We start from the raw sequence: 57671 nt of genomic DNA, 5'->3' as shown, positions 1-57671 counted from the left end.
TTTGAGAAAGCCTTAACCGGGTTTTATAACATGAAATATTCCGGATTATTACATGCCAAATCTATTTTAACTATTGCAGATTTCGATCAGGAAAGCACTAAAAAGCGGCTTTACATTATCGACCTGGCCTGTAAAAAATTAATCTTAAATACCTGGGTGGCACATGGCGTAAACAGCGGCGGCGATAAACCTGCTAGTTTTTCCAACAATATCAACTCTAACCAAAGCAGTTTGGGCTTCTATTTAACCGGCGAGATATATTATGGCAAACATGGCCGTTCACTTAAATTAGATGGCATGGATCAAGGTTTCAACAGTAACGCCAGAGCGAGATCAATTGTGGTGCATGGTGCAAGTTATGTGAGCCAGAGCAGTATAGATGAATTGGGTAGGCTGGGCAGAAGCCAGGGTTGCCCTGCTGTTCCGGCTAAACTGATTGATGAGGTGATTAATACTATCTCAGATCGAACGGTTATTTTTATCAATAACTCAGATCACTTATATTACTCTTCTTTCTTAAACGAAAAGCTTGCGGCAAGTGTAGCTTTAAACCAAGCACAGATTTTTGCATCAAAAACCGATTAATGATATTTAATATTTTTTGCATTGAGTTTTCCCGGCAAAATGCTGATGAAAAGTGACTGGCTGCCCGCTAGCAAATCCCATACCCAACGGTTGCTATCAACTGATCTCTCGCCACAATCAACCACCTCAGCCCGCTGAAGTAGTTTTTTAACGATCGCCTGTATCCATTTTATCTTTACTATACGATTAAAGGATAAACCCAGGTAATCACAATATACGTGCACTAAAATTTCTACAATCAGCGAGGCATTGGAAATAGCGAGCGCCTTGTTAAAATGTTGCTCATAATCAGCCTTAATGGTGTTTACCAAAAGTTCAAACCGCATTAACCTGATAGACGAATTTCCTTCGAGATATGCCCAAAGTTGCACATCACTGTACACACGGATCAACTTGTGCTCAATCCCCACTTTAATGTGATGTCCTTTCAGTTCGTAAATTTTATCCATTCATCAAAATAATTGTAACAGTTAGATGGAGGTTTTAGTAAATTGTTAGTCAATCCGATATAAAAGCAGCCGATCTAAAATAGGTGACAAACATATCAGATAATTGTTTACCAAAAGTTGTGTTAAAAGGCAGTGTGAGTAATTTTTTGAAGCTATTGCCGATATTTTAATCATCTTTGCGTTTGAAAAGATAAGCCATTCATGAAGATTGTAATTGCAGAAAAGCCTTCTGTTGGTCGTGAACTTGCTAAAGTTTTTGGAGCAACCACCAGAAAAGATGGATACATTGAAGGTAAAGGATATTCTTTTACCTGGGCATTCGGGCATTTATTACAATTGGCTCCCCCTCAGGATTATGGCTTTATAGGCTGGAGGAAGCAACATTTACCCATGCTTCCACAAAAGTTTAAACTCGCTGTTAGAAAGATCAAAACAAAAGATGGTTTTGTAGAAGATCCGGCAGTACGCAAACAATTGGATACGATCAAAAAGCTTTTTGATGAGGCAAGTGAAATTATTGTGGCAACGGATGCGGGGCGCGAGGGTGAGTTAATTTTCAGGTATATTTATTATTATCTCAAATGCAAAAAACCATTTAAACGGCTCTGGATCTCTTCACAAACCGATGAGGCCATAAAAGACGGATTCAGGAACTTAAAACCCGGAACCGATTACGATACGCTATTTAATTCGGCCCATTGCCGCTCAGAGTCTGACTGGCTGGTGGGTATGAATGCTACGCAGGCACTCAGTATATCTGCAGGCAACAGAACAGTCCTATCATTAGGGCGGGTACAAACCCCTACCCTGGCGATGATCTGTGCACGTTTTTTAGAGATTAAAAACTTTGTTCCTCAAACCTATTATCAGATCAGTATTTTACTGGTTAAAGACGAACAGGTTTTTAAAGCGATATCAACCTCAAACTATAAGGATAAAGAAGAGGTTGAAAAGTTATTTGCCCTTGTAGAAGATGTAGCCTCTGGTTTTCCCACTGGCGGAAACATTACGGCTGTAGAAGCCAAGCCAAGAAAAGAACCACCTCCGCTATTACACGATTTAAGCAGTTTACAGCAGGAAGCCAATAAGAAAAAAGGATATACTGCCGATCAGACCCTTAACATTTTGCAGAACCTTTACGAGAGTAAACTGGTTTCTTATCCCCGTACCGGATCGCGCTATATTGGTGATGATATTTTTGCCAGCGTCTCAGATCTGATTGGAAAATTCACCGGTCACCCCGATTTTGGCAAACAAGCGCAATTTCTGCAAACCATTACCTTGAACAAACGCAGCGTTAACGCTAAAAAAGTAACCGATCACCATGCCATTCTGCCCACTGGCGAGGCCGCTTATGGATTGAGTCCGGATAAACAAGCAGTATATGATATGGTGGTTGGACGCATGATGGAGGCATTTCACCAGGAGTGCATTAAGGAATTAACCAAAATAACCATTCAATCAGGTGTTGCTTTTGTGGCTAACGGAACGGTGATCCGTTCTGCAGGCTGGCGTGCAGTTTTTAACGATCCTGAAGATGATAAAAAGGATGAAGATAATGCAGCATTGCCTAAGGTCGCTGTTGGCGAGCAATTGCCGATCACAGAAAAGTCGCTTTTGGAAAAACAGACCAAGCCTAAACCGATGTATAATGAAGCTTCCTTGCTGAAAGCGCTCGAAACCTGCGGCAAAGAGATTGAAGATGAAGAATTACGTTATGCCATGAAAGATAGTGGTTTAGGCACACCGGCAACGCGGGCATCCATTATAGAAACTTTAATTACCAGAGAATATATTACCAGGGAAAAAAGGAACCTTGTACCTACCAATAAGGGCCTGGCTGTCTACGAAGTAGTGAAAGATAAACAGATTGCACAGGCTGAACTTACGGGGCAATGGGAAAAGAGACTGGAAGAAATCCGCTCAGGTTCATCTGTAAAAGATTTCAAATCTGAAATTACCGAATACACTAAAATGATTACACACGAACTCTTAATTGCGGGTGCAAGTATATCGGGCAAACTCGAAGAAGAAAAGAAGATGGAAAAGGTTTAGATTATAAGTCCATAAATTCCCAGGCACTATGGTAAGCATTTAACTGTTCCGTGTAACGGATCAATTCAGCATAAAAATCAGATTTCGATAATGTAGCGCTATCACCAACCACAACCAGCTTTCTCCTGGCCCGGGTCATTGCTACATTCATCCTCCTCGTATCCGATAAAAAGCCGATACTTCCATCACCATTACTCCTGGTCAGGCTGATGTAAACCACGTCCCGTTCCTGCCCCTGAAAGCTGTCAATGGTATTGACTGCAATTTTTGATTGATACGGGATTAACAATTCATTCTCCTGGACCAAAGTATTCAAAAGCTGAACCTGTTGTTTATATGGAGAAACAATCGCAATTGACGGAAAACTTTCCGTTAACCCCAGACTGGTCAGATTTGAAACCAAATTGGCCAAATGCCTAACCAGAAATGCAGCTTCCTCCGTATTAGTGGTGCTGGTTCCGTCTGATTTTTCGTCATAGCTGCAACCTGCCGTATCAATAAACTGCATTGGTTCATCGCCAGGGAATAACAAATGATCTGCAACAGAATGATGGGCTTTTAGCGCATTTTTGTAGAATACCTTTGATGAATACCCCATAATGGCACTGTGCATTCTATATTGTTCATTTAGCAGCACAACTGATTCTGGATGAAGAGTTACCGTTTTTTCTAACAAAGTGTTACTTAAGCCATTTCTGGCAGCTTCGTTTGATTTTACGGTTGGTGAAAGCTGAAAATGATCTCCGGCCAGGATCACTTTCTGCGCCTTTAAAATCGGTATCCAGCAAGCTGGTTCAAGAGCCTGGCCGGCCTCATCAATCACAATAGTATGATATCTTAAATTCCGAACCGTATAATGGTTAGCGCCGACTAAAGTGGCCGTAATAACCTGTGCGCTGGTAAGCAGGTTATCCATCACATATTGTTCCGTTTTTTCAACTTCTTTTCCAATTTTATGGGCTTCATCAAATAAGGCCTTGCGTTGATCGCGTTCTGCTTTACCAAAACTACGTTTGTATTTGTGAGCCATGTTTTTGTACTCACCCGCCTGTTTTTTCAACGCTTTAATGGTCTTCATCTCCGGATGACCGGCCATTTGGTGATCCAGTGTAGCCGCCATCAACTTTTCAGAAACCCTCGCGGGGTTACCTACACGAATGACTTTTAGCCCTTCGGCAGCTAATTTCTCCGTAAGTAAATCAACAGCAGTATTACTTGGTGCCACCACCAGAATTTTTTGATTGTTATGTTTTATCAATGATTTGATAGCGTGTACCAGCGTAGTTGTTTTTCCGGTACCTGGCGGGCCGTGAACTACAGCCAAATGATCAGCTGCAATAATTTTATTCACGGCCAATTGCTGTGAATCGTTTAGCGTATTGGGAATAACGAACTTCTCTTCTCCCCGAAACGACGGTTTCTCTCCTGCTGTTAAAATACGGATGAGTTTATTTTCTGATTGATTTTCGGCTAAGTTCGAAGCTTGTTTAAGTGCATGCTGCATCTCTTCATAGCTGTTATTATCGAAAAGTAGATCCACCCCAAGTTTACCATCTCTTGTCCAGTCCGGCAGCTCATCTACACGGAAGCTGATTTTCATCCTGTTACCACTTTGATGATTGATGATCCCTTCCAGCCGATCCTCTTTGGCATTGTGATTAGAAAATAATGCCACAGCAGTACCAAAACGAAACTGATGAGAAAAGTCCTGATGGGTTGTCCTTTCCAGTTCCACTGTTAGATAGTCGCCACGGCTTACTTCCGTATTTCTGATGGCAATAGGGTACCAGGTTAAGCCTAAAGCTCTCCTGTCTGCAGCAGATGTATTGTCAGTAAGTTTTAAGTACGATCGTAAATCTTCTTTACGTTCGGTATCGAGCAGCTCCTGAAGTTTTTTAAAATATTCTTTCGGCAAGGAGAAAGTGATTTAAAGGCTTAATTGTTTTATTATGCGATCGCTAAAATGATGGATTGTTTAAAGTAAATTTAACGCTATGTGCCTGGCGCCACGCGCATAACGCTATAAAACCAGTTCCTGGTGTAACCTTAACAAAGTCTCCGCTGCATCGTCGCAAAAACCCGGATGCACTTTTGAACATTGTATTACGGTACTTCTGGTTGCCGTAAGCCACCTGAAACGGGAAGCCTGGTCGTATTGACCAATCGGCCCCGATCCTTTTGCGGCCACACTTATTCTTTCAAAAGCACATAAGTTTTCTTTCAGCTCTTCCAAATCTACATCTGCAGAAAATACCTTTATTCTTTTCTCATCGAGGGCAAAAATACTTTTCAAAAACTTTTGCCTGGCACAAAACAAAATAATGCCCACATTAATAAATTCTTCACGCTCTACCCTGGGCATTACGCGAATTACAGCATACTCAAATAAGAATTTCCCTTGCATGCTGTGCTTCTTTTAAAAATATAGTGGAATTTGCCAATCTGGTGCTAAGAAAATGTTTATAGGCATCGCGATGTGCCGTTTTGCTCTCAAAATTCGTTTCACCATCCAGCCAGTCATCAGGAATCAGGTTAATTACCGCTGCGATCTTTTCAGAATCAAGTAATTTACCAAACTCTTCATTTACACTTTCCAATTCAGATGCCCATGGCAACAATACGTGATCCTTTACCAGAAGAAAGGGTTTAATGGCCTGTTCTTCCCAATTTTGCCACGAATGATGAAAATACAACGCTGCACCATGATCGATTAACCAAAGTTCTTTATGCCACAATAACATATTGGTATTGCGGCAGGTACGGTCCATATTGGTCAAAAAACAATCGAGCCATACAATCTGTGAGGCCAGTCTGGCATCTACGGTTGTTACGGTCGGATCGAACGTTATTGCACCAGACAGGTAGTGCAGTGCCAGATTTAACCCAACACTGGCTTTAAGCAGATCCTGAATTTCCTCATCAGGCTCTGTTCTGCCAAAAGCTTCATCTAAATGGGCAAAAACCAGTTCAGGTACACGTAAGCCCAAATACCGGGCAATTTCACCGCCAATCAGTTCGGCAATTAAAGCCCTGGGGCCCTGCCCTGCCCCTCTAAATTTCAGTACATATAAAAAGTTATCATCAGCCTCTGCAATGGCCGGCATAGAGCCACCTTCGCGCAAAGGCGTAACATACCTGGTCACATTTACCGTTCTCAGTTGTAAATCGTTCATATCTAAAGGTAGAATGGCCATCTGATTATTTAGGCGCAATCTAAACTTGCTGCAAAATTAACAGAATTCCAACAATAAATTGGTCAAAGTTTGGTCGTAAAGATTCGAACGAAATCTATCGATCAATCGTGATAAAACAAGCAGCTTTTTTTTGAAGCGCAATGCCTGCAATCATCAGGAAGGGTTATGTCCTGCTGTCCATTCCAATCCTTTTGGTCAATAATCCGTTATAAACAAAACAGCACAGGCCCAAAAGGGATTTCCATTTCCATCAGGGCTATATGGCCTGGACAATCATTTATTTCCAGGTCAGGCTTATCAGGTAAATTAGCTACTAAATGAAGAAAAAACTATGAGTAATAACCAAAGTAAGCTAAACCAGATGATCGTGAAATGTTATGATTCTTTATCGGGGCAGAAATGATGGCGGGACCGCATAAAATGAAAAACTACTCCAGCTGCTTTCCAAAACATAGAGATGATCAATTTACTTTGACCTCCATTTCGCATAATGAAGTCTTAAAGTTTGTACTTTCCATACAGAACTGCATCCGATGCTATTTTTTTTACCCAGCTAATCGTGCCCCAGATAAGCGATGCCTGCAGGTGTTATGGCAGCTGACCATTGTACCGTATCGCGGTTAATTTTAATTAAACCCATACTTTCTAATTCCTCATATGCTTCTTCCATCCCACCCAAAACCGAAGAGCTGACTTGTTGATTGATTACCTCAAGTAGAGATATGATTTCTGATCTTTCCATAACATTATCAATTAGTTATATTTTAATCAACATACCTGCAACTAAAATGTTTACTGCTCCGTTAAACATTTTCAAAGGATTAAGGTTGTAATGATATCCCAATTTGATTAATATGGAAACACACCTTTACTATCTTTTTTTCATGGCTTTGCCCGTAGCATGCATCGCCTGGACCGTTACCAAGGAAGAGATTTTCAGAGAGGCGCGTGAATTTTGTGTAGACCGTTCTAAAAACTGCAATAAACTGATCAAAAGGAAGTTTTTCTATGTATTTACATGCGAATACTGCTTTAGCCACTATGTAACTTTGATTTTACTTTTGATTACCAGATTTACGTTAATTTATCCAGACTGGCGTGGCTATATCATCGCTTTTTTTTCAATTGTATGGGTGGCCAATGTCTACATGAGTTTGTATAACATTATCCGCATTGATCTGAAAAAAGAAAAAATTAAAGTACAGAAAGAAGAGTCAGAACTCAAAAATGATTGAAACCAATCCTAATAATTGCTGTTTTTTAATGATAAGCCGCTTTTATGCCGTCGTCAGTAATCAAATATTTTAATTATGATGAAGATACAAAAACGTTAAAAATCATTTTTGTAACCGATATGGTTTACCTGTACAAAGATGTTCCCGAAAAGGTTTATAAGATGTTAAAGGCATCAGGTTCTAAAGGCCGATATTTCAACAGCCACATTAAAGATAATTTTAAATTCCGGAAAATAGAAGAAGAGTAATATGCCCGAAGGTCCATCAATCGTAATATTAAAAGATTCAATCCGGGAACTGCATCTGGCAAAACCCGAAGTGCTTGAAATTACAGGTAATATCAAAAATTTCGACAAGGACAGATTACTCCATCAAAAGGTAGATGATTTTAAGAGCTGGGGAAAACATTTTCTAATCTGTTTTAAGGATTTCACCATCCGCATCCATTTTATGCTGTTTGGCAGCTATCTTATCAACGCACGAAAAAAAACTCCTTTAAAACTGGGGCTTATCTTTAAAAAAGATGAGTTAAATTTCTACACCTGCAAAGCCGACCTCCTGGAGGGAAACGTGAGAAAGCACTATACCTGGGAGAATGATGTGATGGCTGATGAATGGAACGGAAATGCAGCAATCAAAAAGCTGAAAGAAAATTCCGAACTGCTGGTTTGCGATGCCTTACTAGATCAACAGATTTTCAGCGGAGTAGGCAATATTATTAAAAATGAAGTTTTATATCGTACACGTATACACCCATTAACCAAAATTGAAAATTTACCAGCTCCTAAATTGAACGCATTGGTTAAAGAAGCCAGGCATTATAGTTTTGATTTTTTAAAATGGAAAAAGGAGAATACATTAAGCAAACATTGGGAGGCCTATAGCCAGAAAGAATGTCCGCTTAAACATAAAATAGCAAAAAAGGAATTGGGAAAAACGCACCGTCAAACTTATTTTTGCGAAACGTGCCAGAAAATTTATAAGTAAGTTAAAAAAATATTGATGATCTTCTTTATCGATTATAAAACATAAATAATTATATACGAACTGGTTACCCTACTGCAAATTTTGATAGATTAACAAATTATAATCTAAATGTAAAAGAAATATTTTTATTTATAGGAATTTTCAAAAGTAGTCCTATATTTGTCCCCGAGAGCGTTAATTTAGATACGGGTATATGGCTTAGGCTGTATGCCCGTTTTTTATTTTAGCCGTTGTAACATGTGCAACTACGTGATCCAGGCATATTCTTAACCAGGGGGTATAAGCAGTAGGCTGATGCGCAATATCCTTTGCCAGGGTATCTAAATCTACATATCGGAAAGATTCTACCTCTTCATGATTGATCACGGGTAATTCATCACTCATACCAAAAAAAACATGATCAACCTCATGTTCAGTTAAGCCATTTTCAAATACTGCTTTATAGGTAAATTTAAACAGATAGTTTAATTCACAGTCCATACCCATTTCTTCCATCAACCTCCTTCTGGCAGCATGGATATTGCTTTCACCAATCCTCGGGTGACTGCAGCAGGTATTCGTCCACAGGCCCCTCGAATGATATTTGCTCATTGCTCTTTGCTGCAGTAACAGTTCGCGCTTGGAATTAAAAATAAAAACAGAAAAGGCACGGTGTAATAAACCTTTTTCGTGTGCTTCCATTTTATCCATCTGCCCTTTCGGCAAATCCTCCTCATCTACCAGAATAACTTGCTCTTCCATTTAAATTACATTTAGCTTATTGCGGATAATCGAATCGAACATCAGACCAACTTTACGGGTATTCGAAATCCTGATCCGTTCGGTCATGATCTTCGCGGCGCTTAAGCGCTTTATCTTTGCAAATAATTTTTTATAATAGATATAAGATAGATATACCCCATTCCTCGAAGTACTGGGCAACAGCTTAATACCGGTTAGTGCAATAGCAAATTCCTCTTCAATATCTTCTTCAATTTCCTGTTTTTGCTGATCGCAAAATGCAGCTAAATTAACATTAGGAAAATAATTTCTGCTCAGTGTTTGATGATCGGCTTTAACATCCCTTAAGAAATTAACTTTCTGAAATGCCGAACCCAATTTCATGGCGTAAGGTTTCAGATATTCATAATCAACATTACTTCCGTGTGTAAATACTTTCAAACACATTAATCCAACTACCTCTGCCGATCCCAGAATGTAATCGTTGTAAAGTTCGGGTGTGTATTTTTGAGCGGAAAGGTCCATCTCCATGCTCCTGAGAAAAAGAACAATCAGTTCTTCATCTATCTGGTACTGATTAACTACCTTTTGAAAGGAATTTAAAATGGGATTTAAACTAATGCCCAGTTGGATAGCTTCAAAAGTATCTGCCTTAAATTTTTCCAGCAAAAATTTCTTATCATATTGATGAAAGCTATCTACAATTTCATCTGCTAAACGTACAAAGCCGTAAATAGCATGTATGGGTTGGCGTATCTGTTTGCCGAGAAAATAAATACCATAAGAAAAGCTGGTGCTGTATAACTTAGTGGTAAGCCGGCTACAATTGCCAGATAATTGATCAAAGATTTCTTTCATTTATAAGATGGTGATTCTATTGTTTTTTCAAACTCATCCAGCGTTTTGATCCAGTTGATATGGTTAATATGGTTCAATTTACCAATAACCTCACTGTTTCCGGCAAGATGAATTTTCTTGGCTGAGCATATTTTAGACAACTGATCGATATATTGTTGCGCCAAAGGCACTAATTGCGATTTTATCATAAAAAGTAGCACATGATCTACATTTAAGGTTGAAAATACGCGCGCAACCGAATTTAGCGGAACTTTACTTCCTAAAAAAATAACGTGATGATTTTGCAATCTCAACATATAGCTGGCAAAAAGCAACCCGATGTCATGATCCTCATCTTCAGGTAAAAAAAGTAGCCAACTTTGGCCGGAACCTTGCGTTACCGGAAGATTATTAATATGGGTAAATATTTTTTGGCGGATAATATTGGATAAAAAATGCTCGTGTGCAGGGCAAATATCATCTTTTCGCCACATCAACCCCAAACGTAACAGTAACGGATGAATTATTTTCCGATAACAGTCGGAAATTCCAAATTGCTCAATACCTTCGTCAATTAGCTGATTAAAGGCATATTCATCAAAATCCAGTCCATATTTGATCAGTTGAGCAACATAATAGTCATTTTGACTATTACCAGCAGAATAATTAAACTGCTGATCAAGAAGTTCATCTATTTCGCCATCTGAAAGGCTGCAGATTTTAGAGATTTTTAAGCCGCTTTTATTTAAACTTACGATATTTAATAGCTTTTTTAGCTGCTGATCATCATACTGCCGGGTGTTGCCCTGAGATCGCAGCGGACTCAATGCATGGTAACGTTGCTCCCAAATCCGAATGGTGTGGGAATGGATGCCCGAAAGCTGCTCAAGATCTGCAATAGAGTAAGTCATTTTTTTGTTTAAATATATCAAACAAAATTTGAACAAAAAAGCTGGTGAAAAGGTTTTTATTAAATCAGATTAAGTAAAACACCTGCTTTTTCATTAAACGAATAAAATAGATCAGAAATGTTGTTTTTTTTCCTATTTTATTTAATGAAATTGTAATTTGCATCAACTAAACTAATAAAAAATGTCAATAAGTTGCATTGCGATTGATGATGATCCTCATTCCCTGGAGAGCTTGATGACATATATGGAAAAGTTGCCTGATTTAAATCTTATACAAACTTTTACAGAACCGCTTCAGGCCCTTTCGCAAATATCGGTAGCTAACCCCGTCGATATTATATTTATGGATGTTGAAATGCCTTCCCTTTCCGGAATCGAACTGGCGGGCTTATTGAGACAAAAAACAAAATACCTGGTTTTTACCACGGCACACACCAGATATGCAATCGACGCTTTTAAAGTGCAGGCAGATGCTTATCTGCTTAAGCCCTACTCTATTATTCATTTAGCCAAGACAATAAACAATCTATATCCAACCGGTACAAGAGCAAAACATCCCTTTTCTATTCTGGACGATCATTTTTTCTATATCCCGCTAAAAGGAGAAAACAACGATCTGGTAAGAATAGATCTGAATGAACTGATCGCTATTGAAGAGATAGGTGAAGATATTCAATTTACGACTACGAAAAATGCTTTTTTAAGTTCGAAATACAACTTCGTCAAAACTTTAAAAATACTAAAGGAGAATCCTTCTTTTATTCAGATAACACCTCATGTTGTAATTGCAAAGCAGCATATTAAAAGTGTGTTCGACAATAAAATACTGCTATCCTGCGAAACATCCTTTACTGTTTCAGATGCCTATATAGCACTTTTCGCAAAATTTATCAAGCATAATTCATTACCGGAAAAACCTGGGCCGGATACCATTACATAGGTTTCAACTACCTGTTGCCCGTAAATCCGCTATATTTTGAACCAGAATCGAAACATTACGCCTAAAACTTTGTATTAGGATAATCTATTTTATTAATTAATTGATTTATCTGTTTTGAAAAGAGTGTTGGTTGTGGATGATGATCCAGATGTATTAGAAGTCTTCCAGGAAGTATTAGAAACTAAACATTATAAGGTTTACCCATTGCTTTCGCCACGGTATATTTTTAAAACCATAAAAGATTTCAGGCCCGATCTGATTATTCTGGACATTATGCTGAATGGAATGGATGGACGCGCCGTGTTTAAGGAATTAAGATTGAATCCTGAAACAGCCGGCATACCGGTTATTATGGCATCGGCCAGGTACGATGAAAATTACATTACATCACAGCAGTACCATCCTGATGATTATTTGGAAAAGCCCTTCAACATCGCAGATTTACTCCGAAAAGTAGATGCTTTAATAGAAAACTAAAAAAACAGATATGAAACTAAAACTTTTAATGCCTTTTATATTACTATTTGTAATGGCATCAATCAGCGTATATGCGCAAAAAAGACCGGATAAACTCTATTCAATGAGCGGAATTGGATTTGCATTTCCCGTATGTGAAACCTCACATTATTTTAAACCAAAGTTCTCCACATCATTGGGTTTAAATTTAGGTTTGGGCGATGGTGGTTTGTTCCTTTATCCGAAAGTAAGCCTGCATGCTTTTACCTTTAATCAGATTACACCGGATGCAGGATATACCTATACCCTGCAGAAAGGAAGGGCTACAACCTATTTGCTGAATGTGGCATTAGGGTACCGGAAAATTGTAAATAAATGGGCATTTTATGGTTTTGCGGGTGCAGGTGGCGGATTTATTCTTACCCCACAGGCAGCGGTAAATACGTCGACATTGCAGGTTACCCAGGACAATAAATCGAATGGGTTGGGCATCGCAGAAGCTGGCGCCGGAATTGAATACAATATTGGTGGTGCCAATTTATTTGTGGAAGGCAGTTACATGTATGGTTTTAGTAAAATCCAGAATAAAACTTTTAATACGGTACCTATCTCTGTTGGTATTAAGCCCAACCTAAGTAAACTGCTAAATAAACTTAAATAGCGTTTATATACAAAATAAGGGAGCGGCTACGTTAAATAAGTAGCCGCTTTTTTTATGCTAAAGAAATAATCAAAATATTTTATATACTAATTATTTTAGCATAGATTTGCACTTAAATTATTTTAATGTTGTACGCAGTTGTAGATATCGAAACCACAGGTGGTCATGCTTCCGCAAATGGCATTACCGAAGTTGCCATTAATATTCATGATGGCAATAAAATTACGGAGTCATATACTACCTTAATTAATCCCAGACAATCCATACCCGCACACATTACGGCGCTTACGGGGATTGATGATGATATGGTGATCGATGCCCCAACCTTTAATGAGGTTGCACCACAAATTCATCAACTGCTAAGCGATAAGGTTTTTGTAGCACATAATGTAAACTTTGATTATTCTTTTTTAAAGTATCATTTAGCTGCATCAGGATACGATTTACAATGCAAAAAACTTTGTACAGTAAGACTGAGCAGAAAATTAATTCCAGGCAAATCTTCTTATAGTTTAGGAAAACTTTGCAGCGCCTTGCAGATACCGATACAAAACCGGCACAGGGCTGCCGGAGATGCCGATGCAACCAGTATTCTCTTCAGCTTATTGCAGGAATATGATCAGGAGGGCATCATAGCAGAAATGCTGAAAAAAACATCAAAAGAACAGGTTTTACCCCCACATCTAGATAAAGCTTCTGTTTTGAGATTGCCAGACCGGCCCGGGGTATATTATTTTAAAGACAGTAAGGGCAAAATAATATATGTTGGAAAAGCTAAAAATCTTAAGAAACGTGTAAGCAGCCATTTCACCGGCAATACACCCAACCGCCAGCGTCAGGATTTTTTACGTAATATCCACCATGTAGACTATGTTACCTGTGGCACCGAACTGATGGCGCTAATTTTAGAAGCCAATGAGATTAAACGTCTGTGGCCTGAAAATAATCGGGCAATGAAACGTTATGAACATAAATATGATTTATATGTTTTCGAAGACCAAAATGGCTATTTACGCTTAGCAATAGATAAACACAAAAAGAACAATAACGCCCTTCAGAGTTTTAACAGCCTGTTGGAAGGTTACAATTTTCTAAATCAATTGGTTCATAAATACCAGCTTTGCGCCAAGCTCTGCTATCTGCAAAAAACAGCAACCAAATGTTATGCACACGAAAATGGGCAATGTTTTGGTGCATGCAGCGGAATAGAAACGGTTGCCGTTTATAATAAGAAACTAAATGCAGCGTTAATTGATATTCAAAACCAGCAACCCAGCTTCGCATTGGTAGATGATGGTAGAAAAGATGACGAATTCAGCTGTTTAGTAGTTGAAAACGGGAAATTTTATGGGATGGGTTATTTCACCGATAAAAATTATTTATCAGATGGGTTGGCACCAATTAAAAATAATTTATCGACATACCAGTCAAATAGTTACATCCTGAATTTAATTCTGAACTACGCAGAACAATACCCGCAAAAATTATATAAATTGTGACAATGCGCTATAGTTTGGCAAGTAAAAAGTAAATTATCCGTTTTCAATGCTATTTATTTGTCCTAAATAGCCCTGTATATTTTCGTTTTTAGCAAGCCTATTCTACCTATTGCTTACCTATATTTACGGCGATTAAATATAAAACGTTATGACAAAATCACTATGGATCAACCTTCCGGTAAAGGACATCAATAAATCTAAAGCATTTTTTACGCAACTTGGTTTTACGCTCAATCTTCAATATGGTAGTCGCGAAGATTCCGCTTGCTTTCTAATAGGAGAAAGCAATCTGGTGATTATGCTTTTTGAAGAAAATCTCTATGAGGGCTTTGTTGGAACAAGCATTTCCGATAAACGTAATGGCAGCGAAGTATTATTTTCTTTTGATGCGGAAAGTCCGGAAGAAGTAGATAACCTGGCACAAAAAGTGGTGGCTGCCGGTGGCACACTTTATGGCGAACCCGGTTACAAGGATGGCTGGATGTATGGCTGTGGTTTTATGGATCTGGATGGTCAACGATGGAATATCCTTTATATGGACATGAGCAAAATGCCCTTAGGTTGATTTTATTTCGAAAGTAAATTATCATATTGGTCATTGTACTGGTACTGTACTGGTCGTAGCGTCACGCTACGACCCAAAATACTTACACTTCTTCCAAGGCCAGTTTTATGGTTGCATAAATATAGCCAGGTTTTCATCACTAATGATATAAGTAGGAAGGATGTAAATGATGTTGCCTAATGGTTTTAACATAATTCCTTCTTCTAAAAAGTAAGAATACAATGAATTACGGAGATTACTTAAATAAGAAGTTTCATTACCGGTTTCCCATTCAATGGCGATAATTATCCCTGTTTGCCTCTCCGCTTTAATTTGCACTGGTCGTAGCGTCTCGCTACGACCCAAAACATTTACACTTCTTCCAAGGCCAGTTTTATGGTTGCATAAATATAGTTAAGGTCTTTCCTAGTCGTAGCATCTCGCTACGACCCAAAACAATTACACCTCTTCCAAGGCCAGTTTTATGGTTGCATAGATATAATCAAGGTCATCATCACTAATGATATAAGGAGGAAGGATGTAAATGATGTTGCCTAAAGGTCTTAATATAATTCCTTTTTCTAAAAAGAAAGAATACAATGAATTACGGAGATTACTTAAATAAGAGGTTTCATTATCGGTTTCCCACTCAATGGCGATAATTGTCCCTGTTTGCCTCACCGATTTAACTTTAGGATGAACTTTTATTTCCTGTAAAAACAAAGAATGCTTGTTCTCAATCCTTTTAATATTGGCGATTGTCTCTTCCTGCAATAAAATATCCAAACTTGCCAAAGAAGCAACGCAGGCAATCGGATTAGCCGTAAAAGAATGCCCATGATAAAGCGTTTTTAATTTATCATCACTTAAAAAAGCATCAAAAATCTTATTCGTACAGGTGGTGATTCCCAATGGCATGGTCCCACCGGTTAAACCTTTACTTAAGCAAATAATATCGGGCTTATTGCTCAGTTTATCGCAGGCGAAGTAAGTGCCTGTCCGACCAAAACCAGTCATTACTTCATCAGCAATAATTAAAATGCCTGCTTGTTTACAGGCAGTAATCAGTTCATCAAGATATTTTGCCTCATACATCAGCATACCGCCAGAACCTAAAATAAGGGGTTCGAAGATAAAGCAGGCGGTGCTTGTCAGATTTGAGATGTGGGCGGCAAGAGCTGAGATATTATCTTCATTAGGCAGATCAATAAAATCAACATCAAACAACAAGCTATTAAAAGCATCAGTAAAAATACTACGTCCACTTACCGACATGGCACCAAAAGTATCGCCATGATAAGCATTTTTAAAAGCCAGGATGCGGGTTTTAGGCATCCCTTTATTGTCCCAAAACTGCAAACACATTTTTAAGGCTACTTCAACCGCTGTTGATCCGTTATCGGTATAAAAAACTTTGTCCTGCTTGCCCGGTAAGATAGGCAATAGTCTTTCTGCCAGCAATACAGCAGGCTCGTGTGTAAAGCCTGCAAATATTACATGTTCCAGCACATTAAGCTGTTCGGCTACCTTTTGTGCAATGTGGGGGTGTGCATGTCCATGGATATTCACCCACCAGGATGAAACTGCATCAATATACCTTTTTCCATTTTCATCGAAAACATAAACGCCCTTGCCCCTTACGATCGGGATGTGTGGCAAAGCGTTTTTCATCTGTGTATAAGGATGCCAGATGACCTTTTGATCGCGTTCAGTTAAATTAAGTTCGGAGCCAGGATTTTGGGGTTTGGAGATATCGGACATCAGGTTTTATAATTTATATTGATCTTTTAAGAGTTGGGCGACAGTTTTGTCTGTTTTAAAGGTGATATCCTCGATGGTTATGTCTTCTATTTTCACCCATCTGAAAGCCTGAAGGATCTCCCCCTCGCCATCGAAATCGTAAATGGTATCTTTAAAAGCCAACTGTAAGGGTGCTTTTTCCTTCACCAGATAATATACACTGATCACCTGACTATCGTTAAATGATGATTTTTCGTAAAAATCTGTGGTATAAAAATGTGATAGTACCTCTATTTCAGCATCGCACTCTTCCATAAACTCGCGCTTTAACCCATCTATCAAACCTTCGCCCAATTCTAAACCACCACCTGGGAATTTACTGAAACGGAACCCATACTCTTCTTCATCACTTATCAAAATCTCGTTTTTGTGGTTAATCAAAAGTCCGTAAACGCGGACGTTAAAGTAGCTCATTTTCGAAGTGTTTTTTATTTTTGATGACGATTTCAGGTGTCCAGACAATTTCTTTTTTGAAGGCTTCTGCCCTCACCTTACATTCGCTCATGTGGCAATAATGGCAACATTCAGGCAAACAGGGATCGGCATGGATAAACAGTTCAGCTTTGCGCACACCATTCGAATTAATCAGGTCATCAATCTGAGAGATTTCCCGGTGAACCTGATTTAAATCGAAATAATAGGGTAAGGTTACATGACAATCAATATGAAACTCCGGACCATATTGCTGTGTACGCAGGTTGTGCACGTCGATCCATGGGTTATGGCGGTTTTTTTGCAAAACCTCCACTACTTCTTCAACCAAAGTAAAATCGCTTTCGTCCATTAAGCCACCTATCGAACCGCGGGTAAGTTTATAACCCGAATAAATAATATAAAAACCTACCAGGAAAGAAAGGAAGCTATCCAGCCAAATTATATTTGTTAGCTGAATCAGAATCAAACCTACCACAATAGCTACACTGGTGTAAGTATCAGTAAGCAAATGCCTGCCATCGGCCTGCAAGGTAAGCGAATGTTGATCCTTACCCACATTGATGAGGTACAATCCCACAACCATATTAATTAGTCCCGTAATCCCGATAATTAATGTTCCGGTTAGTAGTTCTCCTACCACGTGCGGGTAAATAAGGTTGTATGATGATTTAAAAATAATCACGATTCCTGCGATGAGGATCAGAATTCCCTCAACAAAAGCAGAGAAAAACTCAACTTTTCCGTGTCCGTAGGGGTGGTTCTCGTCACGCGGCTGTGTACTGAGGTAAATGCTGTAAAAGGCAAAACTCCCGGCAATTACATTTACAATACTCTCTGCTGCATCAGTTAATATCGCATTAGAACCGGTAATGAAATAGGCAATAAACTTGGCCAACATCAATACCACACTTACCACCAGGGAAATTATTATCGCTTTCTTTTTTACCGACACGGAAATATTTTTTTCAAAAATACGCTTATCGGATAAATTAAATGAGAAAAACTATGTCTTTTTTAGTGCAGAATAATATTTGGTTTATATATTTGCGCTCAAAGTAATTAACCATGAGCACCTTATCTAAAAGAATCAACAGTCTGTCAGAATCTGCAACACTCAAAATGACCAAACTTGGCCGTGAACTTGCTTCAAAAGGCATTAATATCATCAGTTTAAGTGTTGGTGAACCCGATTTTAATACGCCGGACCATGTAAAAGATGCCGCTAAACAGGCATTAGATGAAAATTACACCCGTTACTCACCGGTACCGGGCTATCCAGACCTTCGCCAGGCTATCGTAAATAAGCTGAAAACCGAAAATAACCTGGATTATGATATTTCGCAGATCGTTGTTTCAACAGGTGCAAAACAATCTTTATCAAATGTGATCTTAACCCTGATCGATCCGGATGATGAGGTGATTATACCAACACCTTACTGGGTTTCCTATTCGGAAATGGTTACGCTGGCAGAAGGAAAATCTGTTTTTATCGATACAGATATTGAAAGCGATTTCAAGATTACACCTGCACAGTTAGAAGCAGCCATTACGCCGAAGTCGAAGCTATTTATGTTTTCTTCACCGTGTAACCCAACAGGTTCGGTTTACAGTAAGGAAGAATTAGCGGCTTTAGTAGCTGTTTTCGAAAAGTATCCCAACATCTACATCCTTTCTGATGAGATTTACGAGCATATCAACTTTATAGATAAGCATGAGTCTATTGCCCAGTTTGATAGTATTAAAGATCGCGTAATTATTGTTAACGGTTTCTCCAAAGCCTTTGCCATGACGGGCTGGAGATTGGGTTACATCGCAGCAAATAAAGAAATTGCTGCCGCAAATGATAAATTGCAAGGACAAACAACCTCTGGCACCTGTTCTATAGCGCAAAGAGCCGGAATCGTGGCTTACGAGCAAGGTTTAGCAAGTGTTTTAGAAATGAAAGAGGCATTTTTACGCCGCAGAGAACTCGTTTACAACCTGTTAAATGAGATTCCCGGCGTCAAAACAAACCTTCCTGACGGGGCTTTTTACTTTTTTCCTGAAATCAGTTCTTTCTTTGGTAAAAAAGATGCAGATGGAAATGTAATCAAAGATTCTTCAGATCTGGCATTATATTTATTAAACGTTGGTCACGTAGCTACTGTAGGTGGCGATTCGTTTGGAAACAATAATTACATCCGTTTATCTTATGCGGCATCAGACGAGAGTTTAGTTGAAGCGCTAAGAAGAATTAAAGAAGCTTTAGGTAAATTAGCTTAGTCGGTTAATAGCTGGCAATGATCAGTTAACAGTTTTTTTTAACCTCATATATGAAAATCCCCGGTTAATTAAATTCAGCCGGGGATTTTTATTGCTTTAATCTGAACCAATGACGGTGCAACTGCAAACCGGCGACTGTTCCATCCCCTTGGTTGGTATCGCAGCCACCACTAGATGATTTTATTTCTTTTTTTGAAAATGAACGCCGGTATTTCATCGGAAGCTGTAATCCTTCTTTCCGTTACTAGTCCTCGCTCGTGCCTCGTTCCGGGCTATCCACTTCAATAAGGTTTATGAACAAAGGCCAGTGCAATTGCCAACTGTGAACCGGCAACTGCGAATAGTAAACTGCAAACTGATAACTGCAAACTGCAAACTATTCTAACTTCTAATTGCCTCAACAGGGTCTAGTTTTGAAGCGGAATACGCGGGCCAAAAACCAGAGATTGTACCAATAATAATCGATATTCCAATACCTAATGCGATATTGTTCAGGCCTAATATAATATGGAAATCGGTGGCTGCACCTATGGCCAGCGCGAGGAGAAACACCAGTAAAAGTCCCAATAAACCACCTAAAACACAAAGTGAAATTGATTCGAAAATGAATTGAAGTAATATGAAATAGTTTTTTGCGCCCAATGATTTCTGGATGCCAATAATGTTAGTGCGCTCCTTAACCGATACAAACATGATATTGGCAATACTAAAACCTCCAACCAAAATCGAAAACCCGCCAATTACCCAGCCGGCAATATTTACCATCTTAAACATCGAATCTAACTGGTTGGAAATAATGGTGGTTTTATTTAACGCAAAATCTTCTTCCTGGCCGGGCTTAATCCTATGAATGGAACGCATTAAACCTCTCAATTCGCTTTCTACTTCTTCCAGGCTCACCTCATCGTTACCACGTACGGTAATCTGCGGACCATAACGTTCGTTTTGGATATCTAAAATTCCTTTTGCAAAAGCAATGGGAATATTTACGTTTTTATCAAGCGAAGTACCCAACATATCCTCACCTTCTTTTTTAAATACACCTACAACAGTTAATCTTCGTCCCAATATCTGAATCTGTTTACCAACGGGTGCATCTCCATCAAAAAGACCTTCAGCCACATCGGCCCCTAAAATACAAACCGGCGATCCGTTTCTACTTTCATTTTCGGTAAAATAGCGGCCGTCCTGAAGCTCAAAATTCCAGGTTTTGTTAAAATCGTGCGATGCTGCCCATACCGTAATCCCTTCTACCGAATTACTCCTATATTTGATGGTCCTATTGCTACTTGATATTTCAAATGTAACCCCTTGCGCATGCTCAATTCTCTCCCGCAGTGCGCCAAAATCGCGCAGCGAGGGCTGAGGGCGGTTCATATATTTCCACCAGGGGTAATTATCGCCAAAACTCCATGGCCATTTTTGAATATAAATGGTATTGGAGCCCAGCTTATCTACACTGGCCTGCAATTTACCACGGAAGGTATCTACCGCGGAAAATACAGTAATAATGGTGAATATACCGATTGTTATGGCTAGAAGCGATAACATGGTGCGTAATTTATTTTGGCGCAACGCATCAAATGCAAAACGGAAACTCTCGCCTATTAGCCTAAAGATGATCATAATTGTAAGTTAGATGCAAAGCCTTTGAAAAGGTTACAGTTTATCTTCAAAACTAATCAATTTAATGTCTTTTAACAGTGGAATAATAATGTATAATTTGATTTTAAAGGATCAAAACATAATATACATAAATTGCGTTTGATAAAATACGGAAAAGAAAAATTAAATTCGTATTTTTGCACCTCAAAAAATTCATCAAGAATGAAATTATCACAATTCAAATTCAACTTACCAGAATCTTTAGTAGCCAACAATCCGGCAGAACAACGCGACGAAGCCCGTTTAATGGTTTTGCATAAAGATAGCGGTAAAATTGAACATAAAATTTTCAAAGACGTTTTAGGTTATTTCGATGACAAAGACGTCATGATATTAAACAACACCAAGGTTTTTCCTGCCCGTTTATATGGCAATAAAGAAAAAACCGGTGCAACCATCGAGGTTTTCTTGCTACGTGAATTAAATAAGGAATTACGTTTATGGGATGTACTGGTAGACCCCGCACGTAAAATACGCGTTGGCAATAAGCTATACTTTGGAGACGATGACCTATTGGTTGCCGAAGTTGTAGATAATACTACCTCACGCGGACGTACGATCCGCTTCTTATTTGAGGGTACTGACGAAGAATTCAGAAAAAATGTTGAAATTTTAGGCGAAACTCCACTTCCTAAATATATTAAACGCAAAGCTACTGCCGAAGATAAAGAGCGTTATCAAACCATCTTCGCCAAACACGAAGGTGCAGTAGCCGCTCCAACTGCAGGCTTGCACTTCAGCCGTGAGCTAATGAAACGTCTGGAACTTAAAGGTGTAGAATTTGCAGAAGTAACATTGCACGTTGGTTTGGGGACTTTCAGAACGGTTGAAGTGGAAGACTTGACCAAACATAAAATGGATTCTGAGCAGTTCATCATCGAACAAAAAGATGCCAACATCGTAAATAAAGCTATAGAAGACAGAAAAAAAATCTGTGCGGTAGGAACTACATCAATGCGTGCTATCGAATCTGCCGTTTCAGCTAACAGAACACTAAAAGCAGCTAACGACTGGACCAGTAAGTTTATCTTCCCTCCTTACGATTTCAGCATTGCAAACTCTATGATTACCAATTTCCATACCCCGGAATCTACGTTATTGATGATGGTAAGTGCATTTGGCGGATATGAAAATGTAATGAATGCCTACGAAGTTGCAGTGAAAGAAAAATATAAATTTTACAGCTATGGCGATGCCATGCTAATTATATAGATTTGAGCAGTGAGATATGAGATTTGAGTTAAATCAAGTCTCATATCTCATATCTATCATCTCATATCGCTTCAAATGAAATACTACGCTATAATTGTAGCAGGCGGTTCTGGCAATCGGATGCAAACAGAAACCCCAAAACAATTTCTACTGCTTAAAAAGCTTCCGGTTTTAATGCACACCATAAAAGCTTTCGCAACAAGTAATACGCAACCTAAAATTTTATTGGTTTTAAACAAAAATCAGCAAGCCTATTGGGCAATGTTATGTAAAGAATTTAATTTTCATATCCCCCATGAGGTTATTGACGGTGGTACAGAACGCTTTTATTCAGTTAAAAATGCCGTTTACACCATTGCAGAAGAGGGCTTTGTGGCCATTCATGATGCCGTTCGTCCGCTTGTTTCAAAAAAATTAATTGATAGCTCCTTTATGGAAGTAGCAAAACAGGGTAATGTTATCGCAGCTGTACAATCAAGCGATAGCGTACGTTTGCTGAGCGCCGGCAAAACATCGGCTTTAAAACGCGATGAAATTTATCTGGTACAAACCCCACAAACTTTTAGCCTGAGCATTCTGAAGGAAGCCTACAATCAGGATTTTAATACTCATTTCACAGATGATGCAAGTGTGGTAGAATCCATCGGGCAAGAAATCAATATCATTGAAGGAGAAAGGGCTAATATTAAAATTACCTATCCGATTGATCTTGAACTTGCAGAATTGTTGTTGAAAAATTAAAAGCTTGATTTCAATTAAAATAGACGGACTTGCGCAGTCTGCAGCAATTAAAATAACACGTCGTTAGCCCGATCTGTAGCGAAGTGAAAATCTAAAAATCTGAGATACTGATGGTTAATTCTTAACACAACTATCTCAAACGAGATGCTTGGAACACTTCCCCGTATTAAACCGATAGCGATCTGATTAGTTTTATGGGATTATTTGGTATTCTCAATTGCTTTGGAGCGAATCGCGATCATCGTCTTAGAAAAAAAACCATGATGTTACTTTCTGTTGTTACGCCAAGACAGGTTTCAGGGTGCGGACCATCCTGACTAAAAACCAGTTGAAGTTATCAAAGCATAATATCTACCGCCTAACCCGGTGCAACAAAAATATGCTGCCTGGCAATGTCATTAAAAAAGGAACCCCAAAAATGGAATTCCCTTTAATTCTTCTATTCACAGTATTGCACAACTTCTAAAAAGAATGAATACTAGTGGCAGATAGCTTACGCAGCCCTACCGATTACTTTTAGTAAGATGGCAATAACTGCAATTACCAATAAAACATGGATTATACCGCCAACGTCGCCGAAGCCGTGAAATATAAATCCGATCACCCATAGTATAACCAATACTACTGCGACTAAGTACAATAAATTTCCCATAGTGTTAATTTTTTAGCAAGTTTATATTTTTGCATTATTAACACCCCATTTTGAGCTTTTGTTTAGAAATTGTAAATATTTTAGTTATCATACTGATTTACAATATCAATTAAATAAAATAAAAAAACCTTTCAGTATTGCTGAAAGGTCCTTTTATCTGTTTTAAGTACTAGTATTCGTCCTCGTTAAAGAAGAAATCTTCTTTAGTCGGGTAATCTGGCCAAATCTCCTCAATGGTTTCATAAGGTTCGCCATCATCTTCAAGCGCCTGTAAGTTTTCAATTACTTCTACCGGGGCACCAGAGCGGATACCGTAATCAATTAATTCATCTTTAGTTGCAGGCCATGGTGCGTCTTCCAAGTGCGATGCTAATTCTAATGTCCAATACATATCGTCAATTCAATTAAATTCCTGTTCTTATTATTGCGCAAATTATATTAAAATTTTTGAGCAAAACAAACTTATTTTTCCACTATTATACCCTCGGAATCCATATGTTTTCTTCCGCGTTGAAATATACGGTCAGTTTTCGTGCCAAAACGAACAAATAATCGCTTAAACGATTCAAATAAATGGTTATATGCTCATCTACAAAGCTATTTTCTGCAAGTGCCACTGTCAAACGTTCAGCCCTTCTGCAAACACAACGTGCAATATGGCAGTAAGACACTACAGTGTTTCCACCAGGTAAAACAAAGTGTTTTAAGGCGGGAAGCTTTTCATTCATCAGATCCATCTCCTTTTCCAACAAGGTAATGTCGGTATCTTGCAGATCAGGAATCTTCATTTTAGACATATCAGGATCTGCCGCCAGTGATGCACCAATGGTAAATAACCTATCCTGAATTTCTTTTAGTAAATTCTGATCCTGCCCATCAATATCCTGACAGCCAATTAAACCGATGTAAGAATTTAACTCATCAACAGTTCCGTACGCTTCAATGCGTAAATGATATTTTGGAACGCGGGTACCGCCTATCAAAGAGGTTTGGCCCTTATCGCCTGTTTTAGTATAGATTTTCATACCCCTGTCCCCTGAAGGGGCAATAGTTTTTTGAGTCCTAAGTCCCCTTTAGGGGATTTAGGGGTTAATTAATTTTCTCCCAATCGCTGCCAGTCTCTTTCAATGCCTGCAAACGCGGAGATACATTTTTAATATCTGTGTTTAAATAATCATTTTCAATCAAACCATCACGCATACGTACAATACGGTGAGCATGCTGCGCAATATCTTCCTCGTGTGTAACCAGAATGATGGTATTGCCCTTACTATGGATTTCTTCTAATAGTCCCATAATTTCAATCGAAGTTTTGGTATCCAGGTTACCGGTTGGCTCATCGGCCAGAATAATAGAAGGGTTATTAATCAAAGCCCTGGCTACCGCCACCCGTTGACGCTGACCGCCAGATAATTCATTAGGCTTATGATCCATACGGTTTCCCAGCCCTACATTTTCCAAGGCTCTGGCCGCCCTTTCATCCCTATCCCTTTTACTTGTTCCGGCATAAATTAATGGCAAAGCAACATTATCCAATGATGTAGAGCGCGGCAATAAATTAAAAGTCTGAAAAACAAAACCGATTTCCTTGTTGCGCACTTCTGCCAAGGCATCATCACTCATTTGACTCACATTGGTTCCGTTTAAAATATAGGTGCCGCTTGATGGGGTATCCAAACAGCCTAAAATATTCATCAGGGTTGATTTTCCAGAACCAGATGGCCCCATCAATGCTACAAATTCACCTTTATAAATATCTAAAGAAACTGATTTTAAAGCGTGAATCACTTCAGATCCAATTACATATTTCCGGCCAATTTCTTTTATCGTGATGAGTGGTTTCTCCATGTTTTTTCTTTTTTAGACAAGCGTAACAGGCAAGATGTTACAAGAGGGTTAAAAATTAAACACAAGTGCTACGCTTAAGGAGCCGAATAAGTGATATGGTTATCGGACCAGTATGATAAGCCTTTACTTTTCAATAATTTTTGGTACCATAAAAAACTGGTCAGTATGTTTTGCAGCATTTTTCAAACCATCAGCGGTGGTGATTTCCTGCTTCACTACATCCGCTCTCCAAACATTTACCGATTCGTTCATATAAACCAAAGGTTTTACGTTTGAAGTATCCAATTCATTTAACTTTTCCATGAAAGACAGAATTTTATTCATTTCAGGAATCAAGGTATCCACTTGCTTTTCATCAATATGAATCCGGGCGAGATCGGCTATTTTATGGATGGTTTTTGCGTCTAAATTCATATCTATATCAACTTACTATCAATCAATCTGTAAACCTTTTCCTTCAATACATCAGCATCAACGTCAGCTAATGTTGCGGTATTGATCGGTTTGTGGACGTAAATATCGCAAATTCCCGGCTTACTTCCATATTTTGAACCGTCATCCCAGTTTATTTTCCAAACATCAACGATGCTTACCGGCACTAACGGAATATTTTTATCAATAGCCAAACGGAAAGGACCATTTTTAAATTCGGCTAGCTTTGGTGGATAATGGTCGTCAATTTTACCTTCCGGGAAAATGATCAGGCTCATCCCTTTTTCGAGATTTTCGCCAGCTTTTTTAAAAGCTTTAAAAGCAGAAATTTTACTGTCGCGGTTGACAGAAATATCGATGGTTTTAAAGAAAATACTTAATATGGGATTGTTTAGCAGCTCATCTTTGCCCATAAAATGGAATTTACCATGGCCCATGATGCAAAAAATCATGATGTCGAGGTTTGAGGTATGATTTGCACAGTAAATATAGGTTTGTTTATGATCCAGCTTTTCTTCATATTGATAGCGAAAGAAAATACCTGAAAACAGACTACATAAAAAGCTATTGGCTTTTCTGAAAAAGTTCAGAGTGCTGTAATATTTCTCATTACGTGAAGTAACGTAATATAACGGATAAAAGAGCGCGAAAAAAAACAGTATCCAGAACAGAAACCATGTCCGGTGTACTTGCCTTAGAAAGTTGATCATAGATATATCAAAAATATAAAATTGTTTGAAATTTCAAACTACAGTTATCAGTTGGCAGTTTACAATTCGCAGCTGGCTATTGCACCGGTCTTCGTTCATAAACCTTATTGCAGTGGATAGCCCGGAGCGAGGTACGAGTGAGGACTAGCAACGGAAAGAAGGACTACAGCTCCCGTTGAGATGCTATTATAGTTTGCAATTTTCAGTTGGAAGTGCTCAGTTTTATAAACCTTAGCTGCAGTCTGTGCAACCATAGCCACTAAGATGGAAATTACAGTTATCAGTTGACAGTAGCCAGTTTACAGTTATCAGTTGGCAGTTTACAATTCGCAGCTGGCAATTGCACCGGTCTTCGTTCATAAACCTTATTGCAGTGGATAGCCCGGAGCGAGGCACGAGCGAGGACTAGTAACGGAAAGAAGGGCTACAGTTACCGATGAAACACTGGCTTTCATTTTCAAAAAAAGAAAGAACTCTTCACAGCGATCGCGGCGACTTCAACCACAGAATAGTTTGCAATTTTCAGTTAGCAGTTCTCCGTTTCATGAACCTTCCCTGCGGTCGTTGTGGTACCAAACACAGGCATTAATGACGATCAGACAGCAGAATTCTGGCCAATAAGGTGCAGTGAAAAAAAATCTTCGGATGAAAATTAAGCCAACTGGTGGATTGCTTGCATTTTATTTTTAATTTCGTGCCATTATGAAAGAAACAGTGGTGAGCGGTATCCGCTCAACAGGAAAATTACATTTAGGTAATTATTACGGCGCAGTTAAAAACTTTGTTCAAATGCAGAACGATTATAACTGCTACTTTTTTATTGCCGATTTACATTCCTTAACTACACACCCTACTCCGGCCGACTTACACGGAAACATTAAACATGTTCTGGTTGAATACCTGGCCAGTGGAATAGATCCGGAGAACAGCACCATTTATATACAAAGTGATGTACCTGAAGTTGCAGAGCTATATTTGTACCTGAACATGAATGCTTACATGGGCGAGCTGGAGCGAAGCACTTCATTTAAAGATAAGGTACGTGCCAACCCCGACAATGTAAATGCGGGTTTATTGACCTACCCGGTATTAATGGCTGCCGATATTTTAATCCACAAGGCTACCAAAGTACCTGTTGGAAAAGACCAGGAACAACATTTAGAAATGGCGCGTACTTTTGGGAACCGTTTTAACCGGTTGTACCATACGGAATATTTCCCTGAGCCTTATGCTTTTAGCTACACGGATAAATTGGTTAAAGTACCTGGCTTAGATGGAAAAGGTAAAATGGGCAAATCAGAAGGTGAAGCCAATGCTGTTTACCTTTCTGATGATCCTGAAACCATCCGTAAAAAAGTGATGCGTGCAGTGAGTGATGGTGGCCCGACAGCAGAAAACCAGCCAAAACCTGAGCCGATCCAGAATCTTTTTGATTTAATGAAAGTGGTATCAAGTACGGATACACTGGCACATTTTGAAGATTTATATAACAGAATGCAAATCCGTTATGGAGATTTCAAAAAGCAACTGGCAGAAGACATGATTTTGGCTACTGCACCGATGCGTGAGCGTATACAGGATATTGCCAGGGATGATGCTTATTTAAGACAAGTAGCGAAACACGGCGCACTAAAAGCCCGCGACAGTGCACAAAAAACCATCAGAGAAATCCGTAGTTTAATTGGGTTTAAAAGTTTTTAATTAATATTACGGTAAGCGCTTAGCGTTTGGCGAAACAACGCCTAACGCAACGCCTAACGCCTAACGCAAAACGCAAGAACACATGCACATAGCAATTGTAGGAAATATAGGTGCCGGTAAAACTACCTTAACAGGCTTATTGGCCAAGAATTATGGATGGGAAGCTTTGTACGAAGCTGTTGACAATAATCCTTATCTTGAAGATTTTTACAGCGATATGAAACGCTGGAGTTTTAACCTTCAGATTTACTTCCTGAATAGCCGTTTTCAGCAGATTACTGATATTGACGTGAATAAACGTAATGTTATCCAGGATAGAACCATTTATGAGGATGCGCATATCTTTGCAGAAAACCTGCACGATATGGCCCTGATGACCACCCGCGATCATGATAATTACAGAGCTATTTTCGATAATATCACCTCTTTTATCAAACCGCCCGATTTATTGGTTTATCTGCGTGCATCGGTACCAACTTTGGTGAACAATATTCAACGCCGTGGCCGGGAGTATGAGGCTGGGATCCGAATCGATTACCTTTCTAAACTTAACGAAAAATATGAGGCCTGGATTAAAGGATATAAACTGGGCAAGTTATTGATTTTGGATAAAGATAAACTGGATTTCACCAATAATCCTGAAGATTTAGGTACGGTAATTCAATCTATAGAGGCGGAGATTAACGGTTTATTTTGATCTCTTCCGCGAAAGGGGAAGCGAATTCATAATAAATGGTTTAATATTTAATGCGATAAATATGAAAAAAGATTTCGAGCATGAAAATCCTGAAAATTGGAAATGGGGTATATTTTATTTCAATAAAAACGACCATAGGTTAATTGTTCCCAAACGCATCAAAATACTGGGCTGGACGTTTAATTTTGCCCATCCCCTTTCCTACATCATTATCGCATTGATTTTTACTTTTGTTTTTTACCTGTTCTATCAGCACAGCATATGAGCAACGAAAACCTGAAAGCGATAGGAATTATTCCCGCACGTTATGCCTCTACCCGGTTTCCGGGGAAACCTTTGGTTGATATTGCCGGGAAAACGATGATCCAGCGGGTGTACGAACAGGCTTTGAAAGCAAAAAGTTTGTCAAAAGTAGTTGTAGCTACTGATGATGAACGGATTGCCGACGAAGTAAAAAGATTTGGTGGAGAATTTGCCTTTACCGCTTCCCATCACCAAAGCGGAACTGATAGGTGTGCTGAAGTAATCGAACAAATACCTGGTTTTGATGTGGTTATTAATGTTCAGGGCGACGAACCTTTTATCGAACCTGCTCAGATCGATTTGCTGGCCAGCTGCTTTGTAGCAGACCAGGTAGAGTTGGCTACTTTAATTAAACCGATTCAGAGCCAGGAAAGCATTTATAACCCCAACAGTCCAAAAGTGGTAATTGATGTAAATGGGCGTGCCATATATTTTAGCCGTAGCCCGATTCCCTTTATCAGAACCGGCGAACCAGGCGTATGGGCAGAAAAGCACCAGTTTTATAAACACATAGGCATTTATGGTTACCGCACAGAAGCCTTAAAATCCATCACCCGATTACCGCCGTCTTCCTTAGAAATTGCCGAAAGCCTGGAGCAATTACGCTGGATTGAAAATGGTTTTTATATCCAGACAAAAGTAACTGATTTAGAAACCGTTGCCATTGATACACCAGAGGATTTATTGAAGTTGAATAAGCTATTGGTGGCACTGAAGCAAGAGTAAGGTTTATTGGTTCATTGATCATTAGTTTATTGGTCATTGGTCATTGGTTATTGGTCATTAGTTCGTACCAAGTATTAATAACTTGCGATCAATCTTCTCCGACCTCCAGACTACTGACTTTGGACTTCGGACTATTTGACCACTAGTTCCATCTGGATATTACCCCTCTGGTACGGTGTGGGTTTACCTGCTACTTTCTGGAAGCCCAGCTTATGGTAAAGGTTAATGGCCGGTTTTAAAATGGTGTTGCTTTCTAAATAGATTTTAGCGGCACCTAATGATTTTGCTTTATCAATAATGGCATTAGCCAATAAAAAGCCAACATTTTTTCCCTGTGCCTTTGGCGATACCGCCATTTTGGCCAGTTCAAAATCATATTCAACATCATCCATCCTAATTAATGCGCATACACCCAAGGCTTCACCTTCGTAAAGCGCCACCAATATCACACCTCCTTTATCTAAAATATAGCCCTGAGGATTATCCAGCACCTTATAATCAGATTCTTCCATGATAAAATACTTCGAAATCCACTCTACATTTAGTGATCTGAAAACTTCCTGGTATTGGGGTTGGTAATCCACAATTTCAGCCTTTAAACTATCTCGTTCTTTTTTCTTTTCCATTACCCTTCTCAACAAGCTTTTTTGCCCCAATAAAAACTCCCACTCTCCTATTGCTTCCCAAAGTTTGTTTTGGGTCTGTGTTGAAATCTCTTCAATTGCGGCGTTTACATCTATGAGCTGATCTTTTAATTTCCATGAAATTTTTATGCCTTTTTTAGAAAGGCTTATTACATTTCTACGTCCATCTGTTTTATCTTTACTTTCTTTAACATAACCTTTCTTCAACATCTCGCTAACGATTTTACTCACTGAAGGGTGAGAATGCCCAATCGCTTTAGCCAGCTCGGTAATCGTTTTCTCCTGATCCTGTGCCAGCGCATAAAATACCGGAAACCATTTGGGCTGCATATCTATATCATACAATTTATAAATCTGTGCAGCATCTTCAGTCACTTTATCAGTTAACATTCTCAGCCGGCAACCTATGGCTACCTTGCCTGTTTCCTCAAAAAAGTTCATCAAATAGCATTAATTATGTAATCAGTTACACAAATATGCTGTTTAATCCATAACGCTAATCATTTTAAATTTGTAAGACTGATATTCGTATCTTGGTTCATATGAAAAAGAAAACGCTCTTATTAATGTTTATTTTGTGCGTAGGTTGTTGCTTTGCGCAGGATGATCCGGGCTTGTTGATTAAAACCAATGTCCTTAACCTGGTAGCGAAAAGACCTACTATAGCTGTGGAAAAGATTTTTTCAAACCTTTATGGTTTAGAGCTGGCATATAGTTCCGGACAAATTAAAAATTTCGTCAACCTGGACGATTATCAATACGAAGGTTTCTTGCTACGCGCGAAGAAATATATCCACCCGGTTAAAAAAAGAGAAGCCAACGCCTTTTATGGTGCATATTTTGGAAGTATGAACAAAAGAGTAGTTTCACATGGTACGGTAGATCATACCGGCTTTTTTAGCTGGGGTCGGGACAGGGATTTCAAAGCGAACTCTTTACGTTATGGCGGAACATTTGGCGTATCTTTTATTCCCGGAAAACATTTCCTTTTAGAGGGTTTGACGGGTTTAGGCTATGGAGATTATGATCACGTTCAAAATAATCTACAAAATAAGCTGCCTGGTGGTTACTTTGACTTTCAGCTATGGCTATCTATCGGTTATTCTTTCTAAATATGATGATGATAACACGTAGGAATATGAACTAAAACATAAAATTTGTAGTTTTGGATATGAGAAATATAGCGCTCCTTGCTGCCACCTGTTTGATATTGTTAACAGCCTGCAATTCGAAAAGCGAAAAGGAAAACAATACTATTGAATTTAAAAATGTTAACCAGCGCATCGCTAAATCTTTTTCAGATTTAAAACGTCTGGATACTTTTAAGATTGAACTTACTGGCAGAAAACCCGAAGAAATGGTGTTAAATTTTACGATCAGAAATGCCGATGGAAAGGAAATATACCATACAAAGATCAAAGGCGCTGATTTGCTGGGCAACACCGATCCAAATGTTGATCTTTCCAAAGAAAAAGACCAGATTGTTTTTTTAAAAACCATTGCAAATGATTTTTTTAGCGATGATAATTTTTTAGAGCCTGCGGTTATGCCAGAAGATAAGGCCGACCAGTATACACCAGACAAATTGCTTTATGAAGAGTTAAAAAAATCGGGATTAAATGGCTTTAAGTATCGTTTAGGAAAGGAAAACAACATTTACATTGCCTGGAGCGAAAAAGAACAAAAAGTGAAGATTTACTATAATTGCTGCTAATCTCAATAATTAAAAATTATGAGCGATGAAAAGATCAGCTTTAATGGCAAAGCGCTTAAGGGAGATTTTTCTAAACGGCTATTGGATTGCCAATACCAACTATAAAGATCAACTGGAAAACGTCAGCTGGAAACAGGCCATTCATCAAATAGAACACTTAAATACGATTGCTGCATTAACCTATCACATCCATTATTATCTATCGGGTATTTTAAACGTATTTCAAGGAGGTCTGCTGGAAATTAGAGATCAATACAGTTTCGATATGCCCCCGATACATGCTGAAAATGATTGGAAGAAACTGGTAGAAGCATTTTTAGCTCATTCTGCAGCTTTTGCCGATGAAGTGGAAAAAATGCCCGATAAAAGATTAGATGAGGTTTTTGTAGCTGAAAAGTACGGCACTTATCTTCGAAATATAGAAGGTGTTATTGAACACAGTTATTACCATTTGGGTCAGATCGTATTGATCAGAAAATTCACCTAAAAAACAAAACCGAATATAAGTTGATGATGAAAGTCAATTCTTTAAAAAAATATTGCGCGTAGTTTGATTAAACTAATCGAATAGTTGTATTTTCACGCACCAAGCCAAACAACTATTTATTTAGCTTTTCTCTGTACATGCTCCAAAAACTCTTCGCCGTTTTTATCATTTCGGCACTATTTCTTCCTGCCTTTGCTCAAAAGGCCAGTATTAAAGGTATTGTGACAGACACTGTAGAAAAAAGGAATCTTTCAAACAGTTCAATACTGCTCATTAACAGCAAAGATTCCATTTTGGTTGAAAGTATCAGGGCGAAGGCAAATGGCGGGTTTGAGCTGGCAAACTTAAAAAAAGGCGATTATACTTTAGTTATCACTTACCCTAAAATGGCCGATTTTATCAGAGATATCCGGTTGTCAGATTCATCAAAGTTTAATTTGGGGATTATCGCAATGGATAGCAAGGCCACACTTTTGAATGAAGTGACCATCAAGGCACAAAAACAAGCTATTAGCATGAAAGGCGATACGATAACGTACCAGGCCGATAGTTTTGCCGTAAAACCACATGCCAACTTACAGGATCTTTTAAGGCGGTTACCTGGAATTGAAGTAGATAAAAACGGTGCCATCAAAGCCGGCGGTAAGGATGTAAATACCTTGCTGGTAGATGGTGAAGAATTTTTTGGTGACGACCCCCTGCTTGCTTCTAAATACCTTAAGGCCAACGCCGTAAGCGAGGTGGAGGTGTATGACAAAAAGAGTAAAAACGAAGAATTAACAGGCATTAAGGAGGACGATGCGAAGGAAAAGGTGATCAACGTGAAATTGAAGGAGAATGCCAAAAATGGCTATATCAGCACCACAGAGGCCAATAGCGATCTGAATAGATACCGCAATGTGGGTGCCATGGCCGGGATTTATAAGAATAAAATGAAGGTGGCAGCATTTGGCTTTAATAACAACATCAATACCGAATCTAAAACCAGCAATGCCATGAGCCGCCTGAAGGGTGATGAATATGATGTGATCGAGGTGGGCGACGATGGTAGTTCGGTGATGATCAGCTACGGCAACAATGGGGAGGATGATTTCGGGCCTGGCGGCGGTGTTCCGAACATCACCACTTATGGCGCTCATTTTTCCAATAAATGGAAAGACAATAAAGTGGGCACGAAGCTTAACTTCAAAGGGGCAGATAACAGTTCATTTAACGAAAGTACCAGTCGTAATGAGTCTTTGATTCCTAATGGGACAAACTTTTTAAGCTTGGGTTCCGGCCGCCAGGAAAACCGCACCACCGGTCAGAGCATGCGTGGAAGTGTGGAATTGAAACTGGATTCGCTTTCGAACCTGAAGATTTCTTTTTCCGGGCGTCAGCAACGCAATTCGGCCAACAATTTCAGCAACAGCGAAACGAGAAACGGACGGGGTGTTATGGTGAACAGCAACAGCGAGAATGGGGATGCAAACGGCCGGAGCGACGCCTTTAACGGAAATATAGGCTACGTGAAGAAGTTTAAAACCAAAGGGAGGATTTTAACGGTCGACTTACAGCCGGAAAACAACCACAATAGTAACGAACGGAATAGCCTGAACCAGACCAACCTCTTTGATTCAACAGGTGTAATGCTCACTCCCGATCGCCGGAATTACCTTAATGACGACCAGGCGAGTAAAACATCACTGGCTTCACGGATTACTTATACTGAACCCCTGAGCAAAAGACTCTCGCTACAGGCAGGCTATAGTTTTAAAACGATCCGTTCCCGCAGTCAGAAGTATACCTATAACCAGGACGTTGGCCGGCAAAAGGTTGACTCGTTGAGTAACTTTTTCAAATTCAATAACTTCTCCAACGTGGGGAATGCGGTATTACAATATAAAGGCAAAAAGTTTACGTTACGGGGCGGTACACAGGCCATTCAGACCAGCTTTCACCTGGATGATCTCGACCGGAACCGTCAGGTAAAACGTTCGTATGTGAACTGGGCACCGGAAACCAGCGTGAGTTATAAGCTGGGCCGCAGTGGCAGTATTTCGGTGAGTTACAATGGCAGTACCGATCAGCCGGATATTGAGCAACTGCAACCCTTAAGGCAGGTGAACAGTCCGTTGTACCAGGTAATTGGGAATCCTAACCTGAGGCCATCATTCAATAATAACCTTAACCTGAATATTAATACTTATCAACAGAAATCTGAAATTTATGCCTATAGTTACCTGAGCTACAACTTCGTACAAAACGCGGTATCAGCCAGTACAACGGTCGATCAATCCAATAAGACGGTAACCACTTTTGTCAACCTAAATGGCGGCAAAAGCCTCAATGCAGGAGGAAGCATCGGAAAAAGTTTCAGCAAAATCCACCTGAACACGAATATGGGTTTCAATTATAATTTTAACGAAGATGTTTCGATCCTGAACAAAGAATTGAATAAAACCAGTCGTAGCATCATGGCCTTAAGACCGCGGGTGAGTATCTATCATGATCAGTTTAGCCTGGAGTACAACGTTTCACTAAACTTTTCCAAAAGCCGTTCTACCATCGGTACAGTGAATGATGGCAGGAACTTCCGTCATGATCATGAGATTTCCGGGAACATCAATCTCCCCTACCATACCGAATTTAATACTTCGATATCCCTGTCTTACCAGCCGGCCAATGCTTCGTTTGCCCGTCCGGTAAACATCGCTATCTGGAATGCTTATCTGTCTAAAAGGATGTTAAAGGCCGAAGAAATGGAAATCAAAGTCTCCATTTCCGATATCCTTGGCCAAAGGGTTGGTTATAACCGTTATGTAAATGGGAACAGCGTAGGCGAAAGCACTTACAGTTTTATTCCGAGATATGTATTGGTTGGTGTAGTTTATAATTTAAACGGCAATTTTATTAAAAATGAAAAGAAATAACATTTGCTTTTTCAGCATGATCTTCAGCATATGGCTTGGCCTTCAGCCGGCTTCCGCACAAACGGTATTCATCAAAAGCGCGAAGATTACTTTTGAGAAAAAGGTGAACATCAAAGAGCAACTTGCCAATGATGAATGGCTGACTGACGAGGCCAGAGAGAAAATGGGTAAATACCGCACCACCAACTGGGAATACAGTTTTAACGACAGCACCTCGGTTTACCGGGCTAAACCAAAGGAAAGTTTAGGCGACAACGTCTTCTTCTTCAGTTCTGACAATACCGATGAGCTGTTTACAGATTTTGCAAAAGGCAACCGGGTGAAAAGAAAAAGCATTATGGGTGATGATTTTATTTTGAAGGACAGTATCCCCCGTCTGAAATGGAAAATCATGCATGATCTGCGCAAAATTGCCGGTTATGAATGCAGAAAAGCAATCGCTACAATCAACGATAGCGTTACTGTTGTGGCCTTTTATACCGATGAGATTTTGTTGAAAGGTGGTCCTGAGGGTTTCACCGGTTTACCGGGGATGATATTGGGTTTAGCCATACCCCGTTATAATACCACCTGGTTTGCCACTAAATTGGAAGCGCAAAATGTCCCGATCTTAAACATCGCCCCCCCAACCAGGGGAAAGAGAACCGATACAGAAAAGGATTTTAAAAAACTGGTTGATCTTTACACGCGTTATGACGATAAAAAGACCCCCAGAAAGATAGAAGACATTAAAAAGGAACTTTATTCAGTATTTCTTTAAAGCAGCATTTTTCGCTAAAACTGTCAATATCAATCAGATAATATCAACAAAAAATATTCTAACCACAACCTAAAAGCCGCAATTATTTTTCTTACCTTTGTATCCCGTACAAAAACAATTAACCGGGCCTGTGAAGCCTGGTTAATATCACAAATTATCAATCATGACAAAGTATATTTTTGTTACGGGCGGTGTAACTTCCTCTTTGGGTAAGGGCATCATTTCCGCATCTTTAGCTAAACTTTTACAGGCACGTGGCTACCGTGTAACCATTCAAAAATTCGATCCGTACATTAATATCGATCCGGGAACTTTAAATCCATACGAACATGGTGAGTGCTTTGTAACAGAAGATGGAGCTGAAACCGACCTGGACCTTGGTCATTACGAGCGTTTTCTCAACGTTCCAACTTCGCAAGCCAATAACATTACCACCGGCCGCATTTATCAAAATGTAATCAGTAAAGAACGCAAAGGTGAATATCTGGGCAAAACAGTACAGGTTGTTCCCCACATTACCGATGAAATTAAACGCAATATGCGTATTCTGGGCGAAAGTGGCGAATATGATATCGTAATTACTGAATTGGGCGGAACAGTTGGTGATATTGAGTCATTACCATTTATCGAAGCTGTTCGCCAGTTTAAATGGGAAGAAGGCAGCACCAATGCCATTGTAATCCACTTAACCCTGGTGCCTTATTTAGCCGCGGCAGGCGAGTTAAAAACCAAACCAACACAGCACTCTGTTAAAGCCTTATTGGAATATGGCATACAGCCTGATATATTGGTTTGCCGTACCGAACACCATTTAAGTGCTGACCTGAGGAAAAAAATAGCCTTGTTCTGTAACGTCAATATCAATGCGGTTGTCGAATCGATGGATGCATCTACTATTTATGATGTGCCCTTGTTAATGTTAAAAGAACAACTGGACAAAACCGTTTTATCGAAATTAAAACTGCCTACCAAAAACGATCCGGATATGGAAAGCTGGAAAGATTTTCTGGGCCGTTTAAAAAATCCAACTGCTGAAGTAAAGATCGGTTTGATTGGTAAATATGTAGAGCTGCCAGATGCTTACAAATCAATTATCGAATCTTTTGTACACGCAGGTTCGAAAAATGAATGTAAGGTTAAGGTGGAGTATATCCACTCTGAAGGTATTTTTCCGGATAACGTTAAAGAGAAATTGGGTCACTTACAAGGTGTTTTAGTTGCACCTGGTTTCGGTAGCCGTGGTATTGAAGGTAAAATTGATGCCATCAAATATGTCCGCGAAAACAATGTTCCTTTCTTTGGCATCTGTTTGGGTATGCAGTGTGCTGTTATTGAATTCGGACGTAATGTTTTGGGCTTAAAAGACGCACACACGACAGAAATTGAAGAAAACGCTGCAAATCCGGTCATTAATATGATGGAAGAGCAGAAAAAGATTACCAATAAAGGTGGCACCATGCGTTTAGGCTCGTACCCTTGCGATATCAAAAAAGGTACAAAAGCTTTTTCTATTTATGGTAAATCGCATATCAACGAGCGCCACCGTCACCGTTATGAATTCAATAATGCTTATCTAAAGCAGTATGAAGATGCAGGGATGACGGCTTCTGGCATCAATCCACAAACCAATTTGGTGGAAATCGTAGAGCTTAAAAACCATCCGTTTTTTGTTGGCGGACAGTTTCACCCAGAATTAAAATCAACAGTTGCTAATCCTCACCCACTTTTTGTTAAATTTGTCGCCGCTGCAATGGAGTTTGCAAAAAAGAAAACGAATTAAAAGCAGTACATACATAAATAATGGATAGAAATACCTTTACAGGACTGTTCCTGATTATGATCATTTTGGCAGGATCATTCTACTTTTTGAAGCCTAACGAGGCCGAAATCAAAAAAGCCAAAGAAACAGAGCGTTTAGATTCTTTGAAAAAAGCCGGTATTACACCCGCACAAAAAGATACCACCAAAACAGCTGTAGTAAATAACCCTGCTGTAGATTCTGCAGCCCTAAAAGGTCCATTTGGTACCGCCTTAAGTGGTACCGAAGCCAATACCGTTCTTGAAAATGAGAATTTACTCATTACCTTAAGCAATAGAGGTGGTAAAATTACATCGGTTGAGGTTAAAGGGCAGAAAACATTTACCGGTAAACCGGTTATTTTATTTGATGGTAACCAGAATAAATTTGGCCTGAATCTTAATGCTGCGGGCAAAGTAATCAACACCAACGATTTATATTTTACACCAACCAAAACCGGTAATACGGTCACCATGCGTGCCAATTATGGCGCAAATGCTTATGTAGAATATGTTTACGATTTAAAAGCATTAAGTAATAAAGTTGCTTTCAACATTAATTTGGTTGGCTTACAGCAAGTAATTGCCGGCAATAGCATCGGTTTAAACTGGCAAACCACCTTATTGCAACAGGAAAAATCGATCGAAAGCGAACACCGTTACTCTGCACCATATTATAAATATTTAGATGGTGATGTAAACCATCTAAGTGTTTCGAAAGATGAGAAGGAAGAGTTAACAAAAGGTAAAATCCAATGGTTCTCTTTCAAACAGCACTTTTTCTCAGCTTCATTAATTGCCAAACAGGCTTTCGAAAAAGGAAGTCTGGAAGTAAAAATCCCAACTGCTCCGGGCCAGGTGAAGTTTTATGATGCGAATATGCAATTGCCATATGCCCATAGTGCAAACCAGGTTTACGAAATGGAGTTTTATTTTGGCACCAACAAATTCTCTGCCTTAAAAGCACAGGGATATGATTTGGAACAACAGGTTGATATGGGCTACTGGCCTTTAAAGTACATTAACCGCTTTATTGTATTACCCGTATTCAATTTCTTAAACAGCTTTGGCTGGAACTATGGCTTAATCATTCTGGTATTGACCATTTTGTTAAAAGTTGCTTTATCGCCGCTTACTTACAAGTCATATTTATCAATGGCTAAAATGCGGGTGTTGAAACCAGAAATGGACGAAATTAAAGCTAAAGTAGGCGAAGATAACCCAACACTGGTTCAGCAGGAATATTTAAAACTGTACAAAAAGGCAGGTGTAAACCCCTTGGGTGGTTGCTTGCCGATGGTATTACAATTGCCTTTGGTAATGGCATTCTTCTTCTTCTTCCCTAACTTATTTGAGTTACGGGGCGAGAGTTTCCTCTGGATGAAAGATTTATCAACCTATGATGAGTTTATCAAATTTGGCGTAAAAATCCCTTTCATTGGCGATCACTTAAGTTTAATGTGTGTATTGATGACCGTCTCTACCTTAATTATGACTTATTTCAACAATCAGGTTTCTGGCGCTACCGGACAAATGAAATACATTGGTTATATTATGCCAATCATTTTCTTAGGCGTATTAAACAGCTACCCTGCAGGATTAAACTACTATTACTTCTTAGCCAACTTAATGACTTTCGGGCAGCAGTTCCTGATCCGTAAAATGGTTGATGATGAAAAAATTCATGCTTTAATCCAACAAAACAAAGCCAGACCAGCTGATGAAAAAAAGAAAAAATCTAAATTCCAACAGCGTTTAGATGACTATATGCGTCAGCAACAACAACAAGCTAAAAAGTAATTTCGCTTTTTTACGATATGGAATCCCCGGTTACCGAAAGTAAACGGGGATTTTTTTTTTACAAAGGGTTTGCGGGCATGGTGCACGGTATTAGGTACTTACCCACACTGGCGTTAGTTTAGAATGAGTACGTCAGTTGCCTTAATAAATAATCATTTATTCGGTTGAGAACGCACCGTTATTTACACATTCGTTTTAAAGCGGATATCGCCTAAACTGTTGTTTTCCGTCATTCGTCTCACATTTTACCTCCCCAATCCCCGCTTAAATTGTAATATTTGGCATACAAGTTTTTTAATAAGCTAAAAAATTCCAATTTTAGAAGATTAAATTCAACCAACAAATTAACTTAAAATGCAAAAGAGATTAACTGTTATTCTGTTTTTCGTTGTCAGCTTTGCCTTCGCGCAAAAAAAGCCCTTAAATCATTCGGTATATGATACCTGGGAATCTATTGGAGCAAAGCAATTATCAAATAACGGACAATGGGCGATGTATAGCATCTTACAACAGGAAGGAGATGCACAATTATACCTTACCAATATTAAAACAAATACCAAGATTAACGTTCCCAGAGGCATGAATGCGCAATTTAGCAATGATTCTAAATTTGCGGTTTTTAACATTCGTCCACTCAATAAAGATCTGCGCCAGGCAAAAATAAAAAAGAAAAAGCCAGATGAGTTACCCAAAGATTCACTGGGCATAGCCAACCTCACGAGCAATACGGTAACCAAAGTTCCAAGGGTAAAATCTTTTAAGTTTCCTGAAGAAGGTACCGGTGTATTGGCTTATTTAACTGAAAAGCCCGATACCGCACAAAAAACCACAAAATCAGCAGAAAAAAAAGACGATGAAAATGATTTTGCTGACGATGAACCGGCCGTAAAAGGTAAAACCGAAGAAGGAACAGATCTGGTGGTAAAAAACCTTACAACAGGAACTGACAAGACCTATAAATATGTTACTGATTACTATTTCAGCAAAGATGGCAAACAATTGGTTTTTGCCTGCAGTGGATCTAAAAAAGACAAAACGGCTCCACAGGGCGTTTTCTTGCTCAACACCGAAAAAGGAAGCTTAAAAACGCTGATTAAGGGCAAGGGAAGTTTTAAAAACTTTACTTTTGATGAAGAAAGCGAACATGTAGCCTTTGTAGGCGAACAAAGTCCTGAGAAACAGGAAATAAAAAATTACAATATTTATTACAACTCGTTAACCCTGGATACGGCGCAGATCCTGGTTGATTTTGATATGCCCGGATTACCGGAAAAATGGTCGGTTAACGGAGATGGCAAAATTACTTTTAGTAAAGATGGCAAGAAATTATTTTTTGGCATATCCCCCGTTAAAAAACCTAAAGATACCACCATTGTTGATTTTGAGGTGGCTAAAGTTGATGTCTGGAATTATAAAGACGATTATTTGCAGCCGATGCAGCTTAAAAATGCAGAAAGAGACAGCAAAAAAAGTTACCTGGCAGTCATCGATGTTTACAGCAGCGATCCCAAAGTTGTTCCACTAAGCGATGTAAAATTACCAGATGCCAGCATTTTGGCGGAAGGTGATGTGGCACAGGTTTTAGCTTCTACCGATTACGGCCGGCGGATAGAATCCCAATGGAGTGGTTCAACCTCGAAAGATTACTACCTGGTTGACACCAAAAATAGCCAGAGAAAGAAGATCATCGAAAACCTTAACGGCTATGCCATTGCCTCACCGGCGGGAAATTATATCCTTTACTTCGATCGGAAACAGGGCAACTGGAACACCTATCATATCGCCACAGGAAAGGTTACCGTTTTGACTGCCGGTTTAACCGAAAAATTTGTCGACGAAGAGAATGATGTACCGGACCTGCCTTCTGCTTATGGGCTAGCTACCTGGACAGAGGGTGATAAAGCGGTGCTTATTAACGACAAATACGACATCTGGTCGTTCTCACCAGATGGAAAATCGGCACCCAAAAACATCACTGCCGGTTTTGGAAGGGCCAATAATATCACTTTCCGTTACGAAAACGTGCGGCCAGACCAGGCAGAAAGAAACGCCAATAAATTTGTTAAAGCAAACGAGCTGATTTGGTTGTCTGCTTTTAATAACTTAACCAAAGAAAACGGTTTTTACCGCACGAACGTAGGTTCTGCCAAAGCACCTGAATTTGTGGTAATGGCAAAGTATAAATATTCTAACCTGATAAAAGCTAAAGATGCTGACATTTACATTTATGACAAAGCCAATTATGTCGAATCGCCAAATGTTTACCTCACGACCGATTTCAAAACGGAAACCAAATTGAGCAATACCAACCCTCAACAAAAAGACTATAACTGGGGCACAGCTGAATTGGTAAAATGGACTACACCAAAAGGTTATAAAGCGGAAGGTATTCTTTACAAACCTGAAAACTTCGATCCAAATAAAAAATATCCGATGATTGCTTATTTCTACGAAAAATTAACGGATGGTTTATATACTTATCAGGCACCTGCTCCTACGCCATCTCGGTTAAACATTTCCTATTTCGTGAGTAACGGCTACCTGGTTTTTGCGCCAGATATCAGCTACGAAACCGGGCATCCAGGTAAATCTGCAGTTGAATTTATCAATTCGGGTGTAGAAAGCCTCAAGAAAAACAGTTGGGTAGATGGCAGTAAAATTGGTATTCAGGGTCAAAGCTGGGGCGGTTACCAGGTGGCTTACCTCATTACGCAAAACAATATGTATGCTGCTGCCTGGGCAGGTGCACCTGTAGTGAACATGACTTCTGCTTATGGTGGCATCCGCTGGGAAACCGGTATGAACCGCCAGTTCCAGTACGAAAAAACGCAAAGCCGCATTGGTGCAACACTTTGGGAAAAACCAGAGTTATATATCGAGAATTCTCCGTTATTTATGCTTCCGAAGGTCAATACCCCTGTTGTAATTATGGCTAATGATGCAGATGGAGCTGTGCCCTGGTATCAGGGCATCGAAATGTTTACCGCATTACGCCGCTTGGGCAAACCGGTTTGGATGTTAAACTATAATGGCGAAGCACATAATCTGGTTCAACGCCAAAACCGTAAGGATATTCAAATCCGTGAACAGCAATTTTTTGATTATTATTTAAAAGGTGCCAAAGCTCCTGCCTGGATGACCAGCGGAATTCCGGCAACTGAAAAAGGGAAAACCTGGGGTTTTGAATTAACGGATGATAAACCTTAATTAGTCGGAGGTCCGAGGACCGAAGTCAGAAGTCCATGGTAGATAGTATATTCGCTATTTGCCATGGATTTTCTGTTTAGGGATATGATAATAAGTATGATCGCTACTTGCAATCGTCACCCAGAGGAATAATTTATGGTATAAAAATCAATATAAATGACTTAACTGATTTCTTATGCCATACAGCACAGTCTTACTTCGGCTCACCGCCGCCGAAGGGCTCTTACTTTTTGGCATCAAAAAGTAACAAAAAATGCCGGCTGAAAATTTTTCTTTTAAAGCAAGTAATAGGGCTTGGGCGGTAGAATCCGAAAAATTTGTTAGGCCGGATTTAAGCGGAACGGAGATACGGTGCTACGGCCTAGCTACGCCGAAATGCATAGGTTCCGCAAGTCACTCATTAACAGATAATTGCAAAATAACATCAATGGTAGCGCAGCGAAGGATCTTTGACGAAGAAACATTGGATTTAAATCAAACTTTAAACAGTCATAATTATCATCAATGCAAAGATTCTTCATTGCATTCAGAATAACAGCAGCAGAATGAGAAAAAACCAAAACAAAACGCAATAAAATTCCTTTATTTACACCATGGAGAAAAAACCCACGGTTACCATTATCGGCGCCGGTTTTGCCGGAATGGCCGCAGCAGCCTTACTGGCCAAAGATGGCTGCGATGTTACCGTTATCGAAAAAAACGAAATGGCCGGAGGCAGGGCCAGAACCTGGCAAAAAAACGGTTTTCTTTTTGATATGGGGCCTAGCTGGTACTGGATGCCCGATGTTTTTGAAAACTATTATAACCTGTTTGGCAAAACGACTGCCGATTTTTATGCATTAAAAAGGTTAAGTCCCTCTTATCGCGTTTATTTTGGCAAAAACGATACTATTGATGTTCCGGCAACATTGGATGATTTGTATGCTTTATTTGAAAAACTTGAGCCCGGCAGCAGCAGTAACCTAAAACATTTTCTCGATCAGGCTAAATATAAATATGATGTTGGCATGAATGAGTATGTTTTTAAGCCTTCGCATAGCGTAATGGAATATTTCGACCCCCGGTTAGCCGTTAGTGGCATTAAACTACAGCTTTTGGGCAATATGCGCAAACATGTATATCAGCTATTTAAAAATGAACGGCTGCGGAAACTTTTGGAATTCCCGGTTTTATTTCTAGGCGCCACACCACAGCATACACCTGCATTATATAGCCTGATGAACTATGCAGATCTTGTATTAGGCACCTGGTACCCAATGGGTGGTATGCACCAAATTGTGGCCGCTATGCAAAACATTGCAGAAGCCGAGGGGGTGAAATTCATGTTTAACACCGAAGCAACCAAAATTGAGGTAAAAAACAACCTGGCACAATATGTGGTTACGAATCAGGGAAATTTCAAAAATGACTTTGTGGTGGGTAATGCAGATTATCACCACATTGATCAACATCTTTTTGATCAACCATACCGTAACTACGACAAAAATTACTGGGATAAAAGAACAATGGCACCGTCCTGTCTTTTATTTTATATAGGCTTAAATAAAAAACTAGACAATATATTACACCACAACTTATTCTTTGATGAGAATTTTGACCAACATGCCGAAGAAATCTACAGCCATCCGCAATGGCCATCAAAGCCACTGTTTTATGCCTGCTGCCCTTCAGTAACCGATGAAAGTGTAGCACCCGAAGGCTGCGAAAATCTTTTCTTTTTAATTCCGCTTGCGCCAGATCTGGAAGATAGCGAAAGCAAAAGAGAAGAATACTTTAATGTGCTGATTGATCGCTTTAAAAATTTGACTGGAAACGATATCAGCAGCAGCATTTTATTTAAACGCAGTTATGCCATGAAAGATTTTGTGGAAGATTATCACGCCTTTAAAGGAAATGCGTATGGATTAGCAAACACTTTGAAACAGACCGCTTTTCTAAAACCCAAAATGAAAAGTAAGGTAACAAATTTTTTATACACCGGCCAGTTAACCGTTCCGGGGCCTGGGGTGCCACCAGCAATCATTTCGGGTCAAGTGGTAGCAAAAGAAATAAAAAAAAAGTTAAAAAAAGCTTGACAAATTTAAAATTTCCCTTATCTTTATAACCACAAAACAAAAATACTGCAATAATCTTAAAAAACACATAATCGTTTGAGGTTTGCATTTGTTTCGAAATAAGAGAGAAGGCAAATTGTTGAAAGAAAAAATAAGAATCAACTAACCAAATATATGATAAGCAAAAAGGCCTGGATTTTCCAGGCTTTTTGCTTTTAAAAATATTTTAAAAATTTTGCTTCAAATCTTACCCCTACCTGATGTGGCGCAACGAAATGCCCGCTGGCATGGAGGCAGGGAAGAGAGCTATGGCATAAAGATGAACGCTGCACGACCATACTATACTTCCCCATAGGACAATGAAACATGAAAACAAACAAAAAAAGGCCCAGATCACGCTGAGCCCATTAGTTCTATAATAGATGTGTTTTAAACCAATTCCGTACTGGCAATTTCTTTCGAATAAGTTTTAAGGTACTTTTTCAAAATACCCCTTGCCACATGGATACGTGTTTTTACTGTTCCAATTGGAATCTCTAACATATCAGCGATTTCATGGTATTTGTAACCTTCAAAGTAACGGATAAAAGGCACATAATACTCTTCTGGCAATTGAGCCAGTGCTTTATCAATGTCACCTAACACAAATTTGCTTTCTGCATTGTTTTTAGTAGCACTATAGGATAGGTTTGCAGAAGAAATATCTTCGCTCTGCGTAATTAAAGTATTTGTTTTAACCAACCGGCGATAATTGTTAATGAAGGTATTTTTCATGATGGTAAACAACCACCCCTTTAAATTAGTCCCCTCTTTAAACTTATTGTAATAAGTAATCGCTTTCAGCATAGTATCCTGAACCAAATCATTTGCGTCTTCTGCGTCTTTAGTAAAATTTAAAGCATAAGATCTAAGTGATACCGAGTGATGATTAACTAGATGATTGAATTCAAATTTTGTCATGATATTTAGCTTTAGGAGATTAAAAACAAATCAATTATTGTTCATTCACATAAACTCAAACAAACTTAATACCAAAATTATCCGGCACGCCGCTAAAAACACATAACTAACTCATAATCAACGTTCGTCACAGAATATTTACTTCTCTTTCTAAGGTGACTCCAAAAGTAGACTTCACACTGTCTATTATTTGTTCAGAAAAATCATACACTTCTTTGCCGGTTGCCCCCCCGTGGTTAACCAAAACCAACGCCTGGTTTCGCCAAGTTCCTGTTTGCCCAACTACCTTGCCTTTCCAGCCGCATTGTTCAATTAGCCAACCTGCTGCCAGCTTAATTTTATCATCTGCCGTAGGATAATGCACCACATCGGGGTGGTTTGCCACAATATCTGCAAATTCGTGTTTTTCAATCACCGGATTTTTGAAGAAACTACCCGCATTTCCTATGGTAGACGGATCTGGCAGTTTGCTCACGCGGATATGCGATACGGCAGCCGAAACATCTGCAATGGTTGGTTGCGCTATGCCCCTGCTATGCAATTCGGTTTCAATAGCACCGTAAGAAGTATTAATCTTGGGTACAGCCGATAAGCGGAAAGTAACCGAACTGATAATATACTGTCCTTTTAGCTCGCCTTTGAAAACACTTTCACGGTAACCAAAATGACAATCTGCGTAATTAAAAGTCTTAATACTGCCGGTTTTGATCTCGAATGCCCTGCAACTTTCGAAAACATCTTTCAGCTCTACCCCGTACGCACCGATATTCTGTATGGGCGATGCACCTACCGTGCCTGGAATCAGGCTTAAATTTTCTACACCCGCAAGATGGTGTTCTATACAGTAGTTTACAAAATCGTTCCAAACCTCTCCTGCACCCGCAGTAACCAAAACCCGATCATCCATTACTTTAGATTGGACACCTTTAATACTGATTTTGATCACCAAACCATCATAATTTTGGGTGAACAGTACATTGCTGCCACCACCAATAACCAGTAATTTTTGAGTCTTTACCAATTCATGCTCAAACAGGGATTTCAATTTATCTTCCGAAAAAATTTCGGCAAAGAACTTTGCCTGAACATCTATACCGAAGGAATTATATGGTTTTAGCGAAATATTTTCCTGGATCTGAAGCATAGTGATTTTCTGTTACGCTGCAAAAGTAAAATAAAAAATAGTTAAGGAACGATTTTGGTCATCTCCTTATCAAAATTAAAGCTTAAAATTTTAGATCGATCACCCACTGTGGCTACACCAGAAAGTTTCCAGCCGATAAATTGCGGTTTAATTTTCTTGAGATCCAACAGGCGGTATCTTTCTTTTGTGAGCTTAGCACTAATCAACCCTACACTGTCCGACTCCGCCTGACTCAAATGTTCAATCTGGCTCTCTAACTCAGCCAGGGTAACATCTAACTCATCCCCTTTTTTTATGCTATCCGAATAAGCCTGTGGCGAAATATTGTATAAGCTATCCAATTTCGCATCATCAAAATTCAGATCCTTACTGCTATTTTCATATTTCGATTCAACGAGCGCGATGGCACGGTCTTTATCAGTTTTTTTGCCACATGAATATAAGGCTACAGAAATAATCCCAATCAAGAATGCCAGGCAATGATTTTTCATATGATGCAATTTAGCTTTTCAATACTGCTTTCCTCACAAACAACAAACCAAAGGCTTTTCCTTTTTCCTTTCCCCTGTTTTTATGATGGATTTTATGCGCTTTCCGTACCGCCTGCAAATAAGCATTATTGCTTTTAAAGGTTTTAAAACGCCGGTGCACAAACCAATCGTGCACTATAAAATAAATCAAGCCATAAAATGTGATTCCCAGTCCTACAAAAAACCGGTAACTTAAGTTATCCTGATCAATGTACATGAGGTACAATGATGCTCCGGCAAACAGCAAGGCAAATAAATCGTTCCATTCAAAAAACGATTCGGATTTCTGGTGGTGACTTTTATGCATAAACCAAAGTGGCCCGTGGAATAGGTACTTATGTATAAACCACGATAAACACTCCATAGCAACGATGGTTAACAGCACAATAAGGATATTGATAAATACGGACAATTTTCTAAATAATTGGTTTGTAAAGATATATAAACATCTCAACTGACAAAATTATGTCATAAGATTGTAAGCTTAACATGGTTTGAAATCAAATTTTTCTGACATATGATTTTTTAGCACTATTTTTGACTAAAATATTAAAAAAGTCAGAAAGTAGAAAAGTAAAATGATTGTAGCCGATAAAAAGAGAGAGCAAATTATTGATGGTGCGATAAAACGCTTTATCCATTTTGGTATTGGCAAAACCACGATGAATGATATTGCCGAAGATTTATCCGTATCCAAACCATCTCTTTATTATTATTTCCCTGATAAGAAACATTTGATTTTAGGAGTAATAGAAAGAGTATTTAACGATTTCTTTGAACTGATCAAAAAGAAACACAATCCTGATCTGCCAGTACAGGAGATTCTTTTCAATATCGTTGATGTACGGAATACATTTTTCCAGAAATATTATATGCTTCGCATTACCGAAGGCATTCCGGATTTACTGAACGATGAAGTAATTAAAGGCAAACTACGTACACTAAAAGAATCAGAAAAAGATTTTTTCGCAGAGATTTTTAGTCAGGCCAAAGCAAAAGGGGAAATTGAGTATGAAGATACTGCACATGTTGCAGAATTGTACCTGGAAAGTTTAATGGGCCTTTCTACCATGTGTATTATGGAAACAGGCAAAGATCTTTTCCCCGATAAAAAAGCATTAAATAAAATGACGTTAAAGCAAAAAAACCTGACTACCATATTTGTGAGAGGTTTAAGGTGCGCAGATTAAAAGCTTAACGTTGGCATAAACAACAGCCTCAATTTAACAGGCTGAATAAACAGAGAATAACCCAAAAACAAAAAAACAGTACATTATGCTTAGAATAAAAATGGTAAGATTAATGCTCATTGTTATGATCAGCTCGGTTTTACCACAGCTGGCCATTGCACAGCAGCAAATTACCTTAAAAGATGCGCTTACCTTTGCGCTCCAGAACAATACTAAAGTACGCAATGCCAAATTAGATATTGAAGGTGGAAAATATAAGGTGCAAGAAGTTAGGGCACAAGCTTTACCACAAGTTACCGGAAACGTGGGTTTAACCTATAACCCAATTATTGGTCAGTTGGTGGCTAATATTGGTGGAGCAACACAATCGTTTAAATTAGGTCAAAACTGGAATTCGACTGCAGGCGTTCAACTTTCCCAGCAGTTATTTAACCAACAGGTTTTTACCGGCCTGCAGGCTGCACGATCAAGCGAAGAATATTATGCGCTTACCTCGCAGTTAACCGAAGAACAAATTATCGAACTGGTAGCTAATAATTATTATCAGGTTTTGGTAAACAGGCAACAGCTTAATGTTATCGATACCAATATCAAAAATGTTAAGATAGTAGAAAAAATTGTGGGCACCCAGTATAAAAATGGCCTGGCCAGAAAAATCGATGTAGACCGGATCAGTGTAAACTTAACCAACCTGAACACGCAACGTGAGCAAGTGATCAATGCGATTACCCAATTGGAAAACCAGTTAAAATTTTCGATGGGTATGGCAGTGGCTACCCCGATCAGCCTACCCCCTACCGAATTAACGGAAGTAACTACATTACCTATGTTTACAGATTCTATCGATCTGGCCAACAGAACTGAGGTTAAGCTTTTAAATAATCAGGATAAACTTTTATCCTTACAACGCAAAGCCTATGTGGCCGAATACTATCCCAGCTTATCTTTAACAGGCAATTATACCTATTCGAGCCAGAGCAATAGTTTCGATTTTCTTAACTCCAATGCCTCAGCTATCGGTTTTGGTTCGTCGGCAATTGGTTTGACTTTAAGAGTGCCGATTTTTAATGGTTTCTTAACCCGGTCTAAAATCCGCCAGGCCGATGTAGACATTAAAAAAGCCAGGGAAAGCAGAAGGGAAACCAATAATGCCCTGAACCTGGCTTATGAAAATGCAAAAATACAGTTGAGGAACAACCTTAATACCATTAAAGCACAACGTAAAAATGCCGATCTGGCCCAGGAGATTTACAGAAGCACCCAAAACAACTATAATAACGGTTTGGCTTCATTAACCGATCTTTTGGATACCGAAAACGCGCTTACTTCGGCGCAAAACAGTTATACCCAGGCCTTATTAAATTATAAAATAGCCGAAATACAATTAATCAAATCAAACGGAAATATTAAATCGCTAGTACAATAGAAATGAAAAGAGTAATTACCATAATCATCGTAGTTGTTGTTGCCCTCGGTGCAATAGCTTATGTTTTAAGCAACAATAAAAAGAAGAACGAAGAAAAAACTGCTTTCATTGCTAAAGGTGGTGGCGCGGTTGCCGTTCGGGTTGCCGAAGTAGAGAAAAAAGTTGTGGATTTAGACTTCAGCGCAAACGGAAACTTTATCCCCAAACAGGAACTTAACTTCTTATCGGAAAATGCAGGTCGGGTTAAGGCCATTTATGTGGATGAAGGTGACAGGGTAAGCAAGGGACAGCTTTTGGCCCGGGTTGATGCCGAAATTATCAATACCGACAGGGAAACTGCTGAAGCTGCTTACGAAAATGCAAAAAGAGATGAAGCCAGATATCAAAGCTCATTCCAAACCGGTGGCGTTACCCAACAACAGTTAGATCAGGCTAAACTGGCTACAAAAAATGCAAAATTACGCTTACAGGCCTCACAAAGAAGATTAAGTGATGCAAATATTAAATCGCCAATTAATGGTATTGTAAATAAAAGATACATTGAAGTTGGTGCTTTTGTAACCGCTCAGGGTACACAGTTATTCGAATTAGTGGATGTTTCTAAATTGAAACTAAAGGTAAATGTGAACGAATCGCAGGTAGCCAATCTTAAAGTAGGCGATAAAATCGAAATCAAATCTTCAGTTTTCCCAACCGACAGCTTTTCTGGAAAGGTAACCTTCATAGCCGCGAAAGCCGATGCAACATTAAACTTCCCCGTTGAAATTGAGGTGGAAAACAGCCATAAAAACACTTTAAAAGCCGGTATGTACGGCACTGCAGTATTTAAGTTTCCTAAACAGGCACCAAGCATCCTTATTCCGCGTACATCTTTTGTGGGCAGCGTAAGCAGCAACCAGGTATTTGTTTTGGATAAAGCCAGCAATACAGCTAAAACCCGTAATGTGGTAGCTGGTCGTATTTTAGGCGATAACGTTGAAATTCTGGATGGTTTAAAAGAAGGTGAAACTGTAATTACCAGTGGACAGATTAACTTAACTGAAGGTACTCCGGTTAGTATCGTAAAGTAGGTTAGCGGAATTTTCAGCTTTTAAAAACGCGATAGGCAAATCGCACAACGCAATACGAATTAAAATGAAGATAACAGATATATCTATAAAAAGGCCTTCGCTGGTTATTGTGGTATTTACCGCACTTACCTTGCTCGGGCTATTAAGTTACTTTTCGTTGGGTTATGAATTACTACCAAAATTCTCCAACAACGTAGTATCTATTTCGACCATCTACCCTGGCGCTTCGCCAAATGAGGTTGAAAATACCGTAACCAAAAAGATTGAGGATGCGGTATCATCGATGGAAAACATCAAAAAAATCAACTCGGTATCGTTTGAGAGTTTATCAACTGTAACGATTACGCTAACAGATGCCGCGAACATCGATATCTCGTTAAATGATGCGCAAAGAAAGGTTAATGCCATTCTTTCTCAGTTACCGGAAGATGTAAAAACGCCATCACTGAGTAAATTCTCGCTTGATGATTTACCGGTGATCACCATGACGGCCTCTGCCAATATGGACGACGTAAGCTTTTACGATTTAATCGACAAACGTATTGCCCCAGTAATTTCGAGGGTAAATGGTATAGCTCAGGTAAACTTAGTGGGCGGTTCTGAACGCGAAATTCAGGTTTCCCTTGATGCCAATAAATTGCAGGGTTATGGCCTGGCAGTTCCCCAGGTACAACAGATGATCCTTTCTTCTAACCTGGATTTCCCTACCGGAAGTGTAAAAACGCAGAACCAGGATGTATTGATCCGTTTATCAGGTAAATACAGAAGTATTGAAGAATTGAGAAATCTGGTTTTAACCACAGGTAAAGACGGCGCGCAGATTCGCTTAGGTGACGTGGCCGATGTTCAGGATTCGCAGAAAGAAACGGAAAAACTGGCCCGTATCGATCGTAAAGCATCTATCGCCATACAGATTATTAAACAAAGTGATGCGAATGCCGTAGAGGTGAGTAAAGGTGTACATGCCATTATTGCCAAACTTAAAACCGAATATGCAGCCAATAAGCTTGATATGAGGATCGTGAATGATAGTTCGATCTTTACTTTAGAATCGGCCGATGCGGTAATTCACGATTTAATACTGGCAGTTATTTTGGTGGCTTTCGTGATGCTTTTCTTCCTGCACAGTTTACGTAATGCGTTAATTGTAATGGTATCCATTCCGGTTTCACTAATTGCTACCTTTATCGGGATCAGCTTATTTGGCTTTACTTTAAACTTGATGTCGCTGCTTGGACTATCACTCGTGGTAGGTATCCTCGTGGATGATGCCATTGTGGTACTGGAAAATATCCAGCGACACATGGAAATGGGTAAAAATAAAGTAAGGGCTGCCTCTGATGCCACCAGGGAAATTGGTTTTACAGTAGTATCCATTACCTTCGTAATTGTGGTGGTATTCTTCCCGATTGCGGTAAGTACCGGTTTGGTATCAAACATCCTGCGCCAGTTCTGTATTGTGGTAATTATCGCAACCTTGCTATCATTGCTCGCTTCATTTACCATTGTACCACTTATTTTCTCCCGTTTTGGTAAGTTAGAGCGTATTGAGGGTAAAAACCTGTTCGGCCGTTTTATATTATGGTTTGAAAAACAGTTGAAGAAATTCACACTTTGGATTACCAGTATCTTAACCTGGTCGTTAAATCACAAAGCTTTAACACTCATTATCGTAGTAGTCATGTTCTTCAGTTCATGCGGCCTATTGGCAGGTGGTTTCATCGGATCAGAATTCTTTCCTAAATCAGATAAAGGTGAATTCCTGGTACAGCTGGAGTTACCAAAAGACGCTTCTTTGGAGCAAACCAACTTCCTTACTCAAAAAGCAGAAGCCTTTTTAGATAGACAACCTGAAATTACGCAGCTGATTACGACTGTTGGTCAGTCAACAGGTGATTTCGGTGGTACGCAAGCTACAGCCTATAAATCGGAAATTAATGTAAAACTGGTTGAGCGCGATCAGCGTAAAGGCGTTTCCTCAGATATTTTCGCCACAAAAATGAGTCGTGAACTGTCTAAAGAACTGGTGGGTGCCAAAGTAAAAACAGTGCCGATCAGTATTTTGGGCATCGCCGAAAATGCACCAATCCAATTGGTGGTGATGGGTTCTGATTTAGATAGCGCGCTGAAATATGCAGAAGGTGCACAGAAAGTGCTCGCCACTATTCCCGGGGCTACAGAGATCAAACTATCCGTAGAAAAAGGAACACCAGAAATTAACGTTCAGGTAGACCGCGACAAGATGTCGGCTGTGGGTTTAACCTTGCAAACCGTAGGTTCGACCATGCAAACTGCTTTTGCGGGTAATACCGATGGTAAATACCGTAAGGGGGAATACGAGTATGACATCAATATTCAATATCAAAACTTTAACCGCCAGAATATTGATGATGTACGCAATCTCATCTTTGTAAACAATGAAGGTAAACAGATCAAATTATCACAGTTTGCTACCATTACAGAAGGCTCAGGCCCAAGTCAGCTGGAGCGTTTAAATAAATCTACTTCGGTATCGGTTAAAGCACAATCAATCGGTAGACCAACAGGAACAGTGGTTGCAGAGTTCCAGGCAAAATTGGAAGAACTGCAGGAAAATGGCAAACTTAAGGCACCTGTTGGTGTAAGTTATAGCTGGGCGGGTGATCAGGAAAACCAGAGCGAAGGTTTTGGAACTTTAGGTATCGCTTTATTGGCTTCAATCATTTTGGTTTACCTGATCATGGTTGCGCTTTACGATAGTTTTATCTATCCACTGGTAGTGATGTTCTCTCTTCCGTTAGCGGTAATCGGAGCATTGCTGGCCCTGGCTTTAACCAATAACTCAATTGGTATCTTCACCATTTTGGGACTAATTATGCTAATGGGTCTGGTAGCGAAAAATGCCATCATCCTGGTCGATTTTACCAACCATTTAAAGGCGGAAGGCAAAGAAACCAAAGAGGCGTTAGTTTTGGCCAACCACGCACGTTTAAGACCAATCTTAATGACGACCATCGCCATGGTTTTTGGTATGCTTCCAATTGCATTGGCAAGTGGTGCAGGCGCTGAATGGAAAAATGGTTTAGCATGGGTTATCGTTGGTGGATTAACCAGTTCATTATTCTTAACTTTAATCGTGGTACCAGTAGTGTACTTAATATTTGATAGAATGTTAGAGCGCTTTGGCTTCAACAAAAAAGGAAAAACCATCGATGAGTTAATGGTTGAACCTTACGATCATAAAGATGTAAATGAATACGATTTAGATCACGGACATTAATATCCCTCCAAATTAACAATCAATTAGCCCCGACCCCAAATCGGGGCTTTTTTGTGGATTTTGTTTTTAGCCCCGGAAGCACAGAAAACACGGAAAAATTATCCGCAAACAGGTATCCCAATCCGCCGCCAGGGTTCGTGTCCTCACGAACCATTTCTTTTTCTGCCACTGAAAACGCGGAGGCATAGAAAATTACGCCTTAGGAATATCGTCAATTAATTTTGCCAATCCAATACCTCGCCATAATTTGTGGCCCTAAGAACCATTTTATTTTACCACCTCACTATACTTAGCAGTTTTGACACCCAGATAATTATACAATATGGTCTCCAAACAAATTATGTTACAACATTGTATATTAGTCATTATGTTCAAAATTATCCTAAGTCTGTTCTTTATCTGTTCTACACTTCTGGTAAAAGCTCAACATCCGCCTGTTTTTGCGGCTATGCGTACCGATTCGAGCTTTGTTAAACTTTGCAATCTGGATATTACATTGGTAAAATACAGTTATAAACCCAATGGCGTAAAGTTTTTAGTGGTACATGATAATGAAGATACCGGCGTAAAAGCTGGTTTTGATTATATCCGCTGGTATGGCGGCGAACTGATCGACAGCCAATATGGAGCGGTGAGGGATTATTATTTCACCTATATGGACGACCAATACCGTATAGACCCCAATGCAATATATACGGAAGTGGGGGTGAATACCAGGTTAAAGAAAAACCAGTTCAGCTCTAATGAAGTGGAAAAAGCCATATTAAATGCAGGAAAGCAAATTGTGGATTTCTACGACCCAAAAACTACAGGATATTTCCTAACCCTCCACAACAATGCCGATGGCGGTTTTGGGATCTCTTCCTATTTACCAGGTTACGATTTGGCCAGTACAGCCGATTCGGTGTATATCAACTTTCAAATGGATGGAGATGATCTGATTTATGTAACCGAACCAAGGTTGTTCAGCAGTTTAAAAAAAGCCAATGTAAACGTCATTCTTCAATCTAAATTTGCGACCAATGATGGTTCTCTTTCGGTTTATGCCATGCAAAACAATATCCCCTATATCAATGTAGAAGTACAGCATGGGCACCTGGAAGAAAACTTCAGGTTAATCGAACTTGCAGTGGCAGCTTTAAAAGAACATGGGTTGATCAAGAAAGAGTAGCACAGCAACTTAATAGAGACTCACCCGGGTAATCGTCAACCTGAATTTTATCCTATCGGTTGGTGTCTCACCGACCGAAATAAATCAGGGCATATTTAGTATCTTAAGACTTGGAAATGAACACACACCAGTTCCTGGCGGTCTGTAGTCCCGCTTTCCATTACAAGTCCTCGCTCCGCTCCGGGCTTTCCATTGCTATCGGGTTTATGAACAAAGGTCTGTGCAACCCCTACCATTGACGTTATTTTATCCTATCGGTTGGTGTCACAACCACCGAAATAAATGAAGATATATTGATTATCTTAAGAATTGGAAATGAGCGTACAGTAGTTCCTGGCTGTCTGTAGTCCCGCTTTCCATTACAAGTCCTCGCTACGCTCCGGGCTTTCCATTGCTATCGGGTTTATGAACAAAAGTCTGTGCACCCCCACATTGACGTTATTTTATCCTATCGGTTGGTGTCTCACCCACCAAAATGAATTAAGATATATTTAGTATCTTAAGATTTGAAAATGAGCGTACAGTAGTTCCTGGCAGTTTGTAGTCCCGCTTTTCATTACAAGTCCTCGCTACGCTCCGGGCTTTTTAATGTATCCGATGGCTCCGAATCGGGTTTACCAATTGGGTATCTGCGCCTTACCACCCTAAAATGAAATGCTGTTTTGGCCAGTTAGCCCCCCTGCCCGTTGCAGGTGGGCGGTCAATGTCGTTAAGTTAAGGAAAAACATTGCAAAGAAAGGATTTAACCAGTATCTTTATGTAAGCCCTTATAAAGGAAGGCGAACTTTTTCCAGTTTATCGAAGGGCTTTTTTTACACACTATTAATCATATTGAAAATGAAGATTTTAGAGTCTCCTCTAAAACTGTTTCTAGTGATTTTACAAGGAAGCGTAAGTTTTCCTTTAAGGACTTGGTTGTCAATATCCTGGGCTTTAGCCGTGCCTCCGTCCGAACCGAACTTGACAGGTTCTTCAAATCCCTTTCCGGTACAAGTTCAGAAATCACCACCTTTTCTAAAAGTGCGTTTACTCAGGCTCGGCAAAAATTAAGGCCAGAGAGTTTCATCGGTTTAAACCAATCTCTTTTAAATTATTTTAAGAACAATAGCCCTTCTCAAAGAAACTGGAAGGGAAAAAGGGTTGTCGCTATTGATGGAAGTTATCTTGTACTGCCAAACGAAAAATGCTTAATAGAGAAATTTGGTAACTTTTCGAATCAAAACAAAACTATTTCTGCAGGTGCCAGGATATCAATTGCTTATGATGTCTGCAATAATATTATCCTGGAC

The 57671-nt window shown here is 39.3% G+C and carries 55 protein-coding genes and 1 pseudogene (1 of these 56 running past the window's edge); 32 read left to right on the top strand and 24 right to left on the bottom strand.

The features are described from left to right. Positions 1-585 carry the 3' portion of a murein L,D-transpeptidase catalytic domain family protein gene (locus tag QZ738_RS12560; protein WP_293788035.1) on the top strand. The gene continues 201 nt to the left of window position 1, outside the view, so only the last 585 of its 786 coding nucleotides appear in the window; the start codon falls outside the window, past its left edge; its stop codon occupies positions 583-585. On the opposite strand, the gene QZ738_RS12555 is transcribed toward QZ738_RS12560, so the two are convergent. Then, entirely contained in the window at positions 582-1034 is a 453-nt protein-coding gene (locus QZ738_RS12555) for a hypothetical protein (RefSeq protein ID WP_293788033.1), read from the bottom strand. The two genes, QZ738_RS12560 and QZ738_RS12555, sit on opposite strands and share 4 nt — an antisense overlap. A 201-nt stretch (positions 1035-1235) precedes the next feature. Here QZ738_RS12555 and topB point away from each other — a divergent pair, with 201 nt between their 5' ends. Continuing rightward, positions 1236-3089 (top strand): DNA topoisomerase III, encoded by a 1854-nt coding sequence (topB, locus tag QZ738_RS12550; RefSeq protein WP_293788031.1) that lies wholly within the window; start codon positions 1236-1238, stop codon positions 3087-3089. Position 3090: 1 nt separating this feature from the next. Here topB and QZ738_RS12545 read toward each other — a convergent pair whose 3' ends face one another. The 4 genes from QZ738_RS12545 to QZ738_RS12530 all read right to left on the bottom strand — a co-directional run bounded on the left by QZ738_RS12545 (position 3091) and on the right by QZ738_RS12530 (position 7025). Continuing rightward, complete coding sequence (locus QZ738_RS12545; RefSeq protein WP_293788029.1) at positions 3091-5004, bottom strand: AAA domain-containing protein; 1914 nt, start codon at positions 5002-5004, stop codon at positions 3091-3093. A 105-nt stretch (positions 5005-5109) separates the two neighbouring features. After that, entirely contained in the window at positions 5110-5493 is a 384-nt protein-coding gene (locus QZ738_RS12540) for a DUF3037 domain-containing protein (RefSeq protein WP_293788027.1), read from the bottom strand. Continuing rightward, entirely contained in the window at positions 5471-6283 is an 813-nt protein-coding gene (locus tag QZ738_RS12535) for a HipA family kinase (protein ID WP_293788025.1), read from the bottom strand. Before QZ738_RS12535 ends, QZ738_RS12540 begins: the two co-directional genes overlap by 23 nt. Positions 6284-6836: 553 nt before the next feature. Beyond that, the gene (locus QZ738_RS12530) at positions 6837-7025 is read right to left on the bottom strand and encodes a hypothetical protein (protein ID WP_293788023.1); all 189 of its coding nucleotides are present in this window, start codon (positions 7023-7025) and stop codon (positions 6837-6839) included. Between the two features lie 112 nt (positions 7026-7137). On the opposite strand from QZ738_RS12530, the gene QZ738_RS12525 reads away from it, so the two are divergent. Genes QZ738_RS12525 through QZ738_RS12515 form a run of 3 tightly spaced genes read left to right on the top strand, consistent with a single transcriptional unit; the run spans position 7138 to position 8505 of the window. Beyond that, on the top strand, positions 7138-7518 hold the full coding sequence (locus QZ738_RS12525) for a hypothetical protein (protein ID WP_293788021.1): 381 nt from the start codon (positions 7138-7140) through the stop codon (positions 7516-7518). A 44-nt stretch (positions 7519-7562) separates the two neighbouring features. Further along, the gene (locus QZ738_RS12520; RefSeq protein WP_293788019.1) at positions 7563-7766 is read left to right on the top strand and encodes a KTSC domain-containing protein; all 204 of its coding nucleotides are present in this window, start codon (positions 7563-7565) and stop codon (positions 7764-7766) included. A gap of 1 nt (position 7767) precedes the next feature. Then, complete coding sequence (locus QZ738_RS12515) at positions 7768-8505, top strand: DNA-formamidopyrimidine glycosylase family protein (protein WP_293788017.1); 738 nt, start codon at positions 7768-7770, stop codon at positions 8503-8505. A gap of 198 nt (positions 8506-8703) precedes the next feature. On the opposite strand, the gene idi is transcribed toward QZ738_RS12515, so the two are convergent. Genes idi through QZ738_RS12500 form a run of 3 tightly spaced genes read right to left on the bottom strand, consistent with a single transcriptional unit; the run spans position 8704 to position 10973 of the window. Then, on the bottom strand, positions 8704-9246 hold the full coding sequence (gene idi / locus QZ738_RS12510) for an isopentenyl-diphosphate Delta-isomerase (protein WP_293788015.1): 543 nt from the start codon (positions 9244-9246) through the stop codon (positions 8704-8706). After that, the gene (locus tag QZ738_RS12505; RefSeq protein WP_293788013.1) at positions 9247-10083 is read right to left on the bottom strand and encodes a phytoene/squalene synthase family protein; all 837 of its coding nucleotides are present in this window, start codon (positions 10081-10083) and stop codon (positions 9247-9249) included. Continuing rightward, positions 10080-10973, bottom strand: a complete 894-nt coding sequence (locus tag QZ738_RS12500) for a MerR family transcriptional regulator (RefSeq protein ID WP_293788011.1) — start codon at positions 10971-10973, stop codon at positions 10080-10082. Before QZ738_RS12500 ends, QZ738_RS12505 begins: the two co-directional genes overlap by 4 nt. A 181-nt stretch (positions 10974-11154) precedes the next feature. On the opposite strand from QZ738_RS12500, the gene QZ738_RS12495 reads away from it, so the two are divergent. The 5 genes from QZ738_RS12495 (at position 11155) to QZ738_RS12475 (ending at position 15094) form a co-directional block, all read left to right on the top strand. After that, on the top strand, positions 11155-11913 hold the full coding sequence (locus tag QZ738_RS12495; protein WP_293788009.1) for a LytTR family DNA-binding domain-containing protein: 759 nt from the start codon (positions 11155-11157) through the stop codon (positions 11911-11913). 123 nt (positions 11914-12036) lie between these two features. Beyond that, positions 12037-12390, top strand: coding sequence for a response regulator (locus tag QZ738_RS12490; protein ID WP_293788231.1), 354 nt, complete (start codon positions 12037-12039; stop codon positions 12388-12390). Between the two features lie 10 nt (positions 12391-12400). Then, complete coding sequence (locus QZ738_RS12485; RefSeq protein WP_293788007.1) at positions 12401-13030, top strand: hypothetical protein; 630 nt, start codon at positions 12401-12403, stop codon at positions 13028-13030. Positions 13031-13155: 125 nt separating this feature from the next. Then, positions 13156-14529: an exonuclease domain-containing protein gene (locus QZ738_RS12480; RefSeq protein ID WP_293788005.1), complete on the top strand. Its 1374-nt coding sequence runs from the start codon at positions 13156-13158 to the stop codon at positions 14527-14529. 148 nt (positions 14530-14677) lie between these two features. After that, entirely contained in the window at positions 14678-15094 is a 417-nt protein-coding gene (locus QZ738_RS12475; RefSeq protein ID WP_293788003.1) for a VOC family protein, read from the top strand. Between the two features lie 105 nt (positions 15095-15199). On the opposite strand, the gene QZ738_RS12470 is transcribed toward QZ738_RS12475, so the two are convergent. The 4 genes from QZ738_RS12470 to QZ738_RS12455 form a co-directional block, all read right to left on the bottom strand. Next, positions 15200-15412 carry a hypothetical protein gene (locus QZ738_RS12470; RefSeq protein ID WP_293788001.1) on the bottom strand — a complete coding sequence of 71 codons (213 nt, stop codon included), beginning with the start codon at positions 15410-15412 and terminating at the stop codon, positions 15200-15202. Between the two features lie 120 nt (positions 15413-15532). Then, positions 15533-16834 carry an adenosylmethionine--8-amino-7-oxononanoate transaminase gene (bioA, locus tag QZ738_RS12465; protein WP_293787999.1) on the bottom strand — a complete coding sequence of 434 codons (1302 nt, stop codon included), beginning with the start codon at positions 16832-16834 and terminating at the stop codon, positions 15533-15535. A gap of 6 nt (positions 16835-16840) precedes the next feature. Beyond that, complete coding sequence (locus QZ738_RS12460; protein ID WP_293787997.1) at positions 16841-17287, bottom strand: NUDIX domain-containing protein; 447 nt, start codon at positions 17285-17287, stop codon at positions 16841-16843. Beyond that, entirely contained in the window at positions 17274-18260 is a 987-nt protein-coding gene (locus QZ738_RS12455; RefSeq protein WP_293787995.1) for a cation diffusion facilitator family transporter, read from the bottom strand. Before QZ738_RS12455 ends, QZ738_RS12460 begins: the two co-directional genes overlap by 14 nt. A 113-nt stretch (positions 18261-18373) precedes the next feature. On the opposite strand from QZ738_RS12455, the gene QZ738_RS12450 reads away from it, so the two are divergent. Then, positions 18374-19570, top strand: coding sequence for a pyridoxal phosphate-dependent aminotransferase (locus QZ738_RS12450; RefSeq protein ID WP_293787993.1), 1197 nt, complete (start codon positions 18374-18376; stop codon positions 19568-19570). A 381-nt stretch (positions 19571-19951) separates the two neighbouring features. On the opposite strand, the gene QZ738_RS12445 is transcribed toward QZ738_RS12450, so the two are convergent. Further along, positions 19952-21196: an ABC transporter permease gene (locus QZ738_RS12445; RefSeq protein WP_293787991.1), complete on the bottom strand. Its 1245-nt coding sequence runs from the start codon at positions 21194-21196 to the stop codon at positions 19952-19954. A gap of 201 nt (positions 21197-21397) precedes the next feature. Here QZ738_RS12445 and queA point away from each other — a divergent pair, with 201 nt between their 5' ends. Together queA and QZ738_RS12435 are read left to right on the top strand one after the other, a co-directional pair. Then, positions 21398-22447 carry a tRNA preQ1(34) S-adenosylmethionine ribosyltransferase-isomerase QueA gene (gene queA, locus QZ738_RS12440; protein WP_293787989.1) on the top strand — a complete coding sequence of 350 codons (1050 nt, stop codon included), beginning with the start codon at positions 21398-21400 and terminating at the stop codon, positions 22445-22447. Between the two features lie 75 nt (positions 22448-22522). Continuing rightward, complete coding sequence (locus tag QZ738_RS12435; RefSeq protein WP_293787987.1) at positions 22523-23188, top strand: 2-C-methyl-D-erythritol 4-phosphate cytidylyltransferase; 666 nt, start codon at positions 22523-22525, stop codon at positions 23186-23188. A 493-nt stretch (positions 23189-23681) separates the two neighbouring features. On the opposite strand, the gene QZ738_RS12430 is transcribed toward QZ738_RS12435, so the two are convergent. The 6 genes from QZ738_RS12430 to QZ738_RS12405 form a co-directional block, all read right to left on the bottom strand. Next, a complete protein-coding gene (locus tag QZ738_RS12430; protein WP_139180130.1) occupies positions 23682-23840 on the bottom strand; it encodes a lmo0937 family membrane protein in 159 nt (52 codons plus the stop codon). Between the two features lie 169 nt (positions 23841-24009). Further along, a complete protein-coding gene (locus tag QZ738_RS12425) occupies positions 24010-24231 on the bottom strand; it encodes a DUF2795 domain-containing protein (RefSeq protein ID WP_010603503.1) in 222 nt (73 codons plus the stop codon). 85 nt (positions 24232-24316) lie between these two features. After that, positions 24317-24865 carry a cob(I)yrinic acid a,c-diamide adenosyltransferase gene (locus QZ738_RS12420; protein ID WP_293787983.1) on the bottom strand — a complete coding sequence of 183 codons (549 nt, stop codon included), beginning with the start codon at positions 24863-24865 and terminating at the stop codon, positions 24317-24319. A gap of 64 nt (positions 24866-24929) precedes the next feature. Then, positions 24930-25688 carry an ABC transporter ATP-binding protein gene (locus QZ738_RS12415; RefSeq protein WP_293787981.1) on the bottom strand — a complete coding sequence of 253 codons (759 nt, stop codon included), beginning with the start codon at positions 25686-25688 and terminating at the stop codon, positions 24930-24932. A 123-nt stretch (positions 25689-25811) separates the two neighbouring features. Then, positions 25812-26102 (bottom strand): Asp-tRNA(Asn)/Glu-tRNA(Gln) amidotransferase subunit GatC, encoded by a 291-nt coding sequence (gene gatC, locus QZ738_RS12410; protein ID WP_293787979.1) that lies wholly within the window; start codon positions 26100-26102, stop codon positions 25812-25814. 2 nt (positions 26103-26104) lie between these two features. Continuing rightward, entirely contained in the window at positions 26105-26830 is a 726-nt protein-coding gene (locus tag QZ738_RS12405; RefSeq protein ID WP_293787977.1) for a 1-acyl-sn-glycerol-3-phosphate acyltransferase, read from the bottom strand. A 702-nt stretch (positions 26831-27532) separates the two neighbouring features. On the opposite strand from QZ738_RS12405, the gene trpS reads away from it, so the two are divergent. From trpS to kdsB, 4 genes are all read left to right on the top strand, one after another. Further along, positions 27533-28531, top strand: coding sequence for a tryptophan--tRNA ligase (trpS, locus tag QZ738_RS12400; RefSeq protein WP_293787975.1), 999 nt, complete (start codon positions 27533-27535; stop codon positions 28529-28531). Between the two features lie 82 nt (positions 28532-28613). Beyond that, positions 28614-29228 carry a deoxynucleoside kinase gene (locus QZ738_RS12395; protein ID WP_293787973.1) on the top strand — a complete coding sequence of 205 codons (615 nt, stop codon included), beginning with the start codon at positions 28614-28616 and terminating at the stop codon, positions 29226-29228. A gap of 61 nt (positions 29229-29289) precedes the next feature. Next, entirely contained in the window at positions 29290-29493 is a 204-nt protein-coding gene (locus QZ738_RS12390) for a DUF5808 domain-containing protein (protein WP_293787971.1), read from the top strand. Positions 29494-29504: 11 nt separating this feature from the next. After that, positions 29505-30257, top strand: a complete 753-nt coding sequence (gene kdsB, locus QZ738_RS12385) for a 3-deoxy-manno-octulosonate cytidylyltransferase (protein ID WP_293788230.1) — start codon at positions 29505-29507, stop codon at positions 30255-30257. A gap of 131 nt (positions 30258-30388) precedes the next feature. Here the strand turns inward: kdsB and QZ738_RS12380 are convergent, their stop codons facing one another. Next, positions 30389-31342, bottom strand: a complete 954-nt coding sequence (locus QZ738_RS12380; RefSeq protein WP_293787969.1) for a bifunctional helix-turn-helix transcriptional regulator/GNAT family N-acetyltransferase — start codon at positions 31340-31342, stop codon at positions 30389-30391. Between the two features lie 101 nt (positions 31343-31443). On the opposite strand from QZ738_RS12380, the gene QZ738_RS12375 reads away from it, so the two are divergent. The 9 genes from QZ738_RS12375 to QZ738_RS12335 all read left to right on the top strand — a co-directional run bounded on the left by QZ738_RS12375 (position 31444) and on the right by QZ738_RS12335 (position 45653). Further along, complete coding sequence (locus QZ738_RS12375) at positions 31444-32013, top strand: hypothetical protein (RefSeq protein WP_293787967.1); 570 nt, start codon at positions 31444-31446, stop codon at positions 32011-32013. 59 nt (positions 32014-32072) lie between these two features. Then, positions 32073-32615, top strand: a complete 543-nt coding sequence (locus QZ738_RS12370; protein WP_293787965.1) for a hypothetical protein — start codon at positions 32073-32075, stop codon at positions 32613-32615. A gap of 25 nt (positions 32616-32640) precedes the next feature. After that, positions 32641-33102: a DinB family protein gene (locus QZ738_RS12365; RefSeq protein WP_293787963.1), complete on the top strand. Its 462-nt coding sequence runs from the start codon at positions 32641-32643 to the stop codon at positions 33100-33102. A gap of 137 nt (positions 33103-33239) precedes the next feature. Continuing rightward, complete coding sequence (locus QZ738_RS12360) at positions 33240-36014, top strand: outer membrane beta-barrel protein (protein ID WP_293787961.1); 2775 nt, start codon at positions 33240-33242, stop codon at positions 36012-36014. Continuing rightward, on the top strand, positions 36001-36774 hold the full coding sequence (locus QZ738_RS12355; RefSeq protein WP_293787959.1) for a GLPGLI family protein: 774 nt from the start codon (positions 36001-36003) through the stop codon (positions 36772-36774). Before QZ738_RS12360 ends, QZ738_RS12355 begins: the two co-directional genes overlap by 14 nt. 163 nt (positions 36775-36937) lie before the next feature. Then, complete coding sequence (locus QZ738_RS12350; protein WP_293787957.1) at positions 36938-38554, top strand: CTP synthase; 1617 nt, start codon at positions 36938-36940, stop codon at positions 38552-38554. A 20-nt stretch (positions 38555-38574) separates the two neighbouring features. Next, a complete protein-coding gene (yidC, locus tag QZ738_RS12345) occupies positions 38575-40371 on the top strand; it encodes a membrane protein insertase YidC (RefSeq protein WP_293787955.1) in 1797 nt (598 codons plus the stop codon). Between the two features lie 354 nt (positions 40372-40725). Continuing rightward, on the top strand, positions 40726-43578 hold the full coding sequence (locus tag QZ738_RS12340; RefSeq protein WP_293787953.1) for a prolyl oligopeptidase family serine peptidase: 2853 nt from the start codon (positions 40726-40728) through the stop codon (positions 43576-43578). Positions 43579-44171: 593 nt separating this feature from the next. Beyond that, a complete protein-coding gene (locus QZ738_RS12335) occupies positions 44172-45653 on the top strand; it encodes an NAD(P)/FAD-dependent oxidoreductase (protein ID WP_293787951.1) in 1482 nt (493 codons plus the stop codon). A gap of 408 nt (positions 45654-46061) precedes the next feature. Here the strand turns inward: QZ738_RS12335 and QZ738_RS12330 are convergent, their stop codons facing one another. From QZ738_RS12330 to QZ738_RS12315, 4 genes are all read right to left on the bottom strand, one after another. Then, positions 46062-46592, bottom strand: coding sequence for an RNA polymerase sigma factor (locus tag QZ738_RS12330; RefSeq protein ID WP_293787949.1), 531 nt, complete (start codon positions 46590-46592; stop codon positions 46062-46064). A gap of 127 nt (positions 46593-46719) precedes the next feature. Further along, the gene (gene murB, locus QZ738_RS12325; protein ID WP_293787947.1) at positions 46720-47736 is read right to left on the bottom strand and encodes a UDP-N-acetylmuramate dehydrogenase; all 1017 of its coding nucleotides are present in this window, start codon (positions 47734-47736) and stop codon (positions 46720-46722) included. A 41-nt stretch (positions 47737-47777) separates the two neighbouring features. Then, positions 47778-48227: a hypothetical protein gene (locus QZ738_RS12320; protein WP_293787945.1), complete on the bottom strand. Its 450-nt coding sequence runs from the start codon at positions 48225-48227 to the stop codon at positions 47778-47780. Between the two features lie 10 nt (positions 48228-48237). Further along, positions 48238-48651, bottom strand: a complete 414-nt coding sequence (locus QZ738_RS12315) for a sterol desaturase family protein (protein ID WP_293788229.1) — start codon at positions 48649-48651, stop codon at positions 48238-48240. A gap of 193 nt (positions 48652-48844) precedes the next feature. Here QZ738_RS12315 and QZ738_RS12310 point away from each other — a divergent pair, with 193 nt between their 5' ends. From QZ738_RS12310 to QZ738_RS12285, 6 genes and pseudogenes are all read left to right on the top strand, one after another. Next, positions 48845-49456 (top strand): TetR/AcrR family transcriptional regulator, encoded by a 612-nt coding sequence (locus QZ738_RS12310; protein WP_293787943.1) that lies wholly within the window; start codon positions 48845-48847, stop codon positions 49454-49456. Positions 49457-49541: 85 nt separating this feature from the next. Next, positions 49542-50882, top strand: a complete 1341-nt coding sequence (locus QZ738_RS12305) for a TolC family protein (protein WP_293787941.1) — start codon at positions 49542-49544, stop codon at positions 50880-50882. Positions 50883-50884: 2 nt separating this feature from the next. Continuing rightward, on the top strand, positions 50885-51952 hold the full coding sequence (locus tag QZ738_RS12300) for an efflux RND transporter periplasmic adaptor subunit (protein WP_293787939.1): 1068 nt from the start codon (positions 50885-50887) through the stop codon (positions 51950-51952). Positions 51953-52016: 64 nt separating this feature from the next. Beyond that, complete coding sequence (locus tag QZ738_RS12295) at positions 52017-55211, top strand: efflux RND transporter permease subunit (protein ID WP_293787937.1); 3195 nt, start codon at positions 52017-52019, stop codon at positions 55209-55211. Between the two features lie 367 nt (positions 55212-55578). After that, positions 55579-56382, top strand: a complete 804-nt coding sequence (locus tag QZ738_RS12290; protein ID WP_293787935.1) for a hypothetical protein — start codon at positions 55579-55581, stop codon at positions 56380-56382. A 911-nt stretch (positions 56383-57293) separates the two neighbouring features. After that, positions 57294-57671, top strand: a pseudogene (locus QZ738_RS12285) (hypothetical protein); the annotation flags it as partial.

Origin of the sequence: uncultured Pedobacter sp., assembly GCF_913776295.1 — a bacterium.
Classification (GTDB): Bacteria; Bacteroidota; Bacteroidia; order Sphingobacteriales; family Sphingobacteriaceae; genus Pedobacter.
Note: the sequence above shows the minus strand (reverse complement) of the source record. Positions and strands in the feature narration are given on the sequence as shown.

Coding starts and splice junctions, on each gene's coding strand:
- QZ738_RS12555 (WP_293788033.1), bottom strand. CDS start 1,034: ATGGATAAAATTTACGAACTGAAAGGACATCACATTAAAGTGGGGATT.
- topB (WP_293788031.1), top strand. CDS start 1,236: ATGAAGATTGTAATTGCAGAAAAGCCTTCTGTTGGTCGTGAACTTGCT.
- QZ738_RS12540 (WP_293788027.1), bottom strand. CDS start 5,493: ATGCAAGGGAAATTCTTATTTGAGTATGCTGTAATTCGCGTAATGCCC.
- QZ738_RS12535 (WP_293788025.1), bottom strand. CDS start 6,283: ATGGCCATTCTACCTTTAGATATGAACGATTTACAACTGAGAACGGTA.
- QZ738_RS12530 (WP_293788023.1), bottom strand. CDS start 7,025: ATGGAAAGATCAGAAATCATATCTCTACTTGAGGTAATCAATCAACAA.
- QZ738_RS12525 (WP_293788021.1), top strand. CDS start 7,138: ATGGAAACACACCTTTACTATCTTTTTTTCATGGCTTTGCCCGTAGCA.
- QZ738_RS12520 (WP_293788019.1), top strand. CDS start 7,563: ATGCCGTCGTCAGTAATCAAATATTTTAATTATGATGAAGATACAAAA.
- QZ738_RS12515 (WP_293788017.1), top strand. CDS start 7,768: ATGCCCGAAGGTCCATCAATCGTAATATTAAAAGATTCAATCCGGGAA.
- idi (WP_293788015.1), bottom strand. CDS start 9,246: ATGGAAGAGCAAGTTATTCTGGTAGATGAGGAGGATTTGCCGAAAGGG.
- QZ738_RS12505 (WP_293788013.1), bottom strand. CDS start 10,083: ATGAAAGAAATCTTTGATCAATTATCTGGCAATTGTAGCCGGCTTACC.
- QZ738_RS12500 (WP_293788011.1), bottom strand. CDS start 10,973: ATGACTTACTCTATTGCAGATCTTGAGCAGCTTTCGGGCATCCATTCC.
- QZ738_RS12495 (WP_293788009.1), top strand. CDS start 11,155: ATGTCAATAAGTTGCATTGCGATTGATGATGATCCTCATTCCCTGGAG.
- QZ738_RS12485 (WP_293788007.1), top strand. CDS start 12,401: ATGAAACTAAAACTTTTAATGCCTTTTATATTACTATTTGTAATGGCA.
- QZ738_RS12480 (WP_293788005.1), top strand. CDS start 13,156: ATGTTGTACGCAGTTGTAGATATCGAAACCACAGGTGGTCATGCTTCC.
- QZ738_RS12475 (WP_293788003.1), top strand. CDS start 14,678: ATGACAAAATCACTATGGATCAACCTTCCGGTAAAGGACATCAATAAA.
- bioA (WP_293787999.1), bottom strand. CDS start 16,834: ATGTCCGATATCTCCAAACCCCAAAATCCTGGCTCCGAACTTAATTTA.
- QZ738_RS12460 (WP_293787997.1), bottom strand. CDS start 17,287: ATGAGCTACTTTAACGTCCGCGTTTACGGACTTTTGATTAACCACAAA.
- QZ738_RS12450 (WP_293787993.1), top strand. CDS start 18,374: ATGAGCACCTTATCTAAAAGAATCAACAGTCTGTCAGAATCTGCAACA.
- QZ738_RS12445 (WP_293787991.1), bottom strand. CDS start 21,196: ATGATCATCTTTAGGCTAATAGGCGAGAGTTTCCGTTTTGCATTTGAT.
- queA (WP_293787989.1), top strand. CDS start 21,398: ATGAAATTATCACAATTCAAATTCAACTTACCAGAATCTTTAGTAGCC.
- QZ738_RS12435 (WP_293787987.1), top strand. CDS start 22,523: ATGAAATACTACGCTATAATTGTAGCAGGCGGTTCTGGCAATCGGATG.
- QZ738_RS12430 (WP_139180130.1), bottom strand. CDS start 23,840: ATGGGAAATTTATTGTACTTAGTCGCAGTAGTATTGGTTATACTATGG.
- QZ738_RS12425 (WP_010603503.1), bottom strand. CDS start 24,231: ATGTATTGGACATTAGAATTAGCATCGCACTTGGAAGACGCACCATGG.
- QZ738_RS12420 (WP_293787983.1), bottom strand. CDS start 24,865: ATGAAAATCTATACTAAAACAGGCGATAAGGGCCAAACCTCTTTGATA.
- QZ738_RS12415 (WP_293787981.1), bottom strand. CDS start 25,688: ATGGAGAAACCACTCATCACGATAAAAGAAATTGGCCGGAAATATGTA.
- gatC (WP_293787979.1), bottom strand. CDS start 26,102: ATGAATTTAGACGCAAAAACCATCCATAAAATAGCCGATCTCGCCCGG.
- QZ738_RS12405 (WP_293787977.1), bottom strand. CDS start 26,830: ATGATCAACTTTCTAAGGCAAGTACACCGGACATGGTTTCTGTTCTGG.
- trpS (WP_293787975.1), top strand. CDS start 27,533: ATGAAAGAAACAGTGGTGAGCGGTATCCGCTCAACAGGAAAATTACAT.
- QZ738_RS12395 (WP_293787973.1), top strand. CDS start 28,614: ATGCACATAGCAATTGTAGGAAATATAGGTGCCGGTAAAACTACCTTA.
- QZ738_RS12390 (WP_293787971.1), top strand. CDS start 29,290: ATGAAAAAAGATTTCGAGCATGAAAATCCTGAAAATTGGAAATGGGGT.
- QZ738_RS12380 (WP_293787969.1), bottom strand. CDS start 31,342: ATGAACTTTTTTGAGGAAACAGGCAAGGTAGCCATAGGTTGCCGGCTG.
- QZ738_RS12375 (WP_293787967.1), top strand. CDS start 31,444: ATGAAAAAGAAAACGCTCTTATTAATGTTTATTTTGTGCGTAGGTTGT.
- QZ738_RS12370 (WP_293787965.1), top strand. CDS start 32,073: ATGAGAAATATAGCGCTCCTTGCTGCCACCTGTTTGATATTGTTAACA.
- QZ738_RS12365 (WP_293787963.1), top strand. CDS start 32,641: ATGAAAAGATCAGCTTTAATGGCAAAGCGCTTAAGGGAGATTTTTCTA.
- QZ738_RS12360 (WP_293787961.1), top strand. CDS start 33,240: ATGCTCCAAAAACTCTTCGCCGTTTTTATCATTTCGGCACTATTTCTT.
- QZ738_RS12355 (WP_293787959.1), top strand. CDS start 36,001: ATGAAAAGAAATAACATTTGCTTTTTCAGCATGATCTTCAGCATATGG.
- QZ738_RS12350 (WP_293787957.1), top strand. CDS start 36,938: ATGACAAAGTATATTTTTGTTACGGGCGGTGTAACTTCCTCTTTGGGT.
- yidC (WP_293787955.1), top strand. CDS start 38,575: ATGGATAGAAATACCTTTACAGGACTGTTCCTGATTATGATCATTTTG.
- QZ738_RS12340 (WP_293787953.1), top strand. CDS start 40,726: ATGCAAAAGAGATTAACTGTTATTCTGTTTTTCGTTGTCAGCTTTGCC.
- QZ738_RS12335 (WP_293787951.1), top strand. CDS start 44,172: ATGGAGAAAAAACCCACGGTTACCATTATCGGCGCCGGTTTTGCCGGA.
- QZ738_RS12330 (WP_293787949.1), bottom strand. CDS start 46,592: ATGACAAAATTTGAATTCAATCATCTAGTTAATCATCACTCGGTATCA.
- murB (WP_293787947.1), bottom strand. CDS start 47,736: ATGCTTCAGATCCAGGAAAATATTTCGCTAAAACCATATAATTCCTTC.
- QZ738_RS12320 (WP_293787945.1), bottom strand. CDS start 48,227: ATGAAAAATCATTGCCTGGCATTCTTGATTGGGATTATTTCTGTAGCC.
- QZ738_RS12310 (WP_293787943.1), top strand. CDS start 48,845: ATGATTGTAGCCGATAAAAAGAGAGAGCAAATTATTGATGGTGCGATA.
- QZ738_RS12305 (WP_293787941.1), top strand. CDS start 49,542: ATGCTTAGAATAAAAATGGTAAGATTAATGCTCATTGTTATGATCAGC.
- QZ738_RS12300 (WP_293787939.1), top strand. CDS start 50,885: ATGAAAAGAGTAATTACCATAATCATCGTAGTTGTTGTTGCCCTCGGT.
- QZ738_RS12295 (WP_293787937.1), top strand. CDS start 52,017: ATGAAGATAACAGATATATCTATAAAAAGGCCTTCGCTGGTTATTGTG.
- QZ738_RS12290 (WP_293787935.1), top strand. CDS start 55,579: ATGTTCAAAATTATCCTAAGTCTGTTCTTTATCTGTTCTACACTTCTG.